We start from the raw sequence: 55,709 nt of genomic DNA, 5'->3' as shown, positions 1-55,709 counted from the left end.
TAGGAGCATCGCATGCAATCATTGCTGACAGATGCCGATCTGGAAAGAATTCGAGCACTCATCTACAAAGAGACTGGAATATACTTCGAGCCGAAGAAGAATTACTTTCTGTCCAGTCGTCTTGCGCAGCGCATGCAGGTTCGTTGTTGCAGCTCGTTCCAGCAATACTACAACGAGTTGCTCTATTCGCACAAGGAAACGGAGCTTTCCTGTTTTATCGAAGAAATCACCATCAACGAAACCTACTTCTTTCGCGATTTTCCACAGCTGCGTGGTTTTGCTGAGGAGGTGCTGCCGAAATACCTCGAACGCAAGCGCCGGGCCCGGGATGCCACCATGAATATCTGGTCCGCGGCGTGCGCCACGGGCGAGGAGCCGTACACCCTGTCCATCATCCTCCAGGAAATGATTGAAGACTATGCCAATTGGGACACGGAAATCCTGGCAACAGACATTGACCGCCATGTCCTGCGGCATGCGCGCATCGGGCTCTACAGCGAACGTTCCGTCAAGGAAACTCCCATTGTGTACAGGCAAAAGTACTTCCAGCGCACCGCGGACGGCTGGCAGCTGCTTGCAAACGCCATGCAGCCTGTGACCTTTGAGCAACTGAACCTGGTGGATCGGGTGTCCATGCGCCGCAAACGCGGATTCGACTTCATCTTCTGCAGAAACGTACTCATCTATTTTGATGATGATTCCAGGAAGAAGGTTCTTTCCTGCCTGTATGATGCGCTCAATCCAGGCGGGTATGTCTTTCTTGGCCATTCGGAATCTGTGGGACGCATCACCGCCTCATTTCTGCTGGAACGAGTTGGGGATTTTCTTTGTTACAAGAAGCCTGCAACAAGCGCTACGCGATAAGGAATGCATGATGTGCTCAAAAATATTAATTGTTGACGATTCAAACATTGTCTTGAGCCTGCATGAGTACATCCTTGCTGGGGCAGGATATCAATGTGCCACTGCGGAAAATGGCTATATTGCCCTTGAGTTGTTGTTGCGTGAACAGTTCCACATGGTCATCACGGATGTGAACATGCCAAAGATGGATGGCTATGAGTTGACACGCAGAATCCGCTCCACGGATGGCTACCGCGACATGCCTGTGATCATGATTTCCACGGAAGAAGAAGCCCTGGACAGGGTGAAAGGCATGGAGGCCGGGGCCAACGTGTACCTGGTGAAGCCAACGCAACCCGCGGCCCTGGTGACCAAAGTCAAAATGCTCCTCGCCTGACCAGGATTATACGAATGCCCAGCAAGAAAAAAGAGATAGCTAAGGTGCCCATCGCTGCGTCAGTGAGTGGGGGCATGCCCGTCAGCGACGAATTGGCGGACAGGCTGCTCAGGGATTTTCAGGTGGAGGCGTCAGAAAACCTGGACGAATCCGAGCAGTCCCTGCTGAAGCTGGGCCAGGCCTGCGATGACCGTGCCGCCCTGGGTGAACTCTTTCGGCGCATTCACAGCATCAAGGGGACCGCATCGTATGTGGGCCTGCAGGACATAGCCGAACTGGCCCATGCGCTTGAATCAATCCTTGACGCTGTGCGCGGCATGGATGCGTTTGCCTTTTCCGATGCCTTGCTGGACGTCTGTTTTGAAACCGTGGACGCGCTGCGGGGGATGGTCGAAAAGCCGGGGAGCGCGTGGGATGCAGCTGCCCTTGTGGAGCGGTTGCGCATCGAAAAACAGCGCCTCGGCGTGCCGGAACGGGCCGTTGCCGCTTCCGGGCCCTTGGCTGTGGCGCCCCTGGCCATCTTTCTGGATTCCGCAGCCCAGCACACGGATACCATGAAGCTTTGCCTTGAGCGCATGGAAAAGGGCGCAGGGGAAGATCGTTCAACGCTGGACATGTTCTTCCGTGCCGCGCACTCCATGAAAAGCGGGGCCCGATACATGGGCTTTGACTCGTTGGAAGAGGCGGCGATCCACATCGAAAATATCCTGGACGCATTGCGCCAGAACGAGATTGCGCTTTCTGCGTCCTTGCTGGAGAAGCTCGGCGAAAGTTTCTCGGGGATCAAGCTGTTCCTGGCAGGCCTTGCACAGGAGGCCGCTGCGACGAAAGAGGCCGCCCCGGGAAATGCAGGGGATCCCGGCACGGATCAACGTTCTGGCCAGCTCCAGCGCCAGCTGCAGCCGCATGCCGCCATCAAGACCATGCGCGTGAATCAGCAGATTCTGGATGTGTTCATGAACCTTGTGGGTGAACTCATCGTGGCCAGGAATGTGCTGGGGCATGTGGAAAAGGGACTGGAGCGCCAGGCAGGCAAACACCTGCCGGGCCTGCGCGAGCTGCGCGTTGCCTGCCAGGGCATTGCCCGCATTTCGGACGCCATGCAGCGAAGTGTCATGGACATGCGCATGGTCCCGGTACGCACGGTGTTTCAGAAATTCCCGCGCATCATCCGCGATATCACCCAGCGCAGCGACAAGAAAATCAGCCTGATCCTCCAGGGCGAAGACACGGAAATAGACAAGAGCGTGGCCGAGGAAATTGGCGATCCCTTGATGCACATTATCCGCAACGCCGCAGACCATGGCATCGAAAGCCCGGAATGGCGCGTCAGGAATGGCAAGCCCGAGCGCGGCACCATTCTCCTGAAAGCCGCCCAGGAGGGCAACGCCATCGTCATTGAGGTGGTGGACGACGGCGCAGGCATCGACAGCGCCGCGGTGCTCGAAAAGGCGGTCGCCAAGGGGCTGGTGACTCCGGACAGGGCAGCCACGCTGACTCGCGAAGAGATTATCCAGCTGATCTTCGAGCCGGGCTTCAGCACCGCAGACCAGGTGACGGCCATCTCCGGGCGTGGCGTGGGCATGGATGTGGTGCTCACGAACATGCGTAAGCTCAAGGGCAACGTGCACATCGACTCCCGCGTGGGCGAGGGCACACGCCTGCGCATGGAATTGCCCCTGACGCTGGCGGTGGTGGAGGTCCTGCTTGTGGGGGTGGGAAGGGAAACCTTTGCCATTCCCGTGGAAGCCGTGCGGGAAACCGTGAAAATCAACAACAGCCGCATCAAGCCGATGATGAAAAAGCGGGCCATGACCCTGCGCGGCGAAGTCCTGGGGCTGGAGACGCTCTCGGAACTGCTGGGCGTGCTCCCGGCAGAAGCCCCTTCCGGGGACGACGCCCGGAAGGATGCGTTGGACGATGCGCTGCGGGACGCCCAGGACGAGGACATACCCGTTGTCGTCCTGCAAAAAGGGGAAGACAGGCTCGGCCTGGCCGTGGATGCCCTGTTTCGTCAGGAAGAGCTTGTCATCAAGCCCCTGCCGGATTTTTTGGCAGGATTGCCGGGCCTGGCCGGAGCCTCCATCCTGGGCGACGGACGCGCACTGCTGGTCTTGGATCCTGGCGAGCTGATCGATTCGGCAATGCATCGGCTGGAGCACTGACATGGCGCACGCGTTGGAAAAAATACTCATCGTCGAGTGTGGCAGCCTGCTGCTGGCCATGCCTGCCAATGCCGTGCGCAGCATAGAAAGCGAACTGATTGTCACGGCAACCCCTGGTGCGCCAGACTGCGTCCTGGGCCTGGCCAACCTGCGCGGCGAAATTATGCCCGTCATGGACCTGGGGCTGCGGCTCGGGGGAGTGCGGTTCGACAGCGCATCGGACACCGCAAGCCCGCACCAGCACGTGGTGGTGGCTCCGCATGGCGGCCCCATGGCCCTGCGCCTGGACAAGGTGCTGGCCATGATCGATGCCGAAGACGGCGCCATGGTCCAGACGTCGGCAATTCCGGAGCTGGGGGCCGCCCGCGAATGTATCCGGGGGGTGCTCCACAACGGGATGGCCGGGCGCATGGTCTATTGGCTGAACGTGGATGCCTTGTGCGCCTTCGATATCCCGGCGCAGGTCAGGACGGTGACCGGAAGGTCGCAGCACCCCCTCTCCCGGACCGCTGGCGGCCGGGAACGGGACGGGAATCCCGCCAGCCCAATGATGACGGTGATGACCTTTGCCGCGGCGGGCAGGGAATTCGCCCTGCGGCTGGAGTCCATCGTCAGAATCAGTCCGTACACCCAGGCCCTGTCACCGCCCTGGGCGTTTCCGGGGCTGCTGGGGCTGATGGCGGATAAAGGCGAAACCCTGGCTGTGTTCGACCTTGGCCTGCTCCTGGAGTCCAGCGCCAGCGTGGCGCAAGCCCACCGGCATTACCTCTTTGTGCTGGAGCACGGCGGCATGCGCCTGGGTATTGCAGCCGAACGCCTGGGGCGCATTCTCGTCCTGCCTGAACAGGGGGCCGGGGTGTGCGGTGCGGAAGCGATCCACACGCACGACGGCCGGGGGCTCCTCATGTTGCTGAATCCGGAAGCCCTGTTCGCGGGCCGGCTGCCGGAACATCTGGGAGAGGAATCATATTCAGCAGATTTGGAACATGGCGCGGCGCAGGAGGCCTTGGAACCGGACACCGTTCTGGAGCGCCACGTCTGCTTCGGCCTGGGGGAGGAGATTTTTGCCACGCCCATGCACAGTGTCCGGGAGATCACCGTGCCGGAAGCAATTACGCCCGTGCCCGGAACGCTGCCCCACTTCGAGGGCCTGGTCAATTTGCGGGGGGTGGTCATCCCGGCCATGGACCTGCGCGCACGCCTGGGCCTGGCCAGGGCCAACCGGACGGACGAGACGCGCATGCTGGTGGCAGGGCAGGGGGCCCAGATGAACGGGCTGATTGTGGACAGGGTCATGAAGCCCCTTGATGTGCGGCGGGACACTGTCGAGCCGCTGCCTGCATCCTGGTTGCCGGAGAAGTCCCGGCGCTACCTCGTGGGGGCGGCCAAAATCGGGGATGGCGCCCCGGTGCTGCTGCTGGATCTGGACGCACTGGCTGCGGAGGAGTCCGCATGCACGACATTGCAACGCGAGGAGGCATGATGCGGATCGAAACCAGTCAGGGCATTCTGAGCGTGCTGCTGCCGGCTGAATGCCTGATTTATGAGGTCGAGGCCCATGCCCTGCTCCTGAAGGCTGTTGATTGGGACAGTCTGGAGTTTTCCACGGTTGCCGTCGGCGCCGGGGATGTTCTGGCCGTGGACACGGCGTATTTTCAGCTGCTGCTCTCCGTGCGGCAGACCGCCCGGGAGTACGGCAAGGCCTTCTGCCTGAATGATGCTGGCGAGGCCCTGGCAGATATCGCAAGGCTGTACGGCATACACATCGCGGAACAGATTTCTTGAAACCCATGCAGGAGATAGACGGCATGCCAAAATCCATACTTGTTGTTGACGATGCAGTGTCCATGCGCAGTCTGATGGCCATGACCTTGCGCGGTGCAGGCTACGAGGTCCAGGAAGCCTCGGATGGCAAAGACGCGCTGGGCAAACTCTCGGGCGCCAAGTTCGACTTGATTCTGACAGATTTGAACATGCCGAACATGGACGGCATCAGCCTGATCAAAGAAGTCAAGACCCGGCCCAATTGCAAGTTTCTGCCGGTCGTCATGCTCACCACGGAAAGCCAGGAAAGCAAGAAGGAAGAAGGCCGCCAGGCCGGAGCCAAGGCCTGGATTGTCAAACCCTTCAAGCCTGAAACCCTGCTTGGCGTCGTGAAGAAAATCCTCGGCTAGCCCGGATGTGAACGAACATGGCGGCAGGAATATATGGACTCCCGTAAGGACGAGCACAGACAGCAGTATATCGTAGAAGTACGCGATATTCTTGATGCAGTCACGGATGCCCTGCTCAGGGCGGAATCCAATCCGGGCGATCAGGATCTTCTCAATACCATCTTTCGGGGTGTCCACACCATCAAGGGCAGCTCGGCCATGTTCGGTCTGGACAGCCTCGGGCATTTTGCCCACCACCTGGAAGCCCTGCTGAACAGCCTGCGGGCCGGGGAATCGGTGCTGACCCGGGAAGTCGTGGATTCCCTGCTTGGCGGTCTGGATGCCCTGGGCGAGATGCTCCAGGCCGTCAGGCGAGGCGAGGAACCCGTGCTGCGCATCGACCTGATGCAGGGATTCGAGCGGCTGCTCGGTGCAGGGGGGGACGACGTCTGTCGCCCCAGCCCCCACGCTGCCCTGGGCCCGGCCGCGCAGTGCGTCGAAGTGTTGCAGGATCCGGTGTTGGCTGCCGAGCTGCGCCTGCACCTTGGGCCGGCGGAGGGTCGGGAACTGGCCGCCTACAAGGTGACGCCGGCGTTCACCTCCGAAGATCTGGTCAACGGGTTCGACCCCGCAATTTTTCTGCGCGCCCTGGAGAATGCCTGCGTTTTTTACCGGGCCAGCTGCCCTCGCGCCGTGCCCAACTGCCAGGAGCTGCAGCCTCTGGACTTGTACCTTACGCCGTGCGTGTATGTGGTCACGGCACTTGCCCCCGAAGCCATCAGCGACCTGGCCTTCGATGTGGAGCTGATCCAGGTGACAAAATTGGAGCTGGAGCCGGAAAACGCCTCTCCACGCAAGCCGCTGGGGCAGATACTCCTTGATGAGTGCAAGATCACCGAATCGGAGCTGGAGCAGGCGCTGCGAAAACAGGCTGACGAGCGGCCTGCGGAAGATCGACAAGGCGAACTCAAGGTCATGCGCGTGGAAGAAGGCAAGATCGACGCCTTCAACAACATGATCGGCGAATTGATCATCGCGCGGAACGCCTACGAATTTCTGGTCGCCCGCCTGGATGACGCAGGCGGAATGGAGACGGCCGCCATCAAGTCCCTGAAGGACAATTTGCGCCTATTCTCACGCATCACCAACGAGCTGCAGGGTGGCGTCATGAATCTGCGCATGGTGCCCATCAGGACCATATTCCAAAAATTCAGCAGGGTTGTCCGCGATATTTCCCACAAGCAAGGCAAGTCCATCGAGCTGGTCATTCAGGGGGGGGAAACCGAGATAGACAAGAAGGTGGCGGACATTCTTTCCGAGCCGCTCATCCACATGGTGCGCAATTCCTGCGACCATGGCCTGGAAACAATGTCGGAGCGACTGGCCGCAGGCAAGGGTGAGCGCGGTGTCCTCACCCTGCGGGCCGCGCGCGAGGGCAGCAACCTGGTGCTCAAGATAACCGACGACGGCAAAGGCATGGACAGGCAGCGCGTCTTTGAAAAGGCGCGGGCCATGGGCCTGCACGTTGCGGATCCCGATGCCCCCGATCTCTTTGACGTCATCTTCCTGCCCGGATTTTCCATGAAGGAGCAGGTCTCGGACATTTCCGGCCGCGGCGTGGGCATGGACGTGGTCAAGTCCACGCTGCTGACCCTGGGCGGTACGGTGCGGCTGGAAAGCATCCAGGGCCGGGGCACTACCTTTACCCTGGAGATCCCCATGACCATGGGCGTGAGCATGGCCCTGCACGTGCAAGCCGGGGAAAACCAGTACGCCCTGCCCATGGACACCGTGCTGGAGACGGTCCGCGTGCCGGCCCATGAAATCCACGAGATCGGAGGGCACCGGGCCATGCATTACCGCGGGGAGATCCTGCCCGTGGCGCCCCTGGAAGATTTGCTCCGGCAGCGAGGCTCCACCGCACCGCTCTCTAACCACGTGCGTGAGGATGCAGCCTCCGAGCGCCTCGTGGTGGTGGCGCATTGTGCAGGCGGCAAGTTCGGCCTGCTGATCGACCGCATGCTGCGCAATAGTGAAATTGCCATCAAACCAGTGCCCGAGGCCCTGGCAGGCCTCTCGTATATTGGCGGCGTGACCATTCTGGGCGATGGCCGGGTGCTGCTGGTCCTGAACCCGGAAAATCTGATGCAAGTAGACTAAATCATGCAAAAAAATAATCCATTCACGCATTCGTACGCATACCTGGAGGAGCAGAGAAACTGCCTGATGTTGTTGCGCGGTCTGGCTGCGGGCGTGCTGCTGGGGCTGGTCTGGCTGGCAGCGTGTCAGTTGTTCTTCCCGGCGCAGGCGCTGCTCGCGGGAGCGGGGGCGCTGCTGCTGCCGCTGCTTGGTCTCGTTGGGGCGGTCTTTTTTTTCAAGGAACCCACCAGCAGGGCGCATCTGCTGCAGGAGCATGCGCAGGAACTGGATGCAATGCGGCAGGCCTGGCAGGCGCGCCTGGACGAGAGCCAGGCCAGGGCCGCCGCGCATGAGGCCCAGGCGCAACACAAAGCCGCTGCCGTACGCGAAGCCGAGGAGCATCTTGAATCCCTGGCGGACACCGTCATGTCCTTGCAACGCCGTATCCACATTTCGGATGAAATCCTCGCGGTGGTTGTCGGGCAGCTCCAGCACTCCACAGGCAGCATCGAAACCGCCACCGTGGAAGTCATCGGCAGTCTGAATCAGCTGGTGGCAAGCATGGATGGGAGCATCTCCGCCAACAACCAGCTCCTGGGGCTGATCCGTCAACGCCTGGCCCAGCACATTGCCGATACGGGCACCAGCCGGAATTTCGAGTACCTGCGCGCGCGCTACATGGAGACAATCAAAAGTGTTGTGGCTGAACTGGCGGTGATCGTGGAAGGCAAGGCCGAGTATGCGCAAAAGCTGGACCACATGCAGGGAATCCTGGAAGAAGTGCTGCCGTTTTCCGAGGACGTCTCCTACATCGCCGACCAAACCAACCTGTTGGCCCTGAATGCAGCCATTGAGGCCGCCCGCGCCGGCGAGGCGGGGCGCGGCTTTGCCGTGGTGGCCGACGAGGTTCGCAAGCTGGCGCAGAAGTCCGCGGATTCGGCCGTGAACATCCGCCAGGGCCTGGGCAGGGCGCACCGCTTCATTTCGGACGCCACCATGAGCGTCAAGGAGGCCATCGAGGTGGAGAACGTCTATGTCAGCTCCACCAGCGCGCTCATGGAAGGGCTGTTCGTCTCGCTGCTGGAAATATCCACGGAGATGGAAGGAATCATGGACGCATTCATCGGCGAGACCTCGCAAAACAGCGAGCGCATCAAGTCCATGATTTTCAACCTCCAGTTCGAGGACATCATCAAACAGGTGGTCGGCCACGCCATTGAGGCGCTGCACGAGATCCGTCAGGAATTCGCGGCGGTGCAGAGCAAGTCGGATCTGGAATCCGAGCTGTTGCGCCTGGGCCTGCGCGAGGAGATTCTTGAACGGCTTTCCTCCCTGTACACCATGGAAACCGAGCGCGCGCTGGCCCATTCCATTCTGGGCACCGCAACAGCCAAGGCAACAAACACAGCCGCGGTGACTGCCGCTGCCAGCAGCGAAGAACGGGGCGAAGACGTCACATTTTTTTAGAACATTTTAATTTTGAAAAAGGNAGAAAGGTTTTCCCCCGGGAGTTCTTTTCAAAAACAACGTGCCCTAGCGCAGCAGCACGCCGTTTGACACGGCGCAAACACATGCCGGGAAGGAGAGTCCCATGCTACAGGAAATTCAACCGATTTTGTCCGAACATCGCAAGGCCCTTTGCGACGCCTGGGAGCTTGATGTGGTGCACCAGTGCGGCAACCTTGTCCGCATTCTGGAGGTCGAAGGCAATGGCGATGTCTTCCAGCGCATCCTGGATGGCGCGCTGGACGTCATGGCCCAGGGGCAGGTGGAGAGTGGAGGCGCCTTGACGGAAACGCTTGGCGGCTTGAGCCGGATCATGACCATGAACAATGTGTCCCCCGCCGAAACAGCCCGGGCCATCTTCGCCCTGCGTCCGGCCGCGCTGGGGGTGCTCAGGCTGAAGCTGCCCCCGGAAAAAATCGCCGGTGCCATGGAAGTCCTGAATACGTTCATCGACCGGCTGGGCCTCATCACCCTGGATGCCTACCAGGAGAGTCGCGAACTCCTGATCAGCGATCAGCAGCGCGTTGTGGACGAGTTTTCCGTGCCTGTGGTCAAAATCTGGGACAAGATTCTGCTCATTCCCCTGGTGGGCATGCTCGACAGCCGCCGCACCCAGCAAATGATGGAAACGCTGCTGACCGCCATCGAGAACACGCAGTCCAAGGTGGCCATCCTGGACATCTCGGGCATTCCCATCGTGGATACCCTCGTGGCCCGGCATTTGATCATGACGGCATCCGCCACCAAGCTCATGGGCTCGGAATGCATCATCACTGGCATCAGCGCCAGAATTGCCAAAACCATCATCGAAGTCGGCGTGGATCTGGAAGGCATGCTGACGCGCACCTCCCTCGCGGATGGCCTGAAGCTGGCGTTCAGCATCACCGAGGCTTAGCAGCAACCGGAGTAAAGACATGTCCCAAGTCACTATTCTGGCCCTTGGCGAAAATCTGATTGTGCCCATTCAGGTTGAGCTGGACGACTCCCTGGCCCTCAAGCTGCGGGACGACATTCTCAAGAAAATTGAAGTGTACGGCTATCGTGGGCTGGTCATCGATATCTCCGCCGCAACGTTGATCGATTCATTCATGGGCCGGCTGCTGTTGGAGACTGCGCGCATGGCCAAGCTCATGGGCTGCGAAACCGTCCTGGTGGGCATGCGCAAGGAAGTTGTTGTTTCCATTATCCATCTGGGGCTACATCTGAGCAGTCTGAGCACGGCCCTGAACCTTGAGGGGGGGCTCAGACTACTTGAATCCTTAAAGAAGCGTTCTCAACAAACGCCGGGAGCATCACATGGTCATCTCCGGGGAAGACAGTAGCCCGAAAGAGGTTGTCATCTGCGGATACGAAGACATCATCCTGGCGCGGCAATACGCCAGACAGGCAGCGCAACACATGGGCTTCAGCGTCATGGACCAAACCAAGATTGTCACGGCGGTCTCCGAACTGGCGCGCAACATCGTCGTGCATGCCGGAAAGGGAAAGATGATTGCCACCAGACGCCACGATGCGTTGGTCCTACGGTTCCAGGACAACGGCCCCGGCATTGTCGATATCAACAAGGCACTCAGCAAGGGATTTAGCACCACCAATTCCCTGGGCCTGGGATTAAGCGGCGCCAAGGCCCTGAGCGATTCCTTTGACATTCAATCGGCCCAAGGCCAGGGCACATCGATTACCATTGCAAAATACTTGCGAAAACACTAGGCGCGGCATCACTCATGCAGACCACCAGGAAGCAACATCGCCTCGCGGACGAGATCAGGCAGCCCGTGCGCGGCGAATCAGACGTGCTTCGCGCCAGGAGCATCGCCCGTGAAACAGCGGAGCGCCTTGGCTTCGATGGCATTCGCACGGCCAGCGTCGAAATTGCCGTTTCCGAATTGGGCTTGAACCTGATCAAGCACAAGACTGTCGGCAGCGTGCTGCTCATCCGCACGCTGTACGCAGGGCAGATTCCAGGGGTCGAGATCGTGTCCGAAGATCATGGTCCCGGCATGGCCGACCCCTTGCGCGCCATGGAAGACGGCTACTCCACGGCGGGCTCCCTGGGCATCGGGCTTTCGGGGATCAGAAGGCTGATGGACGAATTCCACATGGAGCAGCTGCTGCCCCTTGGCACCCGGATTTGTGTGCGGAAATGGCTGCATAGCGAGAACTCGCCCCGGCTGGGATTCTCCGTCTTTAACCGGCCCGCCATGGGCGAAAAGCAGTCTGGCGACTTGTTTTTCATCAAACAGCATGTCGATTTCGGCATGTTTGGCATTGTGGATGCCCTGGGACATGGCAAGGAGGCCCACGCCGTGGCCACACGCGCCATCCTGCACCTGGAACACTGCTTCGAACAGCCCATGGAAGACATTTTCTCCAGTTGTCACGATGCACTGCGGGGGACTCGCGGTGCAGCCATGGCCCTGGCCCGCGTGGACAACACCACCCGGCAACTCTCGTACTTGAGCATTGGCAATATCGAACTGGTCGTCTTGACTGGCGCCTGCGCAAAACGGCTCCCGGGCCGTTACGGCACTCTGGGAGCCAGCTACGCGCAGGCCAAGGTCCAGAATCTGCCACTTCCAACACGTGCTGCAATCATTATGCATTCCGACGGGATCGAGGCTGGTATGGAACTCCCGCAAACGTTGCTTCTGATGAGTGCACAGGAAATTGCACTGCACATATTCGAAAAGCATACAAAAATGCACGATGATGCAACAGTGATTGTCGGAAAAATGCTGTCATCTTCCGATGGACTTGGATGATTGCCTCACGATTTTATTTGCATTGATACACATCATTGACAAGGTGCATATAGTGAGCAACTCTTCCACGGAAAGCATGTGACGCAGCGCGGGCAAAGGGTTTGTTCTGCTGGGCTTGCAGCAAGATGGCGATATTCGTGCAGGCCGGAACGAAGAGACCTGGACCCGCGGCCGGGCAGTTCCCTTGCGAAGCAGCAGGGGCGCTCGCCCGGATGGTGCAGCACGCTGGGCATTGCCTGCGGGTGCCCTGCGGATATCAATGTGATGTGACAATACTTCATAACAGGGGGAGGGGTGGGGAGTATACTATAGTCGTATTCAAAATGTTCATGCCATGTCGTGAGCATTGCAGCATTGGGGTACGCCCAATGCCAAGGCCAATGCAAAAGTCAAGGAACATTCTCATGCCATGCACTAGCTTCGTATGCAATTATCAATGAAGGCTGTGGCGGTGAGATGTTCTTTTTTAGTATGCCTTGCGATACGATGTTTTATGTTCCTATGGTGACCCTTTGAGATCATATGCAACACGCCATCGTTGTGTTTTCTGATGATGAACATTTTGCCCGAATGCTTGGTGGGCATGCCGCATGGCATTGCAGGGTTCTGCCCACCAGTGCCTTGGGAAAACCAATGCAATATGCGGCAGGCACCCTGTTCATTGTGGATGACGCAGATTTTCTGCCCGACCAAAGCATTGCTTTTTTGGAGCAGCTCAAATTCCAGCATGAGGTGATCATGCTGGGCACAGAATTTTCCGATTTCTTTCTGGAAGCCGCCTTGCGGCGCGGAGTTCGGTACTTCATTGCCAAACCGTCGCCCGACGGGCAACTTGTGTGCACCATTCGCGTTGCGCTCAAGGAAGGCGTGCTGCGCAATGAGCACGCTGCACCCACGGAGCAGGACGAACTCAGCCATATCAAGGGCCTCTCGCGATCCGTGATGCAGTTGCGCAATCAGGCCTCTGTGCTGGGGGCTTCCGACATCCCCGTGCTCATCACGGGCGAAAGCGGCACGGGCAAGGAAGTGACTGCCCGGGAGTTCCACCGCCTGAGCCGTCGGAGCCAGAGCAGTTTTGTGCCCGTCAACTGCGCCACGCTCGGCTCGCTGGCCGAAAGCGAGTTGTTTGGCCACACGCGCGGTGCCTTCACGCATGCGGTGCGGAGCACGCAGGGCTATATTGGCGCTGCCCAGGGTGGCACGCTGCTGTTGGATGAAGTCGGTGAATTGGGCTTGCCAGTGCAGACGAAGCTGCTGCGCTTCCTGGACTCTGGGGAATACAGCAGAGTCGGCGAGTCCGGTGTCCGGCAGGCGGATGTGCGCATCATCGCGGCCACGAATCAAGATCTCTGGGCCATGAACCGTGAGGGAACCTTCCGCAAAGATCTCCTGTTCCGCCTGGCCGGGGCAGTGATTCGGATCCCGCCGCTGCGCGAACATTTGGAAGACGTGCCGGTGCTGTCAGAATTCTTTCTTTACAACATGGGGCGGGTGAAAAAGCAGACATATCAGCTGACGCCGAGCGCAATGACCTGGCTGCAACGCTACTACTGGCCCGGCAATGTCCGGCAGCTGCGCCAGCTTCTGTTCCTTGTTGCAGAAAAAACAGTAAACAGATGTATTGAGGCCGGGGACATTATCCAGGAACTGCATGCCTGGGAAGTTGCAAGTCACAACAATATCTCCACCTATCGTGATGCAAAATTGGCCACGCTCAGAAACTTCGAGTTGCAGTACTTCTCATCCGTCCTGAGCATTTCCCGCGGCAGCTTGAAGAAGTCCCTGGCCATCACAGGGATGCACAAGAAAAATTATTACGCCAAGCTGCAGGAGCTGGGATTGTGCAAGAAAAGGGCGGCCAACTGATGCGATGTCCCCATCGCCGTATTCCGGGGAGGACCATCCGCGCCTGAACCGCACCGGACAACTTGCAGCGCGTGCGCGGCAGTCTCCAGGGCGGTACGGCGGACACGATCCCGGTGGTAGTGCTTGAACCCTGGATTGGCCGGCCCTGCCTCGCTGACGTCGAGGGCCAGGGCCAAGTCGTCATAATACCGGCGCAGGCTCTCAAGCATCCCGGCAAGGTCATGATCCATGGAGAGGCCAAGGGCTGCTGCATCGGCGAATGCGGGCAAATCGCCGGGGAAGGATTCGGACACACCCGTCTTGACGTCATCTTCAAAGTGCTTGACCGTTTGCATAGCCCTTCTTCCTCGTTGGCAGGTTGAAGGGTCAGGTCCGGCTTCGGTGTTGGTAGCACCGGGCCGGGCCGCTTTATATGCAAAGCCTTGCCCTATGCATGGCTCTCCATCTTTCTCGTTTTTTCGGAAATGGCGGCGTGGGGGCGAATATCTTCTTCCAGGCGCGCAAAAAGCCCCTCATCTTCGGCCATCTCAAGATCGTATTGCGTCTGCAGGTTCAGCCAGAAGGTGGCGCTTGTTCCAAAAAAACGCGCCAAGCGGGCCGCCGTGTCCAGGGTAATGCCCCGGCGACGGTGCACGATATCATGCACCCGCTGGTTCGGAATGCGCAGGGCAATGGCCAGTGCACTTTGGGAAAGCTCCATGGGGTTCATGAACTCTTCCAGAAGGATTTCACCCGGATGGATGGGGGGGAGCTTGTGCGACATTGGGCCTCCTAGTGGTAATCCACAATCTCTACATCGTATGCGTGCCCATCGCGCCAGACAAAGCATATCCGCCATTGGCTGTTGATGCGGATGCTATGCTGGCCGGCGCGATTCCCCTTCAGTTGCTCCAGGCGGTTGCCTGGCGGAATGCACAGGTCTTCAACGAAGCTCGCGGCATGCAGCATTGCCAGCTTGCGGCGGGCTGCGGCCACAATGTCACCCGGCAACCTTCGGGAAGGCTCACGAAGAAACAGCGCTTCGGTTTCTTTGCATCTGAAGGACTTGATCATGGGCAATAAATACTCTTCCGGCGTGATTTTGTCGAGCCCTGTCTAAAAAGTGCGAAGTGCGATTGAGTCCCCGATGAAACCACCATCTGCCGATTCCGCAACAACCTGATCAAGTTGAATATTCTCGACAAGGTTCTGGATCGCATCAACGAGCAGCTCGAAGCCAAGGCCTGCTCGTCCGCGAAGGGACCGTGGTCGCCGCCTCGGTGGTCGAATCTGCCCGCCGCGCGCCCCTGACGGCCTATGAACGACTGCGCAACCGGCTCATCAGCAGCGTGCGCTGCGGTGTGGAGCGGGTGTTCGGGACCTGGAAGCGCGGCTACGGCTTGGCCAGGGCGCGCTATCTGGGCCTGAAAAAGGTCTGCGCCGAGCCGTATCTGGTGGAGATGGCCTTCAATTTGAAGAAAGCCGTGCTGTGATGCGCACTTGAGGGGCTGGCGCGCCCAAATTATGAGAAGAATGCAGAAAATGAGGGGTAAATGAAGAAACCAATGGGTATGTAGGTCAAAATTTGGGGCCGAAAGGGCCGTGTTCTACAAAGAAAGGCCGTTCGGGGGGCGTTGTGCAGAGGTCTCTTGACTGATGCCTGCGCCATTTGTCTGATATATGTCTGATGACGTGAAAAAGGGGCTAGACCTTTCAGTCTAACCCCTTGATCTTTTTGGCTCCCCGGGACGGACTCGAACCGCCAACCTAGTGGTTAACAGCCACCCGCTCTGCCGATTGAGCTACCGAGGAACTTGGCGCCGTTGTGCGGGGTGGTGGAACCCGCCAACAGAGAGATGGTTCTTATGCAAACGCGCGTTCCGAGTCAAGCAGAAAATTGCAGATTTTTTGCGAGTGCGTTCACACGGCGCGGCTGGGCCGCCTGCTCCCGGGTTTCTTTTCCAGGGGAAATACGGTAGCGTGCCCTTGCACGCAGGGTGATGCCGGCACATTAAGCCCGTCATTTCACCACGCCGGAAGATTCCGGGAGGATCATGAGGAGCGCGCGTTTGCCGATTTTGCCACATCGACTGCCAGGGGGAGTATTGATGCGCCTTGCGGCGATTGTTTGTCTGCTCGTGTCGGCTGTTGTTTCCTTGGCCTCGGCCGCGCCGCTTGGTCCGCTGGATTACACCATGCACCGCATGGGCTCGGGCAGTGGCCCCACCTTGCTGGTGGTGGGGGGCATTCAGGGCGACGAGCCCGGCGGCTTTACCGCAGCCTCCCTGCTCACCACACGCTATCGCTTCACCAAGGGCAATGTCTGGGTGGCCCCGAACCTGAGCTTCCCCAGCATCGTCCTTTCCACTCGCGGGTTTCATGGCGACATGAACCGCAAGTTCGCCTTTTTGTCGCCTGATGACCCGGATTACAAAACCATCATGTCCATCAAGGATGCCATCCTGGCGCCCGAGGTGGGGTTGGTGCTCAACCTGCACGACGGCAGCGGGTTCTATCGTCCCACGGCCATCAACAGCATGCTCAACCCCGCCCGCTGGGGGCAGAGCGTGATCATTGACCAGGAAGAGCTGGACAACTGCCCCGCTCACAACCATCTGAGCAACCTGGGTGGCCTGGCCCGGCATGTGGCGGCGCAGGTCAACAGCAGGCTGCTCAATGCGCTGCATGTGTACCACGTGAAGAACACGGAAACCCGGCTGGGCGATCGGGAGATGGAAAAAACCCTCACCTATTTCGCCATCACCCACGGCAAGCCGGCCTTCGGCGTGGAAGCCAGCAAGGATTTGCCTCCTGCCCAGCGCACATACTATCACCTGCTGGCCCTGGAAGCCTTCATGCGCCACATGGGCATCGAGTTTTCCAGAGATTTCGACATCACCCCCCTGGATGTGGAGCGGGTGATCAACGAAAATCTGAGCCTGGCCCTTTATGACAATCGCATCTTTTTGGATCTGGAAAATATCCGCAGCCAGCTCAATTATTTCCCCCTGAAGAAGGACGCGGACATGCCCTTTGCCGCCTCCAGCCCCCTGGTGACTGTGCTGGGCGCAGGCGAGGAATACACGGTGTACCACGGCAACAAGGTCCTTACCCGACTGCGGCCGGAGTATTTCGAGTATGACCACACCCTGCAGGCCGTGCCCATGCGCATCGACGGGCAGGCGCATGTGGTTGGCATTGGGCAGATGGTGGGCGTGCGGGAATCGTTCCAGGTGGATCCCGTGCCGGGCATGCGCGTGAATGTGATCGGCTACAGCTCCCCCTCCTCGGCCAAGGAAAGCGAAGACGGTGTGCTGCTGAAAAAGGCCGATATCCAGTCCCGTTTTTCCGTGGACGAGCAGGGTGCCGTGTATCGGGTGGAATTCTACAAGGGCTCGAAGTTTGCCGGCATGGTTCTGGTGAATTTCCGTGGCCGACCCGCCGCGCCGCCGGTCATCTGCACCGCGCGCGTCCTTTCGTCTCCCACCAGCGCCGGCAGGTAGGGCTCGTTCTCTTTGAAAGGGGTTCTCCCCAGACCCCCCGCCCCAAAGACTTTTGTTGTAATTACAAAATACTATCAAATTTTTGGAAGGGGCGAGCGCGANAACCTTTTGCAAAAAGGTTTCCCCTCTCGCAACGTCCTTTTTCAAAAGTACAATGCTCTAAAATACTCTGGCAGGCGTGGTGCGGGCTCAGCTGCCTGCTGTCAGTCGGGCCAACAGCCCGGCGATGGTCTCCGGCACCAGGGGCGCATAGACCACGCATTGCCCAGCCCGACGATGCCCATAGCCGCCGCAGGCGGGCATCAGTTCGCCCACGGCAGGGGCGGGCGGTTGTTGGAAGGGCGAATGGCGTACCGAAATGCGCACATTGTGGCCGTCCGGCTCCCAGGCCAGGCGCAGTTGGGTGCGGGCCTGGGGAAAGAACAGGAAGTCCCGGGCGGCAACGCCGGGAGGCACGGCGTTCAGGGGGCGCAGGTCCGTCATCAGCACGGTGCCTGAGAGGGTGCTGCACTGGCGGATGGCGTCTTCATAGGCCCGGGCTGCGGTCTGCAGCCGGTGCCGGGCTGCGCGGCATGCCGCATGTTCCAGCACCTGCTCCGGTGGATGCCGTCGGCCCAGCTGGACCAGATCGGCAAAGCGGGCGGTCAGGGGCGGTGCGGGTTCGCCGGGGGCCTCAGCCTCGGCCTCCAGCAACAAGCCAAGCAGCATGGCTGCGTCGGGGTGGGCCAGGGCATGGGGAGAAAATCCCTGCTGTTCCAGGGCGTCCGCTGCCTGCACCCAGGGCTCAAGCATGGCAGACACGCGATGCATGGTGTTGAGATGCGTCCAGAGAATGCGCGCCGTGCTTGGCACGTCCGGCAGGCATTCTCCCTGCAGCCGGAACCCCAGGGCCCAGGCTTCTTCCAGCCGGATGGCCTCGCTCAGGTGATGGTCATGCCATTGCCCGGCCGCGGCATGGTACGGCAGGCTCACCAGCACGTCGCAGGCGTCCACCTTGGTCAGCCCGTCCAGCACGTCCTTTGGATCGGTCACCGTCACCTCATGCACCACCCGGCATTCGAGCAGCAGCATGGCGCTCACCAGCCCGTCCAGCGACAGGCGGGCACGACATCGCATCATGGCGCCTCCTCAGACTTCCTGTCAAATGATTGCAATCTGGCGCGATGATACGTGAAGGCGGCGCAAGCCGCAACCGCAAGCCGGGCAGCAACAGCGTATCACCAGGATGTCACGCAGCCGCCATGATACGGTCGCGTTGGCGGGGCAATGGGTAGGGAGATGTTCCCTAACCGCAAGGAGTATTCCCATGGCCCTTCTGCGCTGCCTGCTGTTGCTGTTCATGTTGCTGGCCGTCGCTGGCGTTGCGTCGGCCCAGGCCCAGGGCGTCATCACCCTGGCTGCAGACGAATGGTGCCCATACAACTGTGTTCCCGGCAGCGCCGCGCCGGGGTACATGGTGGAGCTTGCCCGCAAGGCGTTTGAGCCCCTGGGCGTTGAGGTCCGCTATGAAGTGCTCAACTGGGCGCGCGCCGTGTCGGATGCGCGGTCCGGGGCGTTCACCGGCGTCATCGGCGCCATTGAGGCGGATGCCGAGGGGTTCGTCTTTCCTGGCGTTGCCCAGGGCATGGACGACTCGCACTTCTTCATCCGCAAAGGCTATGCCTGGAAGTTCGCCGGGGTGGATTCCCTGCGCACCCAGCGGGTGGGCATCATCCGTGATTATTCATACGGCGAGGCCCTGGACGCCTACTTCCAGGAGCTTGGCGAGGGCGACCACGTGCAGATCGCGTCCGGGGACAATGGCGCGGAAACCAACCTCAAAAAGCTGCTGGCGGAGCGCATTGACGTGGTCATCGCCAATCCGTACGTGTTCGAGCACCTGATCAAGGAAGTGGGGGTGCAGGCTCAGGTGGAGTCCGTCGGGCCGCAAGGCGACCCTACCCCCCTGTACATCGCCTTCTCGCCGGCTGAGCCCAGAGCCGCGGAATATGCCGAACGGCTGGCCGCCGTCACGCAGGCCATGCGCGCCTCTGGCGAACTGGCCGCCTTGCTGGCCAAGTACGGTCTGCATGACTGGGAATAAGCGGACCCGGTACACGCCGGAGGCGTTCTCCTTGCAGGGAGAGGCCTCCGGCGTTAGCGCACGCTGTTTTTGAAAAGAACTTTCGGGGGAAAACCTTTCTCAAGAAAGGCTCTTCCCTCGACCCCCCTTTCCAAAGACTTTTTATTGTGATTCAAGGTCACTATGAAAGTTTTGGAAGGGGAGGGCGCGAGAGAGGAAAACCTTTTGCAAAAAAGGTTTCCACTCTCGCAATGTCCTTTTTTAAAAGCAAAAGGCTCTAGTGCGGATGTTATTCCGCCTTGCTATAAGTGCGCACAGAGGCGAGTTGTGTCCAGTCGTAATAGGTGTTTACGGCCTCTTCGCCCTTCTTGCAGGTGATGCGGATGAACTCCTCGCCCAGGAAGATGGTGGCGTCCGCATAAATCTCTCCCTCGTTGATCTGAATTTTGACATCTTTGCGCAATTTGCGCGAAAGGGTGCCGTGCACGGGCATGGAGGCGTATTCGAACACTTTTTCCCAGGTGGTCTTAAGCATGCTGTTTTCCTTGATGAATACATCGGGGGTTAGGGCAGTTGCGCGGCGCGTGCGTTGCCGGCCGCAGTGGCTGGAGACAGTGTTATACATTTTCGTGAATTGAATCAAGGCATCCGTGAACTTTTAGGAATTCTGCCCAGGGGGGGCAGGATGCTCGGGGTTGCGCCGCATCGTAAAGCTGCGTAAAATGGCATGCATCACGGTACGAGCCTGCAGCCAAGGTGAACCATGTCCAGCCCCGCATTTCCTCCAGCGCCGTCACTGACGCATCTTGTTCCCGACCGTCGCACCGGGTACACGCCGCCGCTGGGGCTGATTACCCGGGCCAGTCTGTCGGACGTGCGGGAGCAGGCGGCGTTGTTCACCGACCCCCTCATCCGCACCCTGATGGATTCGGTGACGAATCTGGTGCTCATCCTCAATCGGCACCGGCAGATTCTCTTTGCCAACCGGCAGATGCTGGACATGCTGCACCTTGAAGCGGCAGACGCCATCCTCGGCGTGCGCCCTGGCGAACTGTTCCAGTGCGAGCATGCCCGGTCTGCCACGCATGGCTGCGGCACCAGCGAGGCCTGCACCCAGTGCGGCGCGCTCAAGGTCATTCTGGCTGGGCTGGACGGCGTGCGCGGGGTGGAGGAGTGCCGCATCACCCGCCGCAACGACGAGCTGGTGGAAGCCTTTGATCTCAAGGTCTGCGGCTCGCCGTTCGAGCACAAGGGCGACGCGTTTGTGGTGTTCGCCATCATGGACATCAGCCACGAAAAGCGCCGCCGTGCTCTGGAGCGCATCTTTTTTCACGACATCCTGAACACCGTGGGCAGCCTGCGCAACCTGGTGGAACTGGCCTGCGAGCAGTCTGCCCCGGCAGCGCAGGAAGAACTGCAGCTGGTGCAACAGTTCTTTCAGGGGATGGTGGACGAAATCCAGGCCCAGAAACTGTTGCTGGATGCGGAAAACGACGAGTTGCAGGCGCAGATGCAGTGGCTGCACAGCCGTGAAGTGATGCTGGCCACCATCTCTTCCATGCGTGGGAACGATGCGGCGCGTGGCCGGACCATTGAGCTGGACGCGCAATCCGTCTCCTGCCCGTTCAAAAGTGACAACACCTTGCTGCGGCGGGTGCTCTCCAACATGCTCAAGAACGCCCTGGAAGCGGAAGAGGAAGGGGCGGTCATCCGCATGGGATCGACCGTGGATCCGAACGATCCTGAACGGATTGTGTTCTGGGTGCATAACCCGTCCGTCATTCCTCGCACGGCGGCGCTGCAGATCTTCCAGCGGTCCTTCACCACCAAGGGAGCCGGTCGGGGGCTGGGCACGTATTCCATCAAGCTGCTCACCGAACGCTACCTCAAGGGGCGGGCCAGTTTTGTCTCTTGGGAAGGCGCAGGCACCACCTTCACCATTCGGTTGCCGTTGGAAGCCATGTGTCATTAAGAACTTCTCTAGTATTATTCATGACAAGTGTATCTGATGCATTGCATGGCAGTGCAACCTATTGCCTGTGCAGAAGAAATCGTGTAGCACCGTATTGCCAGGGCGGTGAATGCTTGGGGTGTTGCTTGGAGTTGATCATAGTTGAATTAAGTTGACATGAATCAGCTCCACGGGATACTGGTGCATGAAATGCGATGAGAGGTGGTGTCGCAGGGGTATGGTCCTGCGTCGCCCTGTCAACGCGAGCAGCGCCTGTGGGGGGATGCGATGTGGTGATGGACGGCGAGACGACACGCACCACCTTCACCTTGCTGGAAGCAGCGGCGCTGCTGCAAGTGCATCCGGAAACATTGCGTCGCGCCATCAAGGCTGAGGAGCTCCTGGCTGCCAAGATTGGTAAGGAATATCGTATTTCCAAAACCGATTTGGAAGCGTACTGGATTGCGAAAGGTGGGGGCGCGTTGTTTGACGACTCCCCGAGGCCTCAGGGGCCTGCCCTCAGGCAAGGACAGAAATGAAACCGACCCGACCGGGTCTGGAGCAAGACAACTTGCTCCACCAGACGCACACGCCCGAATCTTCCAGTCCTGCAGGGGCAGGGGAGAACGGTGAACAGTGATGCACGGCCTTCCAAGGAGGACTGGACATGGCAGAGCCCACCCGTAACGACTCCGCACTGGAGTCCATCACGTTGCAGAACGATTCCGGCCCCGTCATCACCTTCGATGGGCGGTTGTGCGGGGAGCATTCGTTCTACGATGCTGAAACCGGGGCCTTGACCCAGCAGAAATTGTATATCACAAATCAAGGGTACACAGCGTATGCTGTGGTGCGCAATGATGGGCGCGTCAAGGAGCGCAGGGCGTATCTGCTCAAGCGCGAAGGCCAGTTCTGCCGTATCAACAATGGCCAGTACGATGTCGTCGTGAACGTGCGCGACCTGCTGCTTGCTGTGAAGGGTTTGTGCGGCTTGGAAGAAGACGCCCGCGAGGAAGACTTCTTCAAGGACGCCATGGATATCATCGGGCAGGACGACGCCGCCAACGGCTAGCTCGCACAGTCGCTGGCTGCGGTGTGCAGCCAATGCTGCAGATTCGTCCTCCACTACCGACGCATCGGGTTTGGTGGCCAGGAAGCGGGCAAGCTGTCCCCGAACGGCCTTGGCATCCAGTCAACCACCATGCACGCTTTACCCAGGAGTGGCGAATCATGGCCCTGACCAAGAAGTTTCTCAAAAGCAAGCCGGTGTGCAAAGTCACCTTCAAAGTTTCCGCAGCGCTCGCCAACGGCGCCGCGGCGCTGTTTCTGGCCGGCGACTTCAACGCGTGGGACACCTCCTCCATCCCCATGAAGAAGAACAAGGCCGGCGACTTTTCCGCCACGGTGGATCTTAAAACCGGCACCGCGTACCAGTTCAAATATCTGGCAAAAACAGGCGAGGATGCGCGTTGGTTCAACGACGACGCCCCGGACCGCCTGGAACCGAGCCCGTATTCCGGCGCAGAAAACTCGGTGGTGACGGCATAGCGTTCCGTCTCCTCCTCGCCTGCGGCCCTTCCCCCCGCTGATTTCCGGTTATTCTTCGTCCACGGCAAGATATTCCCGGCATGCTGCAATGCGTGCGGGAAGGGCGGCGGTGGTGCGTTGCGGCGTGTCGGACTTATCCGACAATCTCAAAATAGCTTGCCAACTGCACCAGGTCGAGGATCCGGCGCACCTGGGTGCTGGGCCGCACCAGCCGCATGACGGCGCCCTTGTCCCGGCTGCGTTTGTGCAGGATGACCAGCACGCTGATGCCGGTGGAGTCCATGAATGTGGTTTGGGACAACTCCACTTCCACGGCGGTGAATTCGCTGCGGGCCAGGGCGGCTTCCACGTCTTTCTTCAGCTGCGGGGTGACCTTGAGGCTGATGTCGCCAGTAAAGACAAGGCGCAGCGTGTTGCCGCTCTGCTCGATGATATACGGGGGAGATAGTTGGGGCATGACAACACTGCAGGCTTACAGGGTGACGATATCTGTCAGTAGCATCCCGGCAGCCCAGGTGCAAGCAGACAGCGACAGGATGCTCCACATACCGGTGATTAACTTCGATCCGGAAAAAAGCAACACAAGGGCAAGTTATCTTTGGAAGGAGTTGTCCGGGGGAAACCTTTCCAACGACTTGTTATCGTGACTCCAGGCTACGATCAACGTTTTGGAAGGGGAGAGCGCGAGNAACCTTTTGCAAAAAGGTTTCCCCTCTCGCAATGTCCTTTTTCTTACAGTGCCCTAGGCCGGGCTTAGGTCCCTGAGTTCGAGCTCGATGGTGGGCAGGCCGCCGTAGCTGTCGATGCGGGGCACAAAGGCCAGGCGTACTTTTTGCCCCACCAGGGAGGCTGGGATGCGTTCGCCCATGCGCCACGCCTTGGCGCGCAGGGTCAGGCCGGCGGCCTTGTCCCGCAGCATGAGCCGTACGTGGCGATTATCCTGGCCGAAGGTCTTGCGGGAGAGCACTTCCACCGGCGGGGAGACGAACACCGGCTCGGGGTTGCCAATACCGAAGGGTTGCAGCAGCTCAAGTTCCCGCAGCAACAGATGATCCACCTCGGCAAAGGAAAGCTCGCCGTCCACGTGCAGCCGTGGGCCAGGAGGTTCAGGCCCCAGTTGCTCCAGCACGGCCTCGTGAAATTTGCTGCGGAACAGCTCCAGATTGGATTCATCCAGCGTCATGCCCGCGGCCTGGGGATGTCCGCCAAAGCGGGTCAGCACCTCGGCGCAGCGGGTCAGGCCCTTGTGGAGATCGAAGCCCGGCACCGACCGGCCAGATCCCTTGCAGCGGCCGCTGCCGTTTTCCCGGGAGAGCACCACCGTGGGTTTGTGGAAGGCCTCCACCACCCGTGACGCCACAATGCCGATGACGCCCTCGTGCCAGCCTTCGCCGCAGAGCACCAGGCCCAGCTGAGGCAGGGCGGCGGCGGCGGTCAGGGCTTCCTGGAGGATGCGTTCCTCCTCGGCGCGGCGGTCGCGGTTCATGTCGTCCAGCTGGCCGGCCAGGGGGGCGGCGGTGGGTTTGTCCGACGCCAGCAGGCAATCCAGGGCCACCTGCGCCCGACCCATGCGGCCGGCGGCATTGATGCGCGGCGCCAGATTGAAGGCCACAGAGCCGCCGGTGAGCGCGGCCGTGGCGGCATAGCCTGCCGCTTCCTTGAGGGCCGCCATGCCGGGGCGCGCGCCCTCTGCAATCAGCAACAGCCCATTTTTACATAGAATTCTGTTGATTCCAGACAGCGGCACCACATCCGCCAGGGTGCCCAGGGCCACCAAATCCAGCAGGGCGCGGATGTCCGAGGCCGGGCCGGGCAGCCGGTGGTTGAGGGCCGCTGCCAGGTAGAAGGCCACGCCCACGCCGGCCAGGTCGCCCATGGATTCGCACGGGCAGCCCCCCAGGCGCGGGTTGCAGATGGCCGTGGCCGGAGGCAGTGCCGCGCCGGGGAGGTGATGGTCCGTGACGATCACTTCCATGCCCAGCTCGCGGGCCCGGGCCAGGGCGGCGATGTCCGAGATGCCGCAATCCACGGTGATCAGCGTCTGGATGCCTTCCGCGTGCAGCCGCTCGATGCCTGGGAGGTTCACGCCGTAGCCGTCTTCCATGCGTACGGGGATGTGCGGGGTGACGGCAATGCCGCGGCCGCGGAAAAAGTCGGTGAGCAGGGCCGTGGCGGTGACGCCGTCGGCATCGTAATCGCCCCAGATGCCCAGGACACTGCGCCGTTCCAGTGCAGACAGCACCGCGCAGGCGGCTTGCTCCAGCATGGGCCAGTCGGCAGGCCGCGCCAGATGCTTGAGGCCCGGGGAGAGGTGACGATCCATGGCCAGGGCGGTGGTGAAGCCCCGCTGCCACAACAGCCGGGCCAGGGCCGGGGTGATGGACAATTCCGCAGCAATGATCTCCACTTGGCCGGAATGATCCGGGCTGGCCACGATGGGGCGCGGTTCCCAGCTTTTTGGGGCGACAGGGGGCATCATTGCAGCAAAGTGGCCATCTCCTCAAGCCGTTCGTCGTGGAAGCGTTCGCGGGCCAGGGCCCAGGCGGGAGCCAGTTCCAGGCCAAGGCGTTTGAGACAGGCGAGTACGTGCGGTGCGGGCGGAGCCGGTTCGGCTTCGTCCTGTTCCAGGGCATGGCACAGGGCATCTGCCAGGCACAGGATGGTGGCCTGGGGCTGCCATTCCTTGGCCAGTTCCGGCACGTGGTGCCAGTTGACCGGTTCCGTGAGTTCCTGGGGAATATTCCACGAATTCAAGGTAATGGCGCCAACAACGCCATGCTCCAGCCCCCAGTACCGGTCTTCCGCGGCAAAGGCAGGGAGCCCTTCGTCCTGGCGCAGCTTTTCCATGGCGTCCCAGTCCTGCGGCCGGTGCAGGGCGGTCAGCAGCTTGCCCAGGTCGTGCAGCAGGCCGGTGGTGTATAACAGGTCAATATCCAGGGCTGGCTGGCCGGCAGCGCGGGCCAGGTGCCCCAGTTCCTTGCAGACGGCGGCCACCTGCAGCTGGTGCTTCCAATAGGCGTGCAGGTCGAAGGCGTGGGGCAGGGTGCGGCGGGAGCAGATGGACTGCACGCCCAGCACCAGCACCAGTTGGCGGATTTCGCGCACGCCCAGCAGGGCCAGGGCCCGGGGCAGGGTGGAGACCCGGGATTGCAGCCCGTAAAAGGCGGAGTTGGCCATGGCCAGCACCTTGGCCGTCAGCCCCTGGTCCTGGCCCAGGGTCCGGGCCATTTCGGGCATGGAGGCCAGGCTTTTGTCGCTGGTCATGTCGAAGAGGTCGCGCAAGAGCGTCATGGAATAGGGCAAATCCTGCCCAATGGTGGGCAAAAACGCCAGGAATTCGTGGCCGCGTTCGTAGCGTGTCTGGGTCATGACCGTTCCCCCGGCGGCGCTCAGATGGCGGCGAGAGGCGAGGAGTTCCCGGAGGAGGACGCCTCAGGGGTCATCAGGCCTTTCGATTCCATCCAGTCCTTGAATTTTCTGGCGGCTTCCAGCTCGGGGTTCATGGTCAAGGCAATGTCAAGATGCGATGCCGCCTCGGCAAGCTGGCTTTTTTCGAAATGCGCGCGGGCGATGTTGTAGTGCAGGTGTTCGTCGCCCTTGGAGAGGGACAGGGCCTTGCTGTAGTAGCTCAAGGCCTGATCGTACATCTTGTTCTTGCGCAGATTGATGCCAAATTCATTGAACAGATGCTTGTGTTCCGGCGCGAAGGCCGCCTCCAGGCGCACGAGACGGTCGAAGATGTTGTCCGCCTTGTCCACTTCGCCGCGTTCAAGGTACGTAAGTCCGAGGCCGAAGTTGGCGCGGACATTGTCCACATCCACGGCAAGGGCTTTCTTGAACCGGTGTTCGGCGCTCAGATATTCGCCCTTGGCGCGGTGCTCCTCGCCCTGGGAGATGTTGGTGGTGAGTTCCTGCATGGCCGGATACACGGAGTTGATGTAAAACTCCGGTTCCGGGGAGAACTTTTGCAGCAGGTCGTCCTTGGCAATGATGCGTCGCGGCCCGGAAGGAACGCAGTGCGTATTCAGCGGCTGGACTTCGATGGTGCCGTCGCGCTGTTCCACACACATCCAGAACGACTTCTGGATGGTGCGCCGCACGGTGGTGCCGGTGCCCACTTTTTGGATGGCCTGCGTGGAAAAGATGCCGTGAATGCGGTCGCGAACGTCCGTGACGCCGGAAGGACGCGTGACATCGCGCACCGCAAAGGGGGCATCGTGCTGTTCCCCGGCAGAAGACACCGCCTCGACAGGGGGTGTGGAAGGATTGTCTTGATCCGTTGTCACTGAACTCCCTCGCAATTCACCTCAGGTAACCTTGCGAAAGACGATACAACAGGTTGCGGTGAAAAGCCAGCCGGATCAACCTGCGGAATCCCGGGGCGCCCGAGCGGGGGAGCGCGTCTCAAGAAAGCGGTATTTTCATGAATTTACTGGTTTTTACAGTGCATGCGGTGCGGGGGGCCTGCAAAGACTTTTTGGGGAGGGTCAGTCCTCGGAGCTGGCGAGGAGGATTTCCCGGGCCAGGGCGGCGGCTGCCGCGGCCGGGGACGTCGCCGTGCGGATGGGGCGGCCCACCACCAGAAAGTCCGCGCCAGCCGCCACCGCCGCAGCCGGTGTGGCCGTGCGGCGTTGGTCGTCGTCGGTGGTCTGCGGTCGGATGCCGGGCGTGACCACCTTGAACGCAGGGCCACAGGCCGCCTTGACCAGGGCGGCCTCGCGCGGGGAGCAGACCACGCCGTCCAGGCCCCAGGCCTGGGCCTGCCGGGCCATGTGAACCACCAGTTCGGCTTCGTGGCCGGGAGCGTCGGGGGCAAGCCAGGCCAGATCCTCCCCGGTCATGCTGGTGAGCAGGGTCACGGCCACCAGCAGGGTGTCGGCGTTGGCGGCGTGGCGGCCTTCCAGGGCCGCGGCGGCCATGCGCTCCCCGCCCAGGGCGTGCAGGGTGGTCATGGCTGCGCCCAGGCGGCCGGCCTGACGCACGGCGGCGCGCACTGTGGCCGGGATGTCGAAGAATTTCAGATCCAGGAACACGCGGGCCCCGCGATCCGCCAGGGTAGAGACCACGGCCGGCGAGGCCGCGGCAAACAGCTCCAGCCCCACCTTCACCCAGGGACTGGCCGGGATGGTCTGCCCGGCCAGGGCCAGGGCGGCGTCCCGGGAGTCCACATCCAGGGCCGTGATCAAGGCCGCAGGCGCGGCGCGCAGGCTCACAGCCGGCCTCCTTCCAGCAGCATGCGGGCGAATTCCGGCGAGTTTTTGCCCTGCATGTCCAGGTACAGATACAAGGCCCGCAGTTGCTGCCAGGCGGTCTCCAGATCATCGTTGACGAGCTGGCAATCGAAGCGCGGCGCCAGACGGATTTCTTCCATGGCATTCTGCATGCGCCGCTCGATGACCTCGGGGGCATCCTTGCCGCGTTGCTCAAGCCGCTGGCGCAGGGTGGCCAGATCCGGCGGCAGGATGAACAGGTGGAAGGCCTTGAGCCAGGGCCTGAGCTGCAACGCGCCCTGCACATCGATGTCAAAGAGCAGATCCCGTCCGGCCTGCAACTGCTTGCACACGCCGGCCAGGGGCGTGCCGTAGAGGTTGCCGTGCACCTCGGCCCACTCGGCAAAGTAGCCTTCCTCCACACGGGCCAGGAAGTCTTCCCGGGTGAGGAAAAAATAGTCCCGCCCGTGGATCTCGCCCTCGCGCGGCGCGCGGGTGGTGCAGGAAATGGAATAGCTGAAGCGGGGAAATTCGGCGGTGAGTCGCTTTACCAGGGTGGTCTTGCCGGCTCCGGAGGGAGCGGAGATGACCAGCGCCAGGCCGGGACGGTCGAGATGGTGCATGGGGAATTCTCCGTGCGGATGCGGGGCTGGACTTGTTATCGTTGAAAAGAGCTCCCGGGGAGTCCCTTTCTGTGGCAAGGGGTCCTCCAGCAGCCCTCCCCAAAGTCTTTTGCTGGGATTGCAGGGTGCTGTCAAAATTTTTGAAGGGGAGAGCGCGAGAAGGGACAACATTTTCCATGCAGTTTCCCCTCCCGCAACACCCAACGGTGCTAGGCGTCGTCGGCCTCGTCATCGGCATATTCCGGGTCGTCTTCCAGCAGGGCCTGGGCCATGGCGGCAGCCTGCTCAGGCCGTTTGGCGGCCTGGGCGTCCTCCATGAGCATGAAGCGCTGCCCCACGGTTTCGGCCTGGATGGCCGAGAGGATCAGGTGGTTGGAGTCCGTGATGATGATGGACCGTGTTTTGCGGCCCTGGGTGGCGTCGATGAGCCGGCCTTCCTGGCGGGCGTCTTCGCGCAGCCGGCGCATGGGCGAGGACGAGGGCGACACGATGGCCACCACCCGCGTGGAGACCACAAAATTGCCGAAGCCGACATTGAGCAATTTGGCGCGCTGCATGAGACGGGATGATCCTGCGGTAATGGTGGGCTAGAGCCTGTTACTGTTGAAAAAGGACGGTGCGAGAGGTTCTCCCCTTTCGCGCGCTCCCCTTCCAAAACGTTGAGCGTGACCTTGAATCACAATAAAAAAAGTCTTTGGAAAGAGGGTTCGGGGGAAGAACCTTTCTGTCGAAAGGCTTTCCCCCGAGAGTTCCTTTCAAAGAGAACGTGCCTTATTCGATGTTCTGCACCTGTTCGCGGCACTTTTCCAGCTCCGCCTTGACCGTGACGGCCAGACGGGACACGGCCGCGTGCTGCGACTTGTTGCCCAGGGTGTTGATTTCCCGGAAGGCCTCCTGGAGCGTGAAGTCCAGCTTCTTGCCGATCTCTCCGCCCTGGGCCAGCAGTTGCTCCAGCAGATCCAGGTGCGCGCCCAGGCGGGTCAGCTCTTCGCTGACATCCAGGCGATCGGCCAGCATGGCGGCTTCCTGGGCCAGTCGGGCCTCGTCCAGCACGCCGGGGGGCGTGCACTGGGCCAGACACTGGGAAAGGCGATCACTCAGGGCCTGCTGTTTCTGGGCCACCACCTGGGGCGTCAGTTCGGCCAGCTCGCTGGACACCTGCCGGACGAGGGCCACGCGACGGGAGATGTCCGCCGCCAGCACAGCCCCTTCCTGACGCCGCGACTCGTTCCAGGCGGTCAGGGCGGCGGCCAGGCCTTCTTCCAGGGCGTGCAGAAGCACGGGGTTGCCCGCGGCGCGGTCTTCGTCCCAGCAGGCAGGCAGGTGCAGCAGGCGGGAATAGTCCGGGGTGAAGGCATGGCCTTGCGAGCGGGCCAGGGTGGCGATCTCCTCCAGCATGGCCAGGGCCACGGGGCGGTTGAGCCGCATGCCCAGGAAGGCCGGATCCTCCACGCTCAGGTGCAGGTTCAGCTCGATGCGCCCGCGCGAGGCGAAGCGGCGCAGCACCTTTTCCAGGGCAGGTTCCAGGGCGCGCACCATGTGCGGCAGCCGCCACTTGCAGTCCAGGTGCCGGGAATTGACGCTGCGCACTTCCCATTCCTGGCGGAAGGGCCGCCCGGTGTCTGCGCAATCCTGGTGGCGGCCGTAGCCGGTCATGCTGTGCAGGCCGGTATTAGTAGCCATAGGCTTTTTCGTCCACGTCGCCGGTGTCGCCCTGTTGCTCGAAGATGCCGTCGCCTTCCTTGTCAAAGAAGGAACGTTCCTCGCCGGTATCCACCTTGCGCAGGGTAAAGGCGTAGATTTTGCCGTTGGGCAGGCTGAAGACGAGGATGCCGACATTCTCGACTTGATAGGCGGTGATGGTGGTTTCCGGACCCGGCACGGTGGGCAGGAAATCCTGGGCAGGCTGCTGCCCAACCTTGGTGGCCCGGTTCAGGTCCGGCAGGGTGGGCTGGGCCGGATTGGTAAACAGGGCATTGAATTCTGGCGGATTGGTCTTGAAGGCCTCGAACAGGTCGCGGGGCTGCCCGGCCAGGGGGGAAGCCGTTTCGGGGGACGCCACCACTGGGGCGGCTGGCTGGCTGGCCTGGGCCGCCTTGCCGGGCGAGGGTGGGGATTCTCCGGCGCAGGCCGAGAGCAGCAGGCCAAGGCACAGCAACGGAACACAGGCGCGAAGCAGGGAAAAAGGAGTGTTTTTCATAATGGATGCGGGGTAAATGGGAGGGGGGAGGGGCCCGCCGTCGCAACGACGAGCAAGCCATCACCGTCTTCGTCCAGGGCCCGAGGATGCACGGGCGTCATCTCCCGGCGGGCAAACCGGCCGTGGTCGTCTGGCCGCAGCAGATGCCGGCATCGCACGCCATATTCACATATTCCGGCCATCGAGTCCATGCCTTGCTGCTCCACGACCATGAAAAGCACGGGTTGATTCAGCAGGACCGCGGCAAACTCCCGCGCCCGCTGCAGGGCCAGATCCCGCAGTGTCTGCGCGCGACCCAGCCGGCGGGAGACCGGCACCTGGCCGGGCAGATGCGCCGCCCGCGTGCCCGGCCGAGGCGAGAAGGGAAACACATGCGCATAGGTGAGGGGCAGCCGGTGGAACAAGGACTCCGTCTCGGCAAAGGCGTCGTCGTCCTCGCCGGGAAAGCCGGTGAGCAGATCCGCCCCCAGGCCCAGCACAGGGAGGATGCGCCGGGCGTCCTCCACCCAGCGGATGGCGTCCTCAATGCGATACTGCCGGCGGCCCATGGCGTGCAGCACGGCCGCGCTGCCGGACTGCAGGGACAGATGCAGGTGCGGGCAGAGCATGGAGCATTCGGCCAACGCCTCCAGCCCGGCAGGGGTGAGCAGGCCCGGGTCCAGGGAGGAAAGCCGGATGCGCCCCCGGCCGGCCCATTCCGGGGCCAGCTCGGCCTGGATGCGTCGCAGCAGGGCCCAGAGATTCCCCGATTCGCCGGTGTACTGGCCGAGGTTGATGCCGCTGAGCACCACTTCCCGCGCTCCGGCTGCGAACAGGCGGCGAATCTCGGCCAGGGTCTCGGCTTCCGGCCGGCTCACGGGACCGCCCCGGGCCTTGGGGATGATGCAGAAGGCGCAGGCCTGGCTGCAGCCGTCCTGGATCTTGCACAACGCCCGGGCCCGCTCGCTGCCGGTCACGGCAAAAGGCGGCCAGGACGGATCAGTGGATGCGGCGGGAAGGGCGTCGAAAAGGTGGAGCAGGTCGGCCTTGCGGTCCTTGCCCCACAGTTCCCAGCCTTCGGCCGCGGCCTTGAGCTCGCCGGGGATGGCCTGGGGCACGCAGCCGGCGCAAAGGTGTCGCGCGGCCGGGGCGCTGCGGCGCAGCCGGGGCAGTTCCCGCCGCAGGGACTGCACCGCCCGGGCCGTGACGGCGCAGGTGAGCACCACCACCACGTCGGCAGCGGCAGGATCCTCGACGCCGAGCGCGCCGGCAGTCTCCCAGGCCTCGCGCAGGGCCTGGGCCTCGTACTGGTTCACCCGGCAGCCGTGGACCACCAGATGGAAGTGTGAAGCGTCAGGCATTGCAGCCTCCCTGGGGCGATTCCTCAATGACGCCGCCGGCCAGCACGCGGCCTTGGGCGTCGTACACCGCGGCCACCTGGCCCGGCGCGGGCAACGGTTGCGGCGTCTGGAAGTCCAGGATCAGTCTGCCCTGTTCCATGCGCCAGCGGGCCGGCTGCTCCACCTGCCGGTAGCGGGTGCGGGCCAGGATGACTTCGGGCCATTCCTCGCAGGGAACCAGGAGGTTGCAGGCGGCGGCCACACAGCGGGGGCTGAAGGACGACTCCCGCGGTCCCACCAGCAGGGCGTTGCCGCGTTGGTCCTTGCCCAGGACGAAGAGCGGCTCGCTGTGGGCCACGCCCAGGCCGCGGCGTTGGCCCGGCGTGTAGGCCCACAGGCCCTGATGCGTCCCCACGCGGATCCGCTCCGGTCCCTCCAGCAGGATGGGGCCTGGGCCACCCAGGCGGCCACCCTGGCTGTCACCCGGGCGGGGGGCGTTGGCGCGCAGAAAGGCGCGGTAATCGTCATCGGGGATGAAACAGATTTCCTGGCTTTCGCGGGATTCCGGCGGCGTCAGGCCCCGGGCGGCCAGGGCGGCGGGCACGTCCGCCTTGCGCCAGCCATCCAGGGGAAAGCGCGCCCGGGCCAGACGGTCCAGCGGCACCAGGGAGAGGAAATAGCTCTGATCCTTTGCCGGATCCGCGCCCTTGCGCAGGCAGGGCCGGCCCGCATCCATCCCTTGGCGGGCATAGTGTCCGGTGGCCAGGACGTCCGCGCCGGCCGCCAGGGCGTGATCCAGCAGCAGGCCGAACTTGATGCGCGCATTGCAGCCGGCGCAGGGGTTGGGGGTGCGGCCGTGGAGGTAGTCGTCAATGAACGGCTGGATGACGCGCTCCCGGAACGCCGTCACCAGATCGGCTTCCACAAAGGCCACGCCCAGACGGTGGCACAGGGCTGCCAGCGCCTCGCTGCGGCGGCGGGTGGCCTCGGTCTGCGGAAAAAAGATGCCATGCACGGCGCAGACGGCCTGGCCGGCATCCGCCAGCAGGGCCAGGGCCAGGAGGCTGTCCATGCCGCCGCTCACGGCCACGGCCACGCGGCCGGCGGGCATCCCGTTTCGGCTGGATTCCGAAGGGATGCCCGTCTGCGTCGTGCTTGCAGAAGATGGGGGGGGCTCTGGATGTTGCATGCTGCTGCAGCGCGCTGCACGCGGTGGCCGCCCTCCGGCGGCCGCAGGAGATGGTTCCTGTCTACACGCCAGGGCAGGGCAGGGTGCCCAGCGCCTGTTCAAGGGGCGCGGCCACACGGAAGAGCGCCGTTTCGTCAAACGCCTTGGCAAAGAGCTGCAGGCCCACGGGCATGCCGGTGCTGACGCCCCGGCCCACGGGCATGCACAGGCCGGGCAGGCCGGCCAGGTTCAGGGACACGGTGAAGATGTCCATGAGGTACATTTTCAGGGGATCGTCCACCAGCTCGCCCAGTTTCCAGGCAGCCACGGGCGAGGCCGGACCGGCCAGCACGTCGCAGCCGTCCAGGGCGGCGAGGAAGTCTTCGCGCAGCTTGCGCCGCACCTGGGCGGCCTTGCGGTAATAGGCGTCGTAATAGCCGGCGGAAAGGACGTAGGTGCCCAGGAGGATACGCCGCTGCACCTCCTCGCCAAAGCCCTGGCTGCGGGAGGCGGTGTACAGATCCAGCAGGGAATCCGCACCGTCGGCGACCGGGGCGCGGCGGCCGTAGCGCACGCCGTCGAAGCGGGCGAGGTTGGAGCTGGCCTCGGCCATGGCCACGATGTAGTAGGTGGGCACGGCGTATTTGGTCAGGGGCAGGGAGACGCGCTTGATGGTGGCGCCCAGGGACCGGGCTGTCTCGATGGCGGCTTCCATGGGGGCGCGGACGTCGTCATCAATGCCATCGCCCCAGTATTCCTCGGGCAGGCCGATGGTCAGGCCGGCGAGATCCCTGGTGCGGGCGGCCTCGCACTCGGCGGACCAGTCCGGCACGGGGAGCGGGGCGCAGGTGGAGTCCTTGGGGTGTCCGCCGTGGCGGGTGTCCGGCCCGGCGATGCACTGGAGCAGCTGGGCGGCGTCGGCCACGGTGCGGGCCATGGGACCGGGCTGGTCCAGGGAGGAGCCGTACGCCACGAGCCCGTAGCGCGAGCAGCGGCCGTACGTGGGTTTGACGCCCACCACGCCGCAGAAGGAGGCCGGCTGCCGGATGGAGCCGCCGGTGTCCGTGCCCAGGGCGCCGAAGCATTGTCCGGCTGCCACGGCCACGGCCGAGCCGCCGGAGGAACCGCCGGGCACGCGGTCCGTGTCCCAGGGATTGCGGGCGGGGCCGTAGGCAGAGGTTTCGTTGGAGGAGCCCATGGCGAATTCATCGCAATTGAGCTTGCCCAGGAACACGGCGCCGGCCTCGCGCAGTCTGGCGGCCACGGTGGCGTCGTAACAGGGGGTGAACCCGTTCAGGATCCTGGAACCGCAGGTGCAGGGCATGCCCTGGACGCAGAGCACGTCCTTGAGGGCCAGGGGGACGCCCCAGAGGGCCTTGGCGGGATCCGGCCCGGCATCGTCCAGGGCGTTGGCGTATTCCAGGGCGCGTCCGGCGTCCACATGCAGAAAGGCATTGAGGACGGGATTCTGGGCGGCGATGCGATCCAGGCATTCCTGGGTCACCTGGGTGGCGGTGAGGTCTCTGGCCTGGAGCCGTTCGCGGATGTCGGCGAGGGAAAGATCTGTAATCATAATTTGATGTACGCGGACGTTACACGATGCGGGGAACCATGAAGAACTGGCCGTCGGTTTCCGGGGCGTTGGCGAGCAGGTCTTCGCGCGAGTGCACCTGGAGGGCCACATCCTCGCGCAGCACCGGGGCATGCTCCATGGGGCTGTACAGGGGGGCCACGCCGGCGGTGTCCACTTCGGCCAGGGTTTCCATGGCGGCCAGGATGTCGTTGGCCTGTCGGGCAAAACGTTCCAGGAGGGCGTCATCAGGGGAGAGCCGGGCCAGTCTGGCGATGGCTGCGGCGTCCTTGCTGCTCAGGCCCTTGGGTTCGTGAGATGGGGCTGACATGAGGGGCTTCCTTAATCCTTATTGCGGCTGTCCGCCAGCCGGCGCAGGCTGGGCTGCCTCGCCGTGCGGCGCGCCTTCTCCGGAGTTGTCGGATTCGGTGGGGGCGGGGGCTGCCGTCCCCGCCGGCGCATCGAACAGCACATAGCCCTGTCGGGTGGGGCGGAAGATGAAGAGCTGCTGCGAGGCGCGGCCGGCGGCGTCGTAGTGTATGGGGGCCATGCTCCATTCGATGGAGCTGGCCGTGAGCCGATGGTTGAGGAAGGTGGCGTCGATGGGGCTGGGGACCTGCCCCACGGCATGCATGAAGCGCACGAAATCGTAGCCAATGGCGGCCCACAGATCCGGCGCGCCGCCGCCCGTGGCTTGCAGCTGCTGGGCCAGTTCCCGGCTGGCCGCGCCCGGGGCGTCCATGCGCCAGGCCCAGGGGAAGGCCGCGCGCTGGAAGTCGCGCTCCACGATGTTGCGATTGCGCGAAAGCGCCTGCCCCCAGATGGACGGCCCCAGGAAGAGCAGATCCCGCCGCTGGTGGTAGATGAAGTTCGGCAGCATGATTTCGGCATGGTCAAACCCGGCAGGCATGAACACGGCCTGCACCTCCCCGGCCTGCAGGAACCGGCCGGCCACGTCGTACCAGGCGTTCCGGTCCGAAGCCGGATACGGCATGGTCACGGACACGGCCATGCCGCGGGCCCGGGCTTCCTGCTCGAAGAGCTGGGTCATGCGCTGGGAAAAATCGTCTTCCGGTGTGAGGATGCCCACACTGGAGACATTGAACTGACTGCGGGCGAAGTCCACCAGGGTCCGCACCTGATCCTGCGGGCTGGAGAAGAACCGCCAGGCATCGCGGCCTTCCTGCATGGTGCCGACGCCGATGCCGTTGGCGAAGGCGAAAAAGGCAAACCGGTGCGAAAGGTTGGCGGTGTCCAGGGCCTGGATGCGATCCGCCCGCAGCGGGCCGCCCACCACGGTGATGGTCTCGGGCAGGGCGCGCAGTTTGTCGAGCCAGTCCGGCTGTTCGGTGTCGATGGCTTCCACCACCATGGTCACGCCCTGACGGGCCAGGGCATCCCGGGCGATGCCGGCGCCGCGGACGATCTTCCAGCCGATGTTGCCGTAGGGCCCGGACAAGGGCACGGCGATGGCCACGCCGCCGGAGGCGGCCGCCGGCGGGACGGCAGCGCCGCCTCCCAGCACTGCCGCCAGCAGTGCGGTGTTGGCCACGGCGCCCTGCAAATACTGGGCAATCTGCGCGGCCTGGGCCGGATCGTAGGATTTCAGGCGACGGGCCTTTTCCAGCAGGATGATGGTGGCCGGGAACTGGCGGTGTTGTTCCTGGGGAATGAGCAGCAGCAGCGATTCGCCGTTGGAGGGCGGCATGGTCTGCAGTTCGTCGTACAGGGTGGCTTCCAGATCCGCCAGTTGCCCAGGGTAGGACGCCGCCAACTGGGCGAGGCGGGCGTAGGCGTTCTGCAGATCGGCCATGCGCCAGGAGATGGCCGCCAGGGAGACACCGGCCATGGCCTGCAACCGCGGCGGGGAGGCGCTGTCGCGCTGGAGGGCCTGGAGCTGGTCCGACTTGGGCTGGGAGTCCGGCATGGCGCGCAGGGTCTTGATGCAGAGGGTCTGCCAGTCCGCATTGGCCACGGCCCGGGGCTCCATCTGCCGCCAGCCATTCACGGCGTCCAGGGCCGCGGTGGCCTGATTGACCAGCAGGGCGGCCTCGGCCAGCCGCTGCCAGGCGATGCGGCGCTGTTCCAGGGGCAGGGCGGTATTGCGGGCAGCCTGCCCATACAGGGTGATGGCGGCGGCATAGTTGCGGGCAGCGAAGGCCTGGTCTGCCGACGTCAGGGGGCCGCGCACCGGCGGCGCAGGGGTGGCCGGGGCATGCACGGGCGAGTCCGGCTGGCGCGGCGGGACCTGAATGGGCTGTTTTTCGAAGATCGTACAGGCGGAAAGCGCCAGGCTTGCCAGAAGCGCCAGCAGCAGGGCCTGCAGGACAGCCGAAACACCACGGCGGGAAGATGCGGGGGAATGCTGCATAATGGATGGTCGAGCACGCAGGTGACACGAAGGAAACAACAAAGCGTGGCCTGCTGCGCATGCAGGCCACGCTTCTGTACCGGTTTGCGGGCGTAATGGCAAGGCGGGGCTATTTGACTTCGGTATAGTCCGCGTCCACCACGTCGTCGTCCTTGCCGGGGCCGCCGGCTGCTCCGCCAGCGCCGCCGGGGCCGCCTGCGCCGCCAGCGCCGGGGGGCGGGGTGGCGCTTTCGGCAGACTGCTTGTAAATCATCTCCGCCATCTTGTGGGAGGCGGTGGAAAGCTCGTCCGTGGCCTTGCGGATGGCGTCGGCGTCGTCGCTTTCCATGGTCTTCTTCAGGGCTTCCAGCTTGGTTTCAATCTCGGCCTTGAGGGCGGCGTCCAGCTTTTCCCCGAGGTCCTTGATGGATTTCTCGGTGGTGTAGATCAACGTATCCGCATGGTTGCGGGCTTCGATGACAGCCTGCTTCTTCTTGTCGTCCTCGGCGTGGGACTCGGCATCCTTGATGAGGCGCTGGATGTCGGATTCCGAGAGGCCGGAGGACGCGGTGATCTCGATGGACTGCTGCTTGCCCGTGCCCAGATCCTTGGCCGAGACTTTGACGATGCCGTTGGCGTCGATGTCAAAGCTCACTTCCACCTGCGGCACGCCGCGGGGAGCCGGCGGAATGCCGGTGAGTTCGAAGCGGCCCAGGGTCATGTTGTCCGCGGCCATGGGGCGTTCACCCTGCAGCACGTGGATGGACACCGAGGGCTGGTTGTCTGCCGCGGTGGTGAACACCTGGCTCTTGCGGGTGGGGATGGTGGTGTTGCGTTCGATGAGCTTGGTCATCACGCCGCCCAGGGTTTCGATGCCCAGGGAGAGGGGGGTGACGTCCAGCAGCAGCACGTCCTTGACGTCGCCAGCCAGGATGCCGCCCTGAATGGCCGCGCCCATGGCCACCACTTCGTCGGGGTTCACGGAGCGGTTGGGTTCCTTGCCGAAGAATTCCTTCACCTTCTGCTGCACCAGGGGCATGCGGGTCATGCCGCCCACGAGGATGACTTCATCAATTTCCGCAGCGGAGAGTTTGGCGTCGGCCAGGGCTTTTTTGCAGGGGCCGGCGGTGCGGTCCACCAGATCCATGACCAGCTGCTCCAGCTTGGCGCGGGAGAACTTGATGAGCATGTGCTTGGGACCGGAAGCGTCCGCGGTGATGAAGGGCAGGTTGACCTCGGTCTCCACGGAGGAGGACAGTTCCTTCTTGGCCTTTTCTGCCGCTTCCTTGAGGCGCTGCAGGGCCATGCGGTCCTTGGAGAGGTCGATGCCGTTTTCCCGCTTGAACTCGTCCACCAGGAAACTGATGACGCGATGGTCGAAGTCTTCGCCGCCAAGGAAGGTGTCGCCGTTGGTGGCGCGCACTTCCACCACGTTGTCGCCCACTTCCAGGATGGAGATGTCGAAGGTGCCGCCGCCCAGGTCGAACACGGCGATCTTTTCGTTGGCTTTCTTGTCCGCACCGTAGGCCAGGGAGGCGGCGGTGGGCTCGTTGATGATGCGCTTGACTTCCAGCCCGGCGATGCGGCCGGCGTCCTTGGTGGCTTGGCGCTGGGCGTCATTGAAGTAGGCCGGCACGGTGATGACGGCTTCGGTGACGGTTTCGCCCAGGTAGGTTTCGGCGTCCTTCTTGAGCTTTTGCAGAATCATGGCCGAAACTTCGGAGGGGCTGTATTTCTTGCCTTCCACTTCCACGCCGGCGTCGCCGTTGTCCAGGGCCACGATTTTGTAAGGGCAATGGCCCTTCCAGGAGCCGACCTCGGAGGCGTCGAACCGGCGGCCCATGAGGCGCTTGATGGCGAAGACAGTGCGTTCGGGATTGGTGACGGCCTGGCGCTTGGCAAGCTCGCCCACCAGGCGTTCCTTGTCGGTGAAGGCCACGATGGAAGGAGTGGTGCGACCGCCCTCGGGGTTGGTGATGCACTTGGCGTCCTTGCCTTCCATCACGTAGACGCAGGAATTGGTGGTGCCAAGGTCAATGCCGATGATCTTCCCCATGCCGAATGTCCTCCTCAAAAAAATATGTGTAGAATGCTCAATAATTATTGATTGCGTTGTTGCAGTGTCAAATCAATAATTACTGATCTCGTAACGTGCCGTTGCTGCCTTGAGTTAAGTCGCGTCAAAATTTTGTACAGGGGGTTTTGGAAAAAATTCCTATTTTGCCCCGCTCACCATCACCTTGGCCGGCCGCACCAGGCGTTCCTTGAGAATATAGCCGCGGGAGATGAGCTGGCAGACCAGGCCGGGGGCCATGTCTTCGCGGGGTTCCTCGCCCAAGGCCTCGTGACGTTCGGGGGTGAACTCCTCGCCCACGGCGCCCACGGGGCACAGGCCGTGCTGGGAGAGGATGTCCAGAAACATCTTGCGGGTCATCTCCACGCCCATGACCACATCCTTGCAGGCGGCCACCTTGCCGCCGTGCATGAGGGCCAGGTCCATGGCGTCCAGGGCGGGGATGAGGTCGGCCACGAGCTTTTCGTTGGCGAACTTGACGAAGTCGTCCTTTTCGCGCTGCAGCCGTTTTTTGTAGTTGTCCATTTCGGCCAGCATGCGCAGTTTGGCGTCGTCGGCCACGGTTTTGTCGGTGCAGGAGGGGCACAGCCGATCCGCGCACAGGGTCTTGAGTTCCTCGTCGGAAAGGGCCAGCTCCAGCAGGTTGGGGGGGGCCTCACCCGTGGGGACGTTGGAAGAAGGCTGGTCGTCCAGATCGGTCACGGGAATGGTGCGGCCCTGGGAGGCGGCGCCGTCGTTGGTCATGGTGTGTATTTCCTCCTGGGACAATGGAATGTGCAGCAGGCTGCGCAACGTCGGCCAAAAACAAGGCCGGCGCGGCCGGCCAAAGCATATACACAGGCGCGCAAGGCAGCGCCGGGGCGCTAGAATCGCGCTTTGAGCAAGGAAGTAAGCGTTTGGGCGATGGTGTCAACCATCGGGACGATGCTGGCGTAATCCATGCGCATGGGGCCGATGATGGCCAGGGACCCGCGCGGGGTGGCGTGGTCTCCGTACGTGGCTGAAATAACACTCAAAGATTTGAGGCCTTCGCCAAGGTCCTGATCTTCCTGGCCCAGGGTGATGCGCAGGCCCGGGGCATTTTGGTCCGTGGCGAGAATTTTGTCCAGGATGTCCAGCAGCCGGCTGCGCTCTTCGAGCAGGGAGAGCAGATCGCGCAGGCGTTCGATATCCGCGAATTCGGCGTGGCGGGGGATGTTGGCGGCGCCATCCACGAACACGTCGCGCCCGGTGGGCTGGTCGCAGGTTTCCTTGGCCAGCAGCAAGGCGGAGTGGCACAGCCTGGAGAGTTGTTTGCGGGCGTCGGCCAGTTCCTTGCGGATGAGGCTCCGGGCCTCGCTCAGGGTCTTGCCGCGGTAGGTGTCGTTGAGGAAATTGGCGAAGTGCCGGAGCTCGTCGGCGCTCAGGTCATTCTCCACGGGCAGCAGCCGGTTGCAGACCTCGCCGCCTTCCAGCACCAGCACGGCCAGCACCAGCCCGGCCTTGACGCGCACGAAGTCAATTTCTTTCCAGCGTGCGTCCTGCAGCCCGGGGGTGATGACCATGGACACCTGATGCGTGAGCCCGGCCATGAGCCGCGAGGCCTGGTGCAGCATGCGGTGCAGATCCAGCCCGGAGGCCAGGATGGCGGACTGGATTTGGACGCGGGCGTCGGAATCCACGGGCCGCGGCGGCAGGCCGGCATCCAGATAGAACCGGAAGGCCTGGGCCGTGGGCACGCGGCCGGCGGAGGTGTGCGGCTGTTCCAAAAAGCCTTCCTGATTACCCACAAACCTCAGCCAGTTTTAGCAGCCGTTGTGGCATGGGCGGTGTTCTGAGCCCTATACAGGTGNGCCCTGTATGTCCCTGTAAGTGCAGCCTTTATGTTGCCAAGCATGGTGTTGGCCCACTTGAAGACCGTGTCCCGCACCGCCTTGGTCCCGCTGCCCGCAACAGGCTCGTGGCGGATGCCGGCGCGCGCCACGCCGCTAAAGCAGCGCAAGCCGTCTGTTAACGCCAATACATCGCTATCAAAGTACTTTCTGGCGAAGCGTTCCACCTCGCGGCACCGAAATCCGGCCACCGGGCAAAGTTTCATGCGTTTGGGCCGGTGCTCTTCGTCTGTTTCCACCGCCACCAGAAACGGCACCTTGCCTGGCGAGCCGCGGCCGCGTTTGCCGCCGCGTCGCGTGCCGCCAAGGTAGGCGTCATCCATCTCCACACGGCCCTTGAGGGTGCTGCGTTGTTCGCGCTCGAACATGACCTGCATCAGCTTGTGGGAAAGTGCCCACGCCGTGGTTTGCCTGACTCCAAGACGCCGAGATAGTTCAATACTTGAAATGCCACCCTTGCTTTGGGTGAGGTGGTAGATAGCGCGAAACCACGTCTTGAGCGGCAGCTTGGTGGAGGCAAAGATCGTGCCCGCGGTGACAGAAGTCTGGGTGCGACATTGCGAACACTGGAACAGGCGTCGTTTGCCAACGAAGATCAGCGAGTATTTGTTGCCGCCGCAAATCGGGCAGGCAAAGCCCTTGGGCCAGCGCCATTGGACAAGGTGCACCCAGCAACGCTCTTCGGTGGGAAACAGCCGGTCGAATTCGGCTTCGCTCATCCCCTTCTGAAACTGGACTGGATTTCGTGCCATGGCAATCCTCCGTGGGCCTTGACTCTATTCCAACGTCCTTCCGCAGGCAAGCTAGCTGAGAATTGTGGGTAATCAGGAAAGCCTTTGTCCGTGAGGTCTGCCATCACGTTGCGCATGCTGGCCGGGGAGAGCTTCAGGCCCGAACGCTTGGACACAGCCCTTGAGCCCACCGGCTGCGCGGTGGAGATGTAGTCCTCCATGATGGTTCTGAGGACCTCGTGCTCGCGTGGCGTGAGTGCGTGCATGGCGATGCCGTCCTGACAGGAATGTCAACAGCCGGTAACAACGCCACGCGGGGGTGTCAAGGTTGCTCTTTTTTTCAGAGCCCCATCAGCTGCTTGATCCGGGGCCAGTCCACGTGGGCGCGGACCACGTCGGCCAGGCGGTCCAAGGCAGGATCGATGCTGTAGTGCTGCATCACCTTGCCCAGGGGTGTCAGGCCCTTGCGCTGGCGGATGCGATCCAGGAACCAGCGGCGGAAGCGGTCTGCATCGAACACGCCATGCAGGTAGGTGCCCCAGACCAGATTTCCCGGCTGGCCCCAGCCCAGGGCGCGGCCGTCCTGGTCCACAATGTCTTCCAGCACCTCGCCTGCCGCGGTGGTGCCGGAAAACGTGGTGACGCCGTGATGGATCTCGTACCCGTCCACGGGCAGGTTGGTGTCCACATGGCGGGCGAGCACGCGGCGCAGGATTTTTTCCCGGCCCATGGCCGTGCGCAGGGGCAGCAGGGCCAGGCCCTGCGCCGGCGCCTGCGCCGGGCCGGATTCCACGCCGTCCGGGTCGTCCACCAGTTCGCCAAGCATTTGCAACCCGCCACAAATGCCGACGATGACGGCGGATTCGTCGGCGGCTCTGGCCCGGATGGCCTCGGCCAGCCCGCTTTGCCGCAGCCAGGCCAGGTCCGCGGCGGTGCTTTTGGTGCCGGGCAGGAGGATGACGTCTGCGCCGGCCAGGTCCTCGGGATGGCGGGCCGTCTGGACCAGGACATCCGGCTCCAGGCGCAGGGCGTCCATGTCTGTAAAGTTGGAGATGTGGGGCAGATCCACCAGGGCCACGACCACCTTCCCCTGCTTAAGCAGGGGATTGAAGACGCAGAAGGTGCTGCGTCCGCCTTCCTTGAAGGTGACGGAATCCTCCTCCGGCAGGCCCAGCTCCTGGACGTAGGGCACCACGCCCAGCACGTCCTTGCCGGTGCGGGTGTGCATTTCCGGAAAGGCCGGCGCCAGCAGGGAGGCGTCCCCGCGGAAGCGGTTGATGAGTAGCCCGGCGATCATCTCCCGCTCGTCCGGAGGCAGCAGCGCCAGGGTGCCCACAAAATGGGCGAACACGCCGCCGCGGTCTATGTCTCCCACCAGCAGCACCGTGGCGCGGGCGTGGCGGGCCACGGCCATGTTCACGATGTCATGGGACTTGAGATTGATTTCCGCCGGACTGCCGGCACCCTCGATGACCATCACCTCGTGCTCGGCAGCCAGCTCGTCATACGCACGGGTGACGGTTTCAAAGGCGGTGGGCTTGAACTGGATGTAGTCCGCCACCTTCATGTGTCCCACCGGCTTGCCCATCAGAATGACCTGTGAGCCGGACGATGACGACGGCTTGAGCAGCACGGGGTTCATCCGGGCGTCCGGTTCCAGGCGGCAGGCCATGGCCTGGGTGGCCTGGGCGCGGCCCAGTTCCTCCCCGCGCAGGGTGACATAGGAATTCAGGCTCATGTTCTGGGCCTTGAAGGGGGCCACGGCGTGGCCATCCTGCAAGAGCATGCGGCAGAACGCCGCGGCAAGCACGCTCTTGCCGGCATTGGAGCTGCAGCCCTGGAGCATGAGGGCCGGGACACGACGGGGCAGGGTGGTGTGTGGCATGCGCGCCTTGTACAGCGCTTTGCCCGGAGTTTCCAGAGGGCAGGAGATCACATGCCAGCCGGACGGTAGGCCTTGCATCCGGGTACGTCCTCATCTACACCTGACCGGGAGGGAAGATCGCCGCAATGAGGGGTGCATGACGAGCAACAACCGCCGCCGTTCGCCAGGGCCTGATGCGTCTGCGCATGGCAGGCCCGGTTTTTTGGCGCGCCTGCGTCTGAAACTGCCCGCCCGTCTGCTGCGCCTGGCCCGGCAGGCCGGGGTGCGGCTCCGGTGGCGGCTGTATCCCCGCTCCTGGCGCATGCGGCTCATGTGCTGCATGGTGGTGATGGGACTGACTCCCCTGGCGGCCTTCGTGGCCCTGGAGCACCTGCATACGCGCCATGTGCTGCGGGAGGCTGCCTCCTCCTCCCTGCATGCGGCCGCCGCCCGTGCAGCCCTGCGCGTGGACGGCCTGCTGCGCGGCAATCTGGAACGGGTGACCATGCTTGCCAGGCTGCCGGAATTGGCCGCCGCCCTGCAGGATCCTGCTGCCGTCTCCCCTGCCGCGGGCGAGAGGCTGCGCGCCTTGCTGGATTCCCTGGCCGGCGAGCAGGCCATCTTTCTGGCCGACCATGCCGTGCTGGACGCCGCAGGCGTGGTGGTCGCGGCCTCCGGAGCCCTGCGCCCGGGCGACCACCATGGCGAGGCGCCGTATGCGCAGCTCGTGCTGACTGCGGGCGCGCCCGTGTGCATGATTGATTCCCAGCCCGGTTCCTCCCGCGCCCGCGAGGCCGGCATGCGCCATGGTCTGGTCTTTGCCGCGCCGGTGTTTGATGCATCGAAACACGGCCGCATCCTCGGCGTGCTCCGGGTGGCCTACACCCTGGATGTGCTCCAGCAACTGGTCATGGCCGAGGCTGCACTGGACGGCCGGCCCTCGTTCCCCGTGCTGGTGGAGGATCGCAACCTGCTGCTGGCCTGCGGACACCTCGGATTTGTCGAGGCCGGCGCGCTGCGCCTGCAACCCGCCTGGCGGCTCGAAGCCCTGGGGGATGGCGAAGACTCTTCCCTGCTGCAGGGGCTGCGCCACGCTCCCACTCCGCATGGCCTGCATGCCGCGCGACTGCATCGCGGTGAGGGAAAACCGGCGGATGCACTGGTGTTCGCCCTGGCCACCCTGCAGACACAGCCCTGGAAGATGGCATTTTTTGAGTCGGAATCCCTGGTGATGACTCCTCTGCGGCACCAACTCCACTGGCTTGTCGGCCTGACCCTGGCGGTGATGTTGCTGGCGGTCCTGCTGGGCGCGGGACTGGCCAGGGTCCTCACCGTGCCAGTGCGACGGCTGACCCAGGCTGCCCGACGGGTGGCCGCCGGCGATCTGGCGGCCGCTGCGCCCGTGACCGGCCTGGACGAGGTGGGCGAGCTGGGCCAGGCCTTCAACGCCATGACCGAGCGGCTGGTTCGTCGGCTGGAAATCGAACTGCTGGTGGCGCAGATTTCCCGGCGCTGTCTGGAAAGCGGGCTGGGAGAAACCAGCGCCGCGGCCGAAGCGGTGCTGGCCATGCTGGGGCAGTTTCTGGCGGCGGATAGCGTCTTCACCGTGATGCGTGGGACAGACCGCGGTGCAGAGCACAAGCTCCGGCTGGCCCACGAGTGGCGGGCAGATGGAACGCCCGCGGCCGATGCCGCACGGCGCGCCTCAACGATCGGGCAATACGGGTGGCTGCTTTCCAAGCTGCGGGGCACGGATGCCCTCCGCGTGGCAGATGTGCAAAGCCTGCCGCCCCCGGCGGGGGAATTGCGCCAGGTGCTCCAGGCCGAAGGCCTCCGCTCCTTCATGGCCGTGCCGGTGGCTTCCTCTTCGGGGATGCGCGGGGCCCTGGTGGCCGGGGTCATGTGGGGCAGGCGGGCGTTTCAGGAAGAGGAGTCCACCCTGCTGGCCATGGCGGCGGAAATGCTGGGCACGGTGCTGGAGCGCAACGCGGCCCTGGGGGCCCTCAAGGCCAGCGAGGAACGCTATGCCCTGGCCCAGAAGGCGGCCAATATCGGTTCCTGGGAATGGGACATCCCTTCGGGCCGGCTGTTCTGGTCCGATGCCATCGCCCCCATGTTCGGCATGCAGCCCGGCGAGTTCGCCGGCACGTACAAATCCTTTCTGGAGCGGGTGCATCCGGACGATCGCAAGCTGGTGCTAGACGCCGTGGGGGCCTCCTTCCGCCACGGGGTGGGCTACAACGTGGAGCATCGCATCCTGCACGCCAACGGCAGCGAGCGCTGGGTGGCCGAGGCTGGCGAGGTGAGCCGGGACGCCCGGGGCCGTCCCGAACGCATGCGCGGCATCCTGCAGGACATCACCGAACGCAAATGGGCGGAAGAAGCGCTGGCCCGGCTCAACCGTCGCCTGGAACAGTTGGTGGAAGCCCGCACCCGGGATCTGGGCCAGAAAGCCGTGGAGCTGGAGACGGCCAATGTCCGCCTGCTGGAGCTGGATCAGATGAAAACCAGCTTCCTGACATCCGTGTCCCACGAACTGCGCACCCCGCTGACGTCCATTCTGGGATTCGCCAAGCTCATCGCCAAGGATTTCTCCAGGCATTTTCAGGGGCTGGCCGGAGATGAAGGCCGGCTGGCCGACCGCGGCCGGCGTATTCTGGACAATCTGGAGATCATCGGTCTGGAAGGCGAGCGGCTGACGCGGCTCATCAACGATCTGCTGGACCTCGCCAAGATCGAGTCCGGCAAGATGGACTGGCGCGATGCGCGCATTGCTCCGGACACGCTGGTGACGCAGGCGGTGCGCGCCGTCTCCAGCCAGTTCGCCCAGAAGCCGGATGTGCGTCTGGTGGTGGAGATTGCCCCGGCCTTGCCCGAATTGATGGTGGATCCAGACCGCGTGACCCAGGTGCTCATCAACCTGCTGCACAACGCCATCAAGTTCACCACCCACGGGCAGGTGCGGCTGGAAGCCGGCATGCCCAGGGCCGGCGTGCTGCAACTGCGCGTGGAAGACACGGGCCAGGGCATTCATCTGGCGGATCTGGAACGCATTTTCGACAAGTTCTATCAGGTGGCCGGGCATGACACCCGCGTGGCCAAGCCTGCGGGCACAGGCCTGGGGCTGGCCATCTGCCGGCAGATCGTGGAGCATTACAAAGGCGCCATCTGGGCGGAATCCGCCTGGGGCCAGGGCAGCGCATTCATTGTGGAATTGCCGGTCCCAGACCTGGAGGCCGCGGCGTAGCGCCTCTCGCGGAGTATTTCTAAACAGCTTCTGGACACGGGTTCCCCGGAACGCGTGCACGGCTTGCCCACGACCTGCAAGGGACGTTACAGATTCACCATGCCGCAGGATATTCTTTCGCCGCTCTGGCTCACACTCAAAGTCTCCTTTATTGCTACGTGCTTCGCGCTGGTGCTGGGCTCCCTGGCGGCCATGGCCGTCATGCGCCTGCGCTGGCGTTTCAAGGACGTGCTGGACGCAGTGCTCACGCTCCCCATGGTGCTGCCCCCCACGGTGTTGGGGTATTACCTGCTTGTGGTTTTTGGCAGAAACGGGGCGCTGGGCGGCATGCTGGAGGAGTATTTGGGCGTGCGGCTGATCTTCACCTGGCAGGGGGCCGTGCTGGCTTCCCTGGTGGTGGCGTTCCCGCTGGTGTATCGCACGGCGCGGGCAGCCCTGGAGGGCGTGCCGGCCAGTTGCGAGCAGGCGGCGCGCACCCTGGGTGCGGGGGAGTGGGAGGTGTTCCTGTTCGTTTCCCTGCCGTTGGCCTGGCGGGGGATTCTGGCAGGGTCCATGCTGGCGTTGGCCAGGGCCATGGGGGAGTTCGGCGCCACCCTCATGATTGCCGGCAACCTGCCCGGCAGGACCCAGACCTTGTCCCTGGCGGTGTATTCAGCCGTGCAGGCGGGGGACGATGCGCGCGCCAACCTGTTGGTGTGCATCGTGTCCGTTGTGTGCATCGTGCTGCTGGTCGCCACGTCCCGTCTGCTCAAACCACGTTATTGAGGGAACGCACATGATGAAAAAGATGCTGATTTCCTTGCTGCTTGTTGTCGCCATGGCCGTGCCGGCCGCGGCGAAGGACCTGACCGTTTCGGCGGCCGCCAGCCTGACGGACGCCTTCACCGCCATTGGCAAAAAGTTTGAAGCGGCCAATCCCGATGTGAAGATACTCTTCAACTTTGCCGCGTCCGGCCCCCTGGCCAAGCAGATCGAGCAGGGCGCGCCGGTGGATGTGTTTGCCTCGGCCAATCCGAAATGGATGAATACGATGGTGGAGAAGGGCTTCATCGACGCCTCCACCCGTGCCGACTTTGTGAAGAACGACCTGGTGCTGGCCGTGCCCATGGCCAACAAGGCCAAGGTGGCCAAGGTGGAGGACTTGACGGGCGCTGCCGTGAAGGTGGTGGCCATCGGGACACCGGAAAGCGTGCCCGCCGGGCAATACGCCAAAAAGTACCTGGAAAAGCACAACCTGTTTGGCACACTGGAGAAGAAGTTTGTGTTTGCCGAGTCCGTGCGCCAGGTGCTGGACTATCTGCGTCGTGCCGAGGCTGATGCCGGCTTCGTCTACCGTACCGACGCGTACAAGGAAAAGGAAGCCGTGGCCATCCTGCAGTCGTTGCCCCTGGATGAACCCGTCACCTACCCCATTGCCGTGACCAAGGGCGCTGCCGATGCCGCCCTGGCCAGGAAGTTTATGGAGTACGTCCGTTCGCCTGAAGGGATGGCCGTGCTGGAAGGGTTTGGATTCCAGAAGCCGTAGCACCATGAATCTTTTCGGGGGGGAACCTTTCTGCACAAGGTTCTTCCCCCGAAGCTCCCTTTCCGGAAAGGCGGCTGGTTGTAAAAGAGCAGCTGATGGTGTCGGGTGGAGAAGGGGGTGGAGAGTTGCATGCGCATTCACGTGGATATCGCCATGACCATGGAGAGCAAAGGCCGGCGCTTCGAGCTGGCCTCGCAGTTTTCCTTCATGGAAGAGCGGCTGGCCTTGTTCGGGCCGTCCGGATCCGGCAAATCCTTGACCCTGCACGCCATCGCCGGTCTGCTGACACCGGACAACGGCGTCATTCGTCTGAACGGCGACACCCTCTTTGATGCCAACGCCGGCATCAACCTGCCGGCGCGCGCCCGGCGCGTGGGCTTCATGTTCCAGGATTACGCCCTGTTCCCGCACCTGTCCTTGCGGCGCAACGTCACCTTCGGACTGACGCGCTGGGGGCGTCCCATCTCCCCGGCGCAGGCCCGTGAAGTGGATGAGATGCTGGAGTTGTTCGGCCTGGCCGAGGTGCAGCACAATCTGCCGGGGCAGCTCTCCGGCGGGCAGAAGCAGCGGGCGGCCCTGGCGCGCATCCTGGTGCTGCGGCCGCGCATCCTGCTGCTGGACGAGCCGTTTTCCGCCCTGGATGCGCCGCTGAAGGCCGTGATGCGGGCCGAGCTCAAGCGCGTGCTGGAGCGGTTCAACATCCCGCTTATCCTGGTGACGCACGACCCTGCCGAGGTGGACGACTTTGCCCAGGCCGTGGTGCTTTATCGCGCCGGCACGGTGGTGGGCGCCTGGACCAGGGCAGAGATGGCCGCCGCGGGCCAGTCGCTGGAAGCATGCCTGGCGACGGCCTTTCAGGAGGAATAAGGCACGGTGTCTTTGACAGGAGTTTTCGGGGGAAGAACCTTTCTGAAGAAAGGTTCNCGCGAGAGGGGAGAACCTTTTGCAAAAAGGTTTCCCCTCTCGCAATATCCTTTTTCACGCTTAATCTACACTCTGGCGCGCCGGCCTGCCGACGCCCGGCAGCTCAGAAATCCAGGCCTTCCACCGCAGGGATTCCCTGTGCGTACGGATGCTTGCGGCAGACGACCTCGCTGACGAGATCGGCCCTCTCTTCCAGCCAGGGCGGGCAGTTGCGGCCTGTGAGCACCGTATGCGCGCCGCGTTCACCCGCCAGGGTCAGCAGGGATTCCAACTCCTCGCGGGTCACGAGGCCGGCATCCAGGGCGTAGAGCGCTTCGTCCACCACCAGCAGAAAGCAGGGACTGCGCCGCAGGCGGTCCGCGGCCCAGGCCAGCACGTCCAGCGCGGCGTGCCGGTGGCGGGGGCGGTCGGCTTCGTTGCGGAAAAATCCCAGCCCGCCGGCCAGGAAGTCCACGCCCGGCAGGGCTGCCAGCAGACGCTGTTCGCCGGCGGCGTCGGGCCGCTTCATGCACTGGCAGAAGAGCACCTGATGGCCGTGCCCGAGGGCGCGGACCACCTGACCCAGGGCGGCGCTGGTTTTGCCTTTGCCGTCGCCGGTGTAGACGAGGACCAGCGGCCGGGCTGGCCGATCAGGCGGCCCCGGGGATGATTCCAGGTTCATTGCGGCGTCGCGAGTGTCAAGGACTCCATGTCTTCCTGCTGCGCCTGCAGGAACTCGGAGAAGTTGAACTCATAGCCCTGCTCCTTGACGAAGGCCCAGGCGGCGTCCTGGTCGTCGCCGTCGTGCAGGGCCTGCACCTGGGTTCTGAAGGCCGGATCTTCCCGCATACGCTTCATGTATGCCAAGGCATCGTCAATGGACATGGCCCCTCCAAACGATGAAATGGTGACGATCGGGTCGCCCGACACTGTACACCATATTTGGGTTCAGGCAATGCCAATAGCTTGTTCAGGATTTCTCAAGCCAGCGGCCAGCGGGTTCCGTACCGCAGCCCGGGCAGGTGGTTTTTTGTGCAACTATCTGAAATCCCTGACGCTGGATGAGCGGTTGCCCGCAGCTCTGGCAGTAGGTGTTGTTGCCGTTGTGCCCGGGAACATTCCCCACATACACAAACTGCAGGCCCGCCTGCCCGCCGATGCCCCAGGCGCGCTCCAGGGTGGCCAGGGGGGTGGGGCCGCGGTCTGTCATGCGCCAGGTGGGGTGGAATCGTGAAAGGTGCCAGGGAGTTTGCGGGCCGAGTTCGTCCCGGATGAAGGCGGCCATGGCCTGCAGCTCTTCGGCGGAGTCGTTGGCGCTGGGGATGAGCAGGGTGGTGACCTCCAGCCACCAGCCCAGGCGGCGGATGGTCTTGAGGTTCTCCAGCACCGGGGCCAGGCGGGCCTGGCAGATGTCGTGATAGAACGCCTCGGTGAAGGCCTTGAGGTCGATGTTGGCGGCATCGATATGCGGGGCCAGGGCGTCCAGGCATTCCGGACTCATGAAACCGTTGGAGACGATGATGTTGAAGAGTCCTGCCTGATGCGCCAGGCGGGCGGTCTCTTCCATCAATTCAAAAAACACCGTGGGTTCGGAATAGGTGTAGCTGATGGAGCGTGCGCCGTTGGCCTTGGCGGCGTCCACCAGTTGTTGCGGGGTGATGCGTTGGCCCTGAATGCCGCCTCCTTCGCGCGGCGGCTGGGAGAGGCTGTAATTCTGGCAAAAGCTGCAGGCCAGGTTGCAGCCCATGGTGCCCAGGGAAAACGTCATGTGCCCGGGATAAAAGTGGAACAGCGGTTTTTTTTCCACCGGATCCAAATGGATGGCCGCCACCTGATCGTACACCAGGGTGTGCAGGGCGTCATCCTTGACCATACGCACGCCGCAACGGCCGCGTTCGGCGTCGGCAATGACGCAATAGTGGCTGCACAACCGGCATTGCACGCGATGTTCGGATAGAGGTTTCCATAATCTGGCTGGATGCATGGTGGTCTCCCGGGGGTCACTGGGTGCGCGGCATGGGATGCGGCGGGCGGGGCGGAACATTGATTTGTGGTGCAATGATGAGTGGGTATGCATCGTTGCCCTGGGGGGTGCCGGTCTGGTTCTCCCGCTGGGGCGGGGGGGAGACGATGATCACCGTGTCCTGGCCGGGACCGCTTTCGATGCGCATGCCTTCGTGGAATGTGCCAAAATGTTTATCCCGGCGCACGTCCTGGGCGCTGGCGGGGTCTGCCTGGGGAAAGAGAAGCCAACATGCTGTAATAAAAAGGATAAGACGGATAGATGTCGGCATGGGGAGCCTCCTGACTGACGGTTCGTGCCAGAATACATCGCTGCAGGCAGCTTGAAAAGGCATGGCGCGTGCGGTACACGAAAAGTCTCACGTGTATTTTTTGCAAGGAGCATGCATGAAGTCCGAGCGCGGCAAGGCCTACAAGGCGGCCGGAGTCAACCTGGACGCTGCCGATGCGTTGGTGTCGCGGCTGAAGTCCCTGACCACCTCCACGCACATCAAGGGGGTGCTTTCGGATATTGGCGGCTTTGGCGGCCTGTTCAAGCCTGATCTGGGCGACCTGGAAGAACCCGTGCTGGTGGCCTCCACTGATGGCGTTGGCACCAAGCTCAAGTTGGCCTGCACCTATGGCGCCTACGACACCATCGGCATCGATCTGGTGGCCATGAGCGTCAACGACATTCTGGTCCAGGGTGCGCTGCCGTTGTTTTTTCTGGATTATTACGCCACCGGCGCGCTGGATGTGACCCGGGCCGAGCAGGTGGTGGCCGGGGTGGCTGCCGGCTGCAAGGAGGCCGGCTGCGCCCTGCTGGGCGGCGAAACCGCCGAAATGCCGGATGTGTACCGCGGCGACGACTTCGACCTCGCCGGCTTCTGCGTGGGTCTGGTGGATAACACCAAAATTGTGGACGGTGCGGGCATCAGCGTGGGTGATGTGATCATCGGCCTGGGCTCCACGGGGCTGCACTCCAACGGCTATTCCCTGGTCCGCAAGCTGGTGGAAGAAGCCGGCCTGACGCCGGATCAGAAATTCCCCGGCTCGCAGCGCACCGTCAAGGAAGTGCTGCTGGCGCCCACAGCCATTTACGTCAAGACCGTGCGTAATGTGATGCGCGATTTCAATGTCAAAGGCATGATCCACATCACCGGCGGCGGCTTCTACGACAACATTCCCCGCATTCTGCCCAAGGCGGTGGAGGTCCGGCTGCGTTTCGGCAGTTGGCCGGTGCCGTCGGTGTTCCACTGGCTCAAGGAGCAGGGCGGGCTCTCCTGGGGCGAGATGCTGCAAATCTTCAACTGCGGCCTGGGCTACCTGCTGGTGGTGCCCCAGGAGCAGGAAGAAGATGTGCATGCCCGACTGGGAGCCCTCAAGCAGTCGGCCTGGACCATCGGCCGCATTGAGCGCTGCAAGGACGCCCAGGGCGAGCAGGTGGTGTTCGACCACCTGCCCTGATCTGTGCCCGGAGCTGCCCCGGTCTGCCCCGGCGCATGCCGCCATCCATGTGCATTCACAGCAAAACCGCCGCCTGCAGCATTCGCAATGCAGGCGGCGGTTTTTCTTGGAGCACGCCCGAAGTCCGCACCCTCCGGAAGGGCATCAGGCCCCAGGCGTGGCGTCCAGGCCGGGCAGGTAGGGGTTGAAGTAGCCATAGCCCAGCCAGGGGCAGGCCTTTTTGAGCCGCTTGCGCATGGTGTTGAAGCCCATGGCCGGCGAGGGCGCGCGGCCTTCGCGGCCCTGCCTGGCCACCTCCAGCACCATGGCCGGGTCCAGATTCAGGTTGCGCCATTGGATGAAGTCCAGCCTCGTGGCGGCGATCAGCTCCTCCAGCGCGGCGTACTCTTCCTCGCTGTCCGTGATGCCTGGAAAGTAGAGCAGGTTCATGGAGACGAACATGCCATGCGCCTTGGCGGTCATGATGCTTTCCCGCACGTCGGCCAGGCTGTAGTTGGCCGGCCGGTGATAGGCGTTGTAGAACTCCTCCCGGGCGCTGATGCAGCTCACGCGCATGGAGTTGAGGCCGGCTTCCGCCAGCATGGCCACGGCGTTGGGCTGGCTTGCATTGGTGTTGCAGTTCACGGTGCCCTGCCCGCCGCCCTGTTTGAACAGCCGGATGCTCTGGGCAAGGATGTCCGCCTCGGTCAGGGGATCGCCCTCGCAGCCCTGGCCAAAGGAATGCACGGGCCGGCTGGAGCGGACGTCGTGATGCAGCATGACGGCGGCCACCTCCTCCGGTGTGGGCGTGAAGTTCAGCCGGTGCTGGGTGGCGGGAAAGCCGGATTCGTCGGGCTGCAGCGAAAGGCAGCCGATGCAGCGGGCGTTGCAGGCCCGGGCCGTGGGCAGGGGCGATTCATACCGCCCCAGGCACAGATTTCGCGCCGCCGGACAGCGTGAGCGCAGGGCGCAGCCGGTCAGGTGCTCCACCAGCCGGTTGCCGGGCATGGCCTTGAGCAGGGCCGCGGCCCCTTTACGGATGTTCGCTTCCGGAATGTGGGAGAATACCTGCCGCGGCTCGGCATCCACCTGCCTGGCCGCCACCCAGAATTGCCCGTCGGCATAGCCCACGGCGCCGTACGAAAACATGGGCAGCACCGGGGCCTGGGCGCCGGGGGCATAGGCGGCCACGCCCGTGCAGGTGTGGCCGGGGCTCACAAAGGCGGCCACGGCCTGTTCCTCCAGTTGCTCCAGGGTTCCGGAGTCCGGGTCCAGCCCCAGGGCATGCCGGCCGGGCAGCAGGAAGAGTTGGCTTTCCTGGGGCATGGGCATGAGTTCGTCCGGTCGCGGCAGGGCCAGCTCCTCGCCGCGGCGGCAGACCATCAACAGGGATGGATGATCATAGATGTTGCCGGAACTGTCCGCGAACACTGCAAATGGTCGCAAGGATTTGGAAGCCATTTCTTTTGCGTTTTCCCGAGGTTTGAGATACAGGACTGGTAGTTGCTGAAGATGGAATTCTTGTGGAGAGAGGACTGCATGGATCAGCTTTTCGGCCTCCCCCCAGGCGGGTTGTTGAGTCTTGTGACGGGTATTGCCTGCCTGGCTGCCATTGTTGTGTTGTTCAAGCAACTGCAGGCCATGTTGCGCATGCTGCTGCATACTGCCTCGGCCGAGCGCACGGCGCTGGCGGATGTGCTCGGTCGTCTGGCTTCCCACATGGAGCATCTGGTACAACTGCAGGAAGAAACCGTGACGCTGCTCAGGCAGGCGCCGGCCGGCCCTGGTGTCGCATCTTCTCGCGATGCTGTCCATGCGCTGGGAGCCCTGGCGGTGGAAGAACCCATTGAGGTGGAGGCCGCCCAGCTGCATCTGGCCGACAGCGCCGCGCAGGCCCTCAAGCGTCATCAGGAGCAGGACGCCCTGCTCGATGCCGCTGCGGCTGCCGGCGTAGGCGTGCTGGCGGCTGTGGCCGTGGCGCAGGCTCCCGCAGCAGATGGCCCGGGCGATGCGGACCGCGACGGTTCCGTGGCCCTGGATTCCCTGGATTCCCTGGACTCTCCGGACTCTCTGGATTCCCTGGACGAACATGATGCCTTCGTCGAGGAACCCTCCCCCCTGCCAGCGTCTGTGCCGGTTCCCCCACACAAAAAGCCGGCCCTCGTTGCGCCCTGGTTCAGCCAGACGGTGCATGCCGACGAGCTGGAACCGCTGGCCGATTCGGGGGCAGAGCCGGTGTTCGAATCAGAGGCCGATGCCGAGCCCGACCTTGTGTTCGAGCCGGTCCCCTTCTCGTCGTCCAGGGGGGCTGAGGATGCCGCGGCCTTGTCCTCCATTTTTGCCGGCGACGATGCCGAGGATGACATTTGGGAACAAGCCCCTGCGTCCCTGGGGAAGTCGGGGGGCAAATTGGGGGGCAAATTGGGGGGCAAATCGGGGGGCAGCTCCGGCGAGGCTGACCCTGACGACGAAGGTCTGGCCCTTGTGTTCGAGGAGTCTGCCCCAGATGCACCAGATGCACCAGATGCAACAGGCGAGCTGGGCGAACCGGACGCGTCCACGTGGGCGCTTGACGAATCCCTGGAAAACGACCTCGACGCCGAAGCCGCGATCTCGTTCGACTCAGACGAGGCCTGGGAGGATCCAACCCTGCCGCCTCCCTCGGCCCTGGAACTGCAGTTCGATGACCCGCGTCCAGCTGTCACGGACAGCCGGGGCGAGCTGGATGATGGG

At 63.1% G+C, this 55,709-nt stretch carries 54 protein-coding genes, 1 tRNA gene and 3 pseudogenes (2 of these 58 cut by a window edge); 27 read left to right on the top strand and 31 right to left on the bottom strand.

The features are described 5' to 3' along the window. The 14 genes from DGI_RS15060 to DGI_RS14995 form a co-directional block, all read left to right on the top strand. On the top strand, window positions 1-3 hold the 3' end of the coding sequence (locus DGI_RS15060; RefSeq protein ID WP_021762047.1) for a HEAT repeat domain-containing protein. 660 nt of this gene lie to the left of the window's left edge; only the last 3 of its 663 coding nucleotides appear in the window; the start codon falls outside the window, past its left edge; its stop codon occupies window positions 1-3. Between the two features lie 9 nt (window positions 4-12). After that, window positions 13-864 (top strand): CheR family methyltransferase, encoded by an 852-nt coding sequence (locus DGI_RS15055; RefSeq protein WP_021762045.1) that lies wholly within the window; start codon window positions 13-15, stop codon window positions 862-864. A 7-nt stretch (window positions 865-871) separates the two neighbouring features. Then, window positions 872-1,240, top strand: coding sequence for a response regulator (locus DGI_RS15050; protein ID WP_158407344.1), 369 nt, complete (start codon window positions 872-874; stop codon window positions 1,238-1,240). A gap of 74 nt (window positions 1,241-1,314) precedes the next feature. After that, the gene (locus DGI_RS17540) at window positions 1,315-3,405 is read left to right on the top strand and encodes a chemotaxis protein CheA (protein ID WP_021762043.1); all 2,091 of its coding nucleotides are present in this window, start codon (window positions 1,315-1,317) and stop codon (window positions 3,403-3,405) included. Window position 3,406: 1 nt separating this feature from the next. Further along, window positions 3,407-4,888: a chemotaxis protein CheW gene (locus tag DGI_RS15040; protein WP_021762042.1), complete on the top strand. Its 1,482-nt coding sequence runs from the start codon at window positions 3,407-3,409 to the stop codon at window positions 4,886-4,888. Beyond that, window positions 4,885-5,190 (top strand): STAS domain-containing protein, encoded by a 306-nt coding sequence (locus tag DGI_RS15035; protein WP_158407343.1) that lies wholly within the window; start codon window positions 4,885-4,887, stop codon window positions 5,188-5,190. The genes DGI_RS15040 and DGI_RS15035 overlap by 4 nt, the downstream gene beginning before the upstream one ends. Window positions 5,191-5,213: 23 nt before the next feature. Then, a complete protein-coding gene (locus tag DGI_RS15030) occupies window positions 5,214-5,579 on the top strand; it encodes a response regulator (protein WP_021762040.1) in 366 nt (121 codons plus the stop codon). A 33-nt stretch (window positions 5,580-5,612) separates the two neighbouring features. Then, window positions 5,613-7,718, top strand: coding sequence for a chemotaxis protein CheA (locus DGI_RS15025; RefSeq protein WP_021762039.1), 2,106 nt, complete (start codon window positions 5,613-5,615; stop codon window positions 7,716-7,718). Between the two features lie 66 nt (window positions 7,719-7,784). Continuing rightward, the gene (locus tag DGI_RS15020; protein WP_021762038.1) at window positions 7,785-9,164 is read left to right on the top strand and encodes a methyl-accepting chemotaxis protein; all 1,380 of its coding nucleotides are present in this window, start codon (window positions 7,785-7,787) and stop codon (window positions 9,162-9,164) included. A 124-nt stretch (window positions 9,165-9,288) separates the two neighbouring features. After that, window positions 9,289-10,098, top strand: coding sequence for an STAS domain-containing protein (locus tag DGI_RS15015; RefSeq protein ID WP_021762037.1), 810 nt, complete (start codon window positions 9,289-9,291; stop codon window positions 10,096-10,098). Window positions 10,099-10,117: 19 nt separating this feature from the next. Further along, on the top strand, window positions 10,118-10,525 hold the full coding sequence (locus tag DGI_RS15010) for an STAS domain-containing protein (RefSeq protein ID WP_021762036.1): 408 nt from the start codon (window positions 10,118-10,120) through the stop codon (window positions 10,523-10,525). Next, window positions 10,500-10,913, top strand: coding sequence for an anti-sigma regulatory factor (locus DGI_RS15005; RefSeq protein WP_021762035.1), 414 nt, complete (start codon window positions 10,500-10,502; stop codon window positions 10,911-10,913). The genes DGI_RS15010 and DGI_RS15005 overlap by 26 nt, the downstream gene beginning before the upstream one ends. Window positions 10,914-10,927: 14 nt before the next feature. Further along, complete coding sequence (locus DGI_RS15000; RefSeq protein ID WP_021762034.1) at window positions 10,928-11,965, top strand: ATP-binding SpoIIE family protein phosphatase; 1,038 nt, start codon at window positions 10,928-10,930, stop codon at window positions 11,963-11,965. A 522-nt stretch (window positions 11,966-12,487) separates the two neighbouring features. Next, window positions 12,488-13,831, top strand: a complete 1,344-nt coding sequence (locus DGI_RS14995) for a sigma-54-dependent transcriptional regulator (RefSeq protein ID WP_021762033.1) — start codon at window positions 12,488-12,490, stop codon at window positions 13,829-13,831. On the opposite strand, the gene DGI_RS18080 is transcribed toward DGI_RS14995, so the two are convergent. From DGI_RS18080 to DGI_RS14980, 3 genes are all read right to left on the bottom strand, one after another. Next, the gene (locus DGI_RS18080) at window positions 13,780-14,166 is read right to left on the bottom strand and encodes a hypothetical protein (RefSeq protein ID WP_027193102.1); all 387 of its coding nucleotides are present in this window, start codon (window positions 14,164-14,166) and stop codon (window positions 13,780-13,782) included. The genes DGI_RS14995 and DGI_RS18080 overlap by 52 nt on opposite strands. Window positions 14,167-14,258: 92 nt before the next feature. Beyond that, entirely contained in the window at window positions 14,259-14,594 is a 336-nt protein-coding gene (locus DGI_RS14985; protein WP_021762032.1) for a HigA family addiction module antitoxin, read from the bottom strand. An 8-nt stretch (window positions 14,595-14,602) separates the two neighbouring features. Continuing rightward, complete coding sequence (locus DGI_RS14980) at window positions 14,603-14,884, bottom strand: type II toxin-antitoxin system RelE/ParE family toxin (RefSeq protein ID WP_021762031.1); 282 nt, start codon at window positions 14,882-14,884, stop codon at window positions 14,603-14,605. A 191-nt stretch (window positions 14,885-15,075) separates the two neighbouring features. Between DGI_RS14980 and DGI_RS14975 the strand changes: the two genes are divergently transcribed. Further along, window positions 15,076-15,303, top strand: a complete 228-nt coding sequence (locus DGI_RS14975; protein ID WP_027193103.1) for a transposase — start codon at window positions 15,076-15,078, stop codon at window positions 15,301-15,303. Between the two features lie 243 nt (window positions 15,304-15,546). Here DGI_RS14975 and DGI_RS14970 read toward each other — a convergent pair. Continuing rightward, window positions 15,547-15,622 (bottom strand) — tRNA-Asn (locus DGI_RS14970). Between the two features lie 296 nt (window positions 15,623-15,918). Between DGI_RS14970 and DGI_RS14965 the strand changes: the two genes are divergently transcribed. Then, window positions 15,919-17,313 (top strand): M14 family metallopeptidase, encoded by a 1,395-nt coding sequence (locus tag DGI_RS14965; protein ID WP_021762030.1) that lies wholly within the window; start codon window positions 15,919-15,921, stop codon window positions 17,311-17,313. A gap of 189 nt (window positions 17,314-17,502) precedes the next feature. On the opposite strand, the gene DGI_RS14960 is transcribed toward DGI_RS14965, so the two are convergent. Next, on the bottom strand, window positions 17,503-18,432 hold the full coding sequence (locus DGI_RS14960; RefSeq protein ID WP_027193104.1) for a hypothetical protein: 930 nt from the start codon (window positions 18,430-18,432) through the stop codon (window positions 17,503-17,505). A gap of 187 nt (window positions 18,433-18,619) precedes the next feature. Here DGI_RS14960 and DGI_RS14955 point away from each other — a divergent pair, with 187 nt between their 5' ends. Then, window positions 18,620-19,396, top strand: coding sequence for a substrate-binding periplasmic protein (locus tag DGI_RS14955; RefSeq protein ID WP_021762028.1), 777 nt, complete (start codon window positions 18,620-18,622; stop codon window positions 19,394-19,396). 268 nt (window positions 19,397-19,664) lie between these two features. Here the strand turns inward: DGI_RS14955 and DGI_RS14950 are convergent, their stop codons facing one another. Then, the gene (locus DGI_RS14950) at window positions 19,665-19,910 is read right to left on the bottom strand and encodes a hypothetical protein (RefSeq protein ID WP_021762027.1); all 246 of its coding nucleotides are present in this window, start codon (window positions 19,908-19,910) and stop codon (window positions 19,665-19,667) included. A 228-nt stretch (window positions 19,911-20,138) separates the two neighbouring features. On the opposite strand from DGI_RS14950, the gene DGI_RS14945 reads away from it, so the two are divergent. From DGI_RS14945 to DGI_RS14930, 4 genes are all read left to right on the top strand, one after another. After that, a complete protein-coding gene (locus DGI_RS14945) occupies window positions 20,139-21,347 on the top strand; it encodes an ATP-binding protein (protein ID WP_021762026.1) in 1,209 nt (402 codons plus the stop codon). 275 nt (window positions 21,348-21,622) lie between these two features. Next, entirely contained in the window at window positions 21,623-21,865 is a 243-nt protein-coding gene (locus DGI_RS14940) for a helix-turn-helix domain-containing protein (protein WP_021762025.1), read from the top strand. A 128-nt stretch (window positions 21,866-21,993) separates the two neighbouring features. After that, window positions 21,994-22,398: a hypothetical protein gene (locus tag DGI_RS14935; protein WP_021762024.1), complete on the top strand. Its 405-nt coding sequence runs from the start codon at window positions 21,994-21,996 to the stop codon at window positions 22,396-22,398. Window positions 22,399-22,556: 158 nt separating this feature from the next. Beyond that, window positions 22,557-22,874, top strand: a complete 318-nt coding sequence (locus DGI_RS14930; RefSeq protein ID WP_021762023.1) for an isoamylase early set domain-containing protein — start codon at window positions 22,557-22,559, stop codon at window positions 22,872-22,874. A 133-nt stretch (window positions 22,875-23,007) separates the two neighbouring features. On the opposite strand, the gene DGI_RS14925 is transcribed toward DGI_RS14930, so the two are convergent. From DGI_RS14925 to DGI_RS14835, 20 genes and pseudogenes are all read right to left on the bottom strand, one after another. After that, window positions 23,008-23,331 (bottom strand): STAS domain-containing protein, encoded by a 324-nt coding sequence (locus DGI_RS14925; RefSeq protein WP_021762022.1) that lies wholly within the window; start codon window positions 23,329-23,331, stop codon window positions 23,008-23,010. A 285-nt stretch (window positions 23,332-23,616) separates the two neighbouring features. Continuing rightward, the gene (gene recJ / locus DGI_RS14920; RefSeq protein WP_081696982.1) at window positions 23,617-25,353 is read right to left on the bottom strand and encodes a single-stranded-DNA-specific exonuclease RecJ; all 1,737 of its coding nucleotides are present in this window, start codon (window positions 25,351-25,353) and stop codon (window positions 23,617-23,619) included. Beyond that, entirely contained in the window at window positions 25,350-26,243 is an 894-nt protein-coding gene (locus tag DGI_RS14915) for an HDOD domain-containing protein (RefSeq protein WP_021762020.1), read from the bottom strand. The genes recJ and DGI_RS14915 overlap by 4 nt, the downstream gene beginning before the upstream one ends. Window positions 26,244-26,263: 20 nt before the next feature. After that, complete coding sequence (locus DGI_RS14910; protein ID WP_407656285.1) at window positions 26,264-27,160, bottom strand: tetratricopeptide repeat protein; 897 nt, start codon at window positions 27,158-27,160, stop codon at window positions 26,264-26,266. A 201-nt stretch (window positions 27,161-27,361) separates the two neighbouring features. Next, window positions 27,362-28,081: an orotidine-5'-phosphate decarboxylase gene (pyrF, locus tag DGI_RS14905; protein ID WP_027193381.1), complete on the bottom strand. Its 720-nt coding sequence runs from the start codon at window positions 28,079-28,081 to the stop codon at window positions 27,362-27,364. A 2-nt stretch (window positions 28,082-28,083) separates the two neighbouring features. Then, window positions 28,084-28,707 (bottom strand): guanylate kinase, encoded by a 624-nt coding sequence (gene gmk / locus DGI_RS14900; RefSeq protein ID WP_021762017.1) that lies wholly within the window; start codon window positions 28,705-28,707, stop codon window positions 28,084-28,086. A 305-nt stretch (window positions 28,708-29,012) separates the two neighbouring features. After that, window positions 29,013-29,264: pseudogene (locus DGI_RS14895) on the bottom strand (DUF370 domain-containing protein); the annotation flags it as partial. A 214-nt stretch (window positions 29,265-29,478) separates the two neighbouring features. Next, window positions 29,479-30,390 (bottom strand): YicC/YloC family endoribonuclease, encoded by a 912-nt coding sequence (locus DGI_RS14890; RefSeq protein WP_021762014.1) that lies wholly within the window; start codon window positions 30,388-30,390, stop codon window positions 29,479-29,481. Beyond that, window positions 30,380-30,907, bottom strand: coding sequence for a hypothetical protein (locus DGI_RS14885; protein ID WP_021762012.1), 528 nt, complete (start codon window positions 30,905-30,907; stop codon window positions 30,380-30,382). Before DGI_RS14885 ends, DGI_RS14890 begins: the two co-directional genes overlap by 11 nt. After that, window positions 30,904-32,247 carry a MiaB/RimO family radical SAM methylthiotransferase gene (locus DGI_RS14880; RefSeq protein ID WP_021762010.1) on the bottom strand — a complete coding sequence of 448 codons (1,344 nt, stop codon included), beginning with the start codon at window positions 32,245-32,247 and terminating at the stop codon, window positions 30,904-30,906. The genes DGI_RS14885 and DGI_RS14880 overlap by 4 nt, the downstream gene beginning before the upstream one ends. Beyond that, window positions 32,240-33,337: a tRNA-specific 2-thiouridylase gene (locus tag DGI_RS14875; RefSeq protein ID WP_021762009.1), complete on the bottom strand. Its 1,098-nt coding sequence runs from the start codon at window positions 33,335-33,337 to the stop codon at window positions 32,240-32,242. Before DGI_RS14875 ends, DGI_RS14880 begins: the two co-directional genes overlap by 8 nt. A gap of 139 nt (window positions 33,338-33,476) precedes the next feature. After that, window positions 33,477-34,967 (bottom strand): Asp-tRNA(Asn)/Glu-tRNA(Gln) amidotransferase subunit GatA, encoded by a 1,491-nt coding sequence (gene gatA, locus DGI_RS14870; RefSeq protein ID WP_021762008.1) that lies wholly within the window; start codon window positions 34,965-34,967, stop codon window positions 33,477-33,479. Between the two features lie 19 nt (window positions 34,968-34,986). Continuing rightward, window positions 34,987-35,295 carry an Asp-tRNA(Asn)/Glu-tRNA(Gln) amidotransferase subunit GatC gene (gatC, locus tag DGI_RS14865; RefSeq protein WP_021762007.1) on the bottom strand — a complete coding sequence of 103 codons (309 nt, stop codon included), beginning with the start codon at window positions 35,293-35,295 and terminating at the stop codon, window positions 34,987-34,989. 18 nt (window positions 35,296-35,313) lie between these two features. Next, window positions 35,314-37,335 carry an ABC transporter substrate-binding protein gene (locus DGI_RS14860; RefSeq protein ID WP_027193378.1) on the bottom strand — a complete coding sequence of 674 codons (2,022 nt, stop codon included), beginning with the start codon at window positions 37,333-37,335 and terminating at the stop codon, window positions 35,314-35,316. Window positions 37,336-37,444: 109 nt separating this feature from the next. After that, on the bottom strand, window positions 37,445-39,370 hold the full coding sequence (gene dnaK / locus DGI_RS14855; RefSeq protein WP_021762005.1) for a molecular chaperone DnaK: 1,926 nt from the start codon (window positions 39,368-39,370) through the stop codon (window positions 37,445-37,447). 159 nt (window positions 39,371-39,529) lie between these two features. Continuing rightward, on the bottom strand, window positions 39,530-40,132 hold the full coding sequence (locus DGI_RS14850; RefSeq protein WP_021762004.1) for a nucleotide exchange factor GrpE: 603 nt from the start codon (window positions 40,130-40,132) through the stop codon (window positions 39,530-39,532). Between the two features lie 119 nt (window positions 40,133-40,251). Further along, window positions 40,252-41,136, bottom strand: coding sequence for a heat-inducible transcriptional repressor HrcA (hrcA, locus tag DGI_RS14845; protein ID WP_051286693.1), 885 nt, complete (start codon window positions 41,134-41,136; stop codon window positions 40,252-40,254). A gap of 13 nt (window positions 41,137-41,149) precedes the next feature. Then, window positions 41,150-42,011, bottom strand: a pseudogene (locus DGI_RS14840) (IS1595 family transposase). A 53-nt stretch (window positions 42,012-42,064) separates the two neighbouring features. Continuing rightward, window positions 42,065-42,256, bottom strand: a pseudogene (locus DGI_RS19335) (heat-inducible transcriptional repressor HrcA); the annotation flags it as partial. Between the two features lie 74 nt (window positions 42,257-42,330). Further along, entirely contained in the window at window positions 42,331-43,860 is a 1,530-nt protein-coding gene (locus DGI_RS14835; RefSeq protein WP_407656295.1) for a cobyric acid synthase, read from the bottom strand. A 151-nt stretch (window positions 43,861-44,011) separates the two neighbouring features. Here DGI_RS14835 and DGI_RS17530 point away from each other — a divergent pair, with 151 nt between their 5' ends. The 4 genes from DGI_RS17530 (at window position 44,012) to DGI_RS14815 (ending at window position 49,493) form a co-directional block, all read left to right on the top strand. After that, window positions 44,012-47,101 (top strand): ATP-binding protein, encoded by a 3,090-nt coding sequence (locus DGI_RS17530; RefSeq protein ID WP_158407342.1) that lies wholly within the window; start codon window positions 44,012-44,014, stop codon window positions 47,099-47,101. Window positions 47,102-47,200: 99 nt separating this feature from the next. Further along, window positions 47,201-47,866 carry a molybdate ABC transporter permease subunit gene (modB, locus tag DGI_RS14825; RefSeq protein WP_021762001.1) on the top strand — a complete coding sequence of 222 codons (666 nt, stop codon included), beginning with the start codon at window positions 47,201-47,203 and terminating at the stop codon, window positions 47,864-47,866. 10 nt (window positions 47,867-47,876) lie between these two features. Then, window positions 47,877-48,626, top strand: coding sequence for a molybdate ABC transporter substrate-binding protein (modA, locus tag DGI_RS14820; protein WP_327023836.1), 750 nt, complete (start codon window positions 47,877-47,879; stop codon window positions 48,624-48,626). A 129-nt stretch (window positions 48,627-48,755) separates the two neighbouring features. After that, window positions 48,756-49,493 carry a sulfate/molybdate ABC transporter ATP-binding protein gene (locus tag DGI_RS14815; protein WP_021761999.1) on the top strand — a complete coding sequence of 246 codons (738 nt, stop codon included), beginning with the start codon at window positions 48,756-48,758 and terminating at the stop codon, window positions 49,491-49,493. 160 nt (window positions 49,494-49,653) lie between these two features. Here the strand turns inward: DGI_RS14815 and DGI_RS14810 are convergent, their stop codons facing one another. The 4 genes from DGI_RS14810 to DGI_RS14795 form a co-directional block, all read right to left on the bottom strand. Continuing rightward, entirely contained in the window at window positions 49,654-50,211 is a 558-nt protein-coding gene (locus tag DGI_RS14810; protein WP_021761998.1) for a cob(I)yrinic acid a,c-diamide adenosyltransferase, read from the bottom strand. Then, entirely contained in the window at window positions 50,208-50,414 is a 207-nt protein-coding gene (locus DGI_RS14805; protein ID WP_021761997.1) for a Nif11-like leader peptide family natural product precursor, read from the bottom strand. The genes DGI_RS14810 and DGI_RS14805 overlap by 4 nt, the downstream gene beginning before the upstream one ends. 85 nt (window positions 50,415-50,499) lie before the next feature. Beyond that, on the bottom strand, window positions 50,500-51,513 hold the full coding sequence (gene amrS / locus DGI_RS14800) for an AmmeMemoRadiSam system radical SAM enzyme (protein WP_021761996.1): 1,014 nt from the start codon (window positions 51,511-51,513) through the stop codon (window positions 50,500-50,502). A 16-nt stretch (window positions 51,514-51,529) separates the two neighbouring features. Beyond that, window positions 51,530-51,823: a hypothetical protein gene (locus DGI_RS14795; RefSeq protein WP_021761995.1), complete on the bottom strand. Its 294-nt coding sequence runs from the start codon at window positions 51,821-51,823 to the stop codon at window positions 51,530-51,532. 115 nt (window positions 51,824-51,938) lie between these two features. On the opposite strand from DGI_RS14795, the gene purM reads away from it, so the two are divergent. Next, window positions 51,939-52,997, top strand: a complete 1,059-nt coding sequence (gene purM, locus DGI_RS14790) for a phosphoribosylformylglycinamidine cyclo-ligase (protein WP_021761994.1) — start codon at window positions 51,939-51,941, stop codon at window positions 52,995-52,997. 144 nt (window positions 52,998-53,141) lie between these two features. On the opposite strand, the gene DGI_RS14785 is transcribed toward purM, so the two are convergent. Continuing rightward, on the bottom strand, window positions 53,142-54,437 hold the full coding sequence (locus tag DGI_RS14785; RefSeq protein ID WP_021761993.1) for a radical SAM protein: 1,296 nt from the start codon (window positions 54,435-54,437) through the stop codon (window positions 53,142-53,144). Between the two features lie 78 nt (window positions 54,438-54,515). Between DGI_RS14785 and DGI_RS14780 the strand changes: the two genes are divergently transcribed. Beyond that, on the top strand, window positions 54,516-55,709 hold the 5' portion of the coding sequence (locus DGI_RS14780) for a hypothetical protein (protein ID WP_021761992.1). The gene runs 1,260 nt beyond the window's last position; the window shows 1,194 of its 2,454 coding nt (coding positions 1-1,194); it begins with the start codon at window positions 54,516-54,518; the stop codon falls past the right edge of the window.

Source organism: Megalodesulfovibrio gigas DSM 1382 = ATCC 19364, from assembly GCF_000468495.1.
GTDB lineage: Bacteria > Desulfobacterota > Desulfovibrionia > Desulfovibrionales > Desulfovibrionaceae > Megalodesulfovibrio > Megalodesulfovibrio gigas.
This window is presented reverse-complemented; position numbering and strand designations above follow the sequence as displayed.

Bases quoted from the DNA above. Each gene is read 5' to 3' on its own strand.
- DGI_RS15055 (WP_021762045.1), top strand. From the start codon at position 13: ATGCAATCATTGCTGACAGATGCCGATCTGGAAAGAATTCGAGCACTC.
- DGI_RS15050 (WP_158407344.1), top strand. From the start codon at position 872: ATGATGTGCTCAAAAATATTAATTGTTGACGATTCAAACATTGTCTTG.
- DGI_RS17540 (WP_021762043.1), top strand. From the start codon at position 1,315: ATGCCCGTCAGCGACGAATTGGCGGACAGGCTGCTCAGGGATTTTCAG.
- DGI_RS15040 (WP_021762042.1), top strand. From the start codon at position 3,407: ATGGCGCACGCGTTGGAAAAAATACTCATCGTCGAGTGTGGCAGCCTG.
- DGI_RS15035 (WP_158407343.1), top strand. From the start codon at position 4,885: ATGATGCGGATCGAAACCAGTCAGGGCATTCTGAGCGTGCTGCTGCCG.
- DGI_RS15030 (WP_021762040.1), top strand. From the start codon at position 5,214: ATGCCAAAATCCATACTTGTTGTTGACGATGCAGTGTCCATGCGCAGT.
- DGI_RS15025 (WP_021762039.1), top strand. From the start codon at position 5,613: ATGGACTCCCGTAAGGACGAGCACAGACAGCAGTATATCGTAGAAGTA.
- DGI_RS15020 (WP_021762038.1), top strand. From the start codon at position 7,785: ATGTTGTTGCGCGGTCTGGCTGCGGGCGTGCTGCTGGGGCTGGTCTGG.
- DGI_RS15015 (WP_021762037.1), top strand. From the start codon at position 9,289: ATGCTACAGGAAATTCAACCGATTTTGTCCGAACATCGCAAGGCCCTT.
- DGI_RS15010 (WP_021762036.1), top strand. From the start codon at position 10,118: ATGTCCCAAGTCACTATTCTGGCCCTTGGCGAAAATCTGATTGTGCCC.
- DGI_RS15005 (WP_021762035.1), top strand. From the start codon at position 10,500: ATGGTCATCTCCGGGGAAGACAGTAGCCCGAAAGAGGTTGTCATCTGC.
- DGI_RS15000 (WP_021762034.1), top strand. From the start codon at position 10,928: ATGCAGACCACCAGGAAGCAACATCGCCTCGCGGACGAGATCAGGCAG.
- DGI_RS14995 (WP_021762033.1), top strand. From the start codon at position 12,488: ATGCAACACGCCATCGTTGTGTTTTCTGATGATGAACATTTTGCCCGA.
- DGI_RS18080 (WP_027193102.1), bottom strand. From the start codon at position 14,166: ATGCAAACGGTCAAGCACTTTGAAGATGACGTCAAGACGGGTGTGTCC.
- DGI_RS14985 (WP_021762032.1), bottom strand. From the start codon at position 14,594: ATGTCGCACAAGCTCCCCCCCATCCATCCGGGTGAAATCCTTCTGGAA.
- DGI_RS14980 (WP_021762031.1), bottom strand. From the start codon at position 14,884: ATGATCAAGTCCTTCAGATGCAAAGAAACCGAAGCGCTGTTTCTTCGT.
- DGI_RS14965 (WP_021762030.1), top strand. From the start codon at position 15,919: ATGCGCCTTGCGGCGATTGTTTGTCTGCTCGTGTCGGCTGTTGTTTCC.
- DGI_RS14960 (WP_027193104.1), bottom strand. From the start codon at position 18,432: ATGATGCGATGTCGTGCCCGCCTGTCGCTGGACGGGCTGGTGAGCGCC.
- DGI_RS14955 (WP_021762028.1), top strand. From the start codon at position 18,620: ATGGCCCTTCTGCGCTGCCTGCTGTTGCTGTTCATGTTGCTGGCCGTC.
- DGI_RS14950 (WP_021762027.1), bottom strand. From the start codon at position 19,910: ATGCTTAAGACCACCTGGGAAAAAGTGTTCGAATACGCCTCCATGCCC.
- DGI_RS14945 (WP_021762026.1), top strand. From the start codon at position 20,139: ATGTCCAGCCCCGCATTTCCTCCAGCGCCGTCACTGACGCATCTTGTT.
- DGI_RS14940 (WP_021762025.1), top strand. From the start codon at position 21,623: ATGGACGGCGAGACGACACGCACCACCTTCACCTTGCTGGAAGCAGCG.
- DGI_RS14935 (WP_021762024.1), top strand. From the start codon at position 21,994: ATGGCAGAGCCCACCCGTAACGACTCCGCACTGGAGTCCATCACGTTG.
- DGI_RS14930 (WP_021762023.1), top strand. From the start codon at position 22,557: ATGGCCCTGACCAAGAAGTTTCTCAAAAGCAAGCCGGTGTGCAAAGTC.
- DGI_RS14925 (WP_021762022.1), bottom strand. From the start codon at position 23,331: ATGCCCCAACTATCTCCCCCGTATATCATCGAGCAGAGCGGCAACACG.
- recJ (WP_081696982.1), bottom strand. From the start codon at position 25,353: ATGATGCCCCCTGTCGCCCCAAAAAGCTGGGAACCGCGCCCCATCGTG.
- DGI_RS14915 (WP_021762020.1), bottom strand. From the start codon at position 26,243: ATGACCCAGACACGCTACGAACGCGGCCACGAATTCCTGGCGTTTTTG.
- gmk (WP_021762017.1), bottom strand. From the start codon at position 28,707: ATGCACCATCTCGACCGTCCCGGCCTGGCGCTGGTCATCTCCGCTCCC.
- DGI_RS14890 (WP_021762014.1), bottom strand. From the start codon at position 30,390: ATGGCTACTAATACCGGCCTGCACAGCATGACCGGCTACGGCCGCCAC.
- DGI_RS14885 (WP_021762012.1), bottom strand. From the start codon at position 30,907: ATGAAAAACACTCCTTTTTCCCTGCTTCGCGCCTGTGTTCCGTTGCTG.
- DGI_RS14880 (WP_021762010.1), bottom strand. From the start codon at position 32,247: ATGCCTGACGCTTCACACTTCCATCTGGTGGTCCACGGCTGCCGGGTG.
- DGI_RS14875 (WP_021762009.1), bottom strand. From the start codon at position 33,337: ATGCCCGCCGGCCGCGTGGCCGTGGCCGTGAGCGGCGGCATGGACAGC.
- gatA (WP_021762008.1), bottom strand. From the start codon at position 34,967: ATGATTACAGATCTTTCCCTCGCCGACATCCGCGAACGGCTCCAGGCC.
- gatC (WP_021762007.1), bottom strand. From the start codon at position 35,295: ATGTCAGCCCCATCTCACGAACCCAAGGGCCTGAGCAGCAAGGACGCC.
- DGI_RS14860 (WP_027193378.1), bottom strand. From the start codon at position 37,335: ATGCAGCATTCCCCCGCATCTTCCCGCCGTGGTGTTTCGGCTGTCCTG.
- dnaK (WP_021762005.1), bottom strand. From the start codon at position 39,370: ATGGGGAAGATCATCGGCATTGACCTTGGCACCACCAATTCCTGCGTC.
- DGI_RS14850 (WP_021762004.1), bottom strand. From the start codon at position 40,132: ATGACCAACGACGGCGCCGCCTCCCAGGGCCGCACCATTCCCGTGACC.
- DGI_RS17530 (WP_158407342.1), top strand. From the start codon at position 44,012: ATGACGAGCAACAACCGCCGCCGTTCGCCAGGGCCTGATGCGTCTGCG.
- modB (WP_021762001.1), top strand. From the start codon at position 47,201: ATGCCGCAGGATATTCTTTCGCCGCTCTGGCTCACACTCAAAGTCTCC.
- modA (WP_327023836.1), top strand. From the start codon at position 47,877: ATGATGAAAAAGATGCTGATTTCCTTGCTGCTTGTTGTCGCCATGGCC.
- DGI_RS14815 (WP_021761999.1), top strand. From the start codon at position 48,756: ATGCGCATTCACGTGGATATCGCCATGACCATGGAGAGCAAAGGCCGG.
- DGI_RS14810 (WP_021761998.1), bottom strand. From the start codon at position 50,211: ATGAACCTGGAATCATCCCCGGGGCCGCCTGATCGGCCAGCCCGGCCG.
- DGI_RS14805 (WP_021761997.1), bottom strand. From the start codon at position 50,414: ATGTCCATTGACGATGCCTTGGCATACATGAAGCGTATGCGGGAAGAT.
- amrS (WP_021761996.1), bottom strand. From the start codon at position 51,513: ATGCATCCAGCCAGATTATGGAAACCTCTATCCGAACATCGCGTGCAA.
- DGI_RS14795 (WP_021761995.1), bottom strand. From the start codon at position 51,823: ATGCCGACATCTATCCGTCTTATCCTTTTTATTACAGCATGTTGGCTT.
- purM (WP_021761994.1), top strand. From the start codon at position 51,939: ATGAAGTCCGAGCGCGGCAAGGCCTACAAGGCGGCCGGAGTCAACCTG.
- DGI_RS14785 (WP_021761993.1), bottom strand. From the start codon at position 54,437: ATGGCTTCCAAATCCTTGCGACCATTTGCAGTGTTCGCGGACAGTTCC.